This is a genomic window from Amycolatopsis pittospori, from assembly GCF_013870525.1.
Taxonomy (GTDB): Bacteria; Actinomycetota; Actinomycetes; order Mycobacteriales; family Pseudonocardiaceae; genus Amycolatopsis; species Amycolatopsis pittospori.
In genome coordinates this window covers 1-49,592 of the sequence record NZ_JACBXD010000060.1, presented here as the reverse complement: position 1 = coordinate 49,592, position 49,592 = coordinate 1, and the positions used below count along the sequence as shown (strand labels likewise).

The 49,592-nt window shown below is 67.9% G+C and carries 50 protein-coding genes and 1 tRNA gene; 16 read left to right on the top strand and 35 right to left on the bottom strand.

The features are described 5' to 3' along the window. Positions 1-136 precede the first annotated feature (136 nt). Complete coding sequence (gene murA / locus H5J31_RS28190) at positions 137-1,411, bottom strand: UDP-N-acetylglucosamine 1-carboxyvinyltransferase (RefSeq protein ID WP_181775679.1); 1,275 nt, start codon at positions 1,409-1,411, stop codon at positions 137-139. Positions 1,412-1,473: 62 nt separating this feature from the next. Between murA and H5J31_RS28185 the strand changes: the two genes are divergently transcribed. Next, on the top strand, positions 1,474-2,046 hold the full coding sequence (locus H5J31_RS28185; protein WP_181775678.1) for a cob(I)yrinic acid a,c-diamide adenosyltransferase: 573 nt from the start codon (positions 1,474-1,476) through the stop codon (positions 2,044-2,046). A gap of 73 nt (positions 2,047-2,119) precedes the next feature. Here H5J31_RS28185 and H5J31_RS28180 read toward each other — a convergent pair whose 3' ends face one another. The 18 genes from H5J31_RS28180 to H5J31_RS28095 all read right to left on the bottom strand — a co-directional run bounded on the left by H5J31_RS28180 (position 2,120) and on the right by H5J31_RS28095 (position 18,508). Next, a complete protein-coding gene (locus H5J31_RS28180; RefSeq protein WP_228694870.1) occupies positions 2,120-2,272 on the bottom strand; it encodes a hypothetical protein in 153 nt (50 codons plus the stop codon). 151 nt (positions 2,273-2,423) lie between these two features. Then, positions 2,424-3,659, bottom strand: coding sequence for a 3-phosphoshikimate 1-carboxyvinyltransferase (gene aroA / locus H5J31_RS28175; protein WP_181775676.1), 1,236 nt, complete (start codon positions 3,657-3,659; stop codon positions 2,424-2,426). Positions 3,660-3,692: 33 nt separating this feature from the next. Next, on the bottom strand, positions 3,693-4,127 hold the full coding sequence (locus H5J31_RS28170) for a DUF2550 domain-containing protein (RefSeq protein ID WP_181775675.1): 435 nt from the start codon (positions 4,125-4,127) through the stop codon (positions 3,693-3,695). 25 nt (positions 4,128-4,152) lie between these two features. Further along, positions 4,153-4,518 carry a F0F1 ATP synthase subunit epsilon gene (locus H5J31_RS28165; RefSeq protein ID WP_181775674.1) on the bottom strand — a complete coding sequence of 122 codons (366 nt, stop codon included), beginning with the start codon at positions 4,516-4,518 and terminating at the stop codon, positions 4,153-4,155. Positions 4,519-4,632: 114 nt separating this feature from the next. Beyond that, positions 4,633-6,060 (bottom strand): F0F1 ATP synthase subunit beta, encoded by a 1,428-nt coding sequence (atpD, locus tag H5J31_RS28160; RefSeq protein WP_181775673.1) that lies wholly within the window; start codon positions 6,058-6,060, stop codon positions 4,633-4,635. Continuing rightward, positions 6,060-6,998, bottom strand: a complete 939-nt coding sequence (locus H5J31_RS28155; protein WP_181775672.1) for a F0F1 ATP synthase subunit gamma — start codon at positions 6,996-6,998, stop codon at positions 6,060-6,062. Before H5J31_RS28155 ends, atpD begins: the two co-directional genes overlap by 1 nt. An 11-nt stretch (positions 6,999-7,009) precedes the next feature. Next, positions 7,010-8,647 (bottom strand): F0F1 ATP synthase subunit alpha, encoded by a 1,638-nt coding sequence (atpA, locus tag H5J31_RS28150; protein ID WP_181775671.1) that lies wholly within the window; start codon positions 8,645-8,647, stop codon positions 7,010-7,012. A gap of 110 nt (positions 8,648-8,757) precedes the next feature. Next, entirely contained in the window at positions 8,758-9,579 is an 822-nt protein-coding gene (locus H5J31_RS28145; RefSeq protein WP_181775670.1) for a F0F1 ATP synthase subunit delta, read from the bottom strand. Positions 9,580-9,585: 6 nt separating this feature from the next. Beyond that, entirely contained in the window at positions 9,586-10,152 is a 567-nt protein-coding gene (locus tag H5J31_RS28140) for a F0F1 ATP synthase subunit B (RefSeq protein ID WP_181775669.1), read from the bottom strand. Between the two features lie 31 nt (positions 10,153-10,183). Further along, positions 10,184-10,435 (bottom strand): ATP synthase subunit c family protein, encoded by a 252-nt coding sequence (locus tag H5J31_RS28135; protein ID WP_181775668.1) that lies wholly within the window; start codon positions 10,433-10,435, stop codon positions 10,184-10,186. Between the two features lie 62 nt (positions 10,436-10,497). Further along, positions 10,498-11,295 (bottom strand): F0F1 ATP synthase subunit A, encoded by a 798-nt coding sequence (atpB, locus tag H5J31_RS28130; protein WP_181775667.1) that lies wholly within the window; start codon positions 11,293-11,295, stop codon positions 10,498-10,500. 379 nt (positions 11,296-11,674) lie between these two features. Continuing rightward, entirely contained in the window at positions 11,675-12,130 is a 456-nt protein-coding gene (locus tag H5J31_RS28125) for a hypothetical protein (protein WP_181775666.1), read from the bottom strand. A gap of 56 nt (positions 12,131-12,186) precedes the next feature. Beyond that, positions 12,187-13,338, bottom strand: a complete 1,152-nt coding sequence (locus H5J31_RS28120; RefSeq protein ID WP_181775665.1) for a glycosyltransferase family 4 protein — start codon at positions 13,336-13,338, stop codon at positions 12,187-12,189. A gap of 85 nt (positions 13,339-13,423) precedes the next feature. Continuing rightward, on the bottom strand, positions 13,424-14,074 hold the full coding sequence (locus H5J31_RS28115) for an L-threonylcarbamoyladenylate synthase (RefSeq protein ID WP_181775664.1): 651 nt from the start codon (positions 14,072-14,074) through the stop codon (positions 13,424-13,426). A gap of 119 nt (positions 14,075-14,193) precedes the next feature. Next, positions 14,194-16,179 carry a M6 family metalloprotease domain-containing protein gene (locus H5J31_RS28110; protein WP_181775663.1) on the bottom strand — a complete coding sequence of 662 codons (1,986 nt, stop codon included), beginning with the start codon at positions 16,177-16,179 and terminating at the stop codon, positions 14,194-14,196. Between the two features lie 465 nt (positions 16,180-16,644). Beyond that, complete coding sequence (gene prmC / locus H5J31_RS28105) at positions 16,645-17,511, bottom strand: peptide chain release factor N(5)-glutamine methyltransferase (protein WP_181775662.1); 867 nt, start codon at positions 17,509-17,511, stop codon at positions 16,645-16,647. 84 nt (positions 17,512-17,595) lie between these two features. Next, positions 17,596-18,144: an HD domain-containing protein gene (locus H5J31_RS28100; protein WP_181775661.1), complete on the bottom strand. Its 549-nt coding sequence runs from the start codon at positions 18,142-18,144 to the stop codon at positions 17,596-17,598. Between the two features lie 7 nt (positions 18,145-18,151). After that, on the bottom strand, positions 18,152-18,508 hold the full coding sequence (locus tag H5J31_RS28095; protein ID WP_181775660.1) for a MerR family transcriptional regulator: 357 nt from the start codon (positions 18,506-18,508) through the stop codon (positions 18,152-18,154). 59 nt (positions 18,509-18,567) lie between these two features. Here H5J31_RS28095 and H5J31_RS28090 point away from each other — a divergent pair, with 59 nt between their 5' ends. The 5 genes from H5J31_RS28090 (at position 18,568) to H5J31_RS28070 (ending at position 23,566) form a co-directional block, all read left to right on the top strand. Next, positions 18,568-19,353: an alpha/beta fold hydrolase gene (locus tag H5J31_RS28090; protein ID WP_181775659.1), complete on the top strand. Its 786-nt coding sequence runs from the start codon at positions 18,568-18,570 to the stop codon at positions 19,351-19,353. Between the two features lie 31 nt (positions 19,354-19,384). Further along, positions 19,385-20,818 (top strand): glycan biosynthesis hexose transferase WsfD, encoded by a 1,434-nt coding sequence (gene wsfD / locus H5J31_RS28085; RefSeq protein ID WP_181775658.1) that lies wholly within the window; start codon positions 19,385-19,387, stop codon positions 20,816-20,818. A 113-nt stretch (positions 20,819-20,931) separates the two neighbouring features. Further along, positions 20,932-21,918 (top strand): glycosyltransferase family 2 protein, encoded by a 987-nt coding sequence (locus tag H5J31_RS28080; protein ID WP_328701638.1) that lies wholly within the window; start codon positions 20,932-20,934, stop codon positions 21,916-21,918. Further along, positions 21,915-22,331 (top strand): GtrA family protein, encoded by a 417-nt coding sequence (locus H5J31_RS28075; protein ID WP_181775656.1) that lies wholly within the window; start codon positions 21,915-21,917, stop codon positions 22,329-22,331. Before H5J31_RS28080 ends, H5J31_RS28075 begins: the two co-directional genes overlap by 4 nt. After that, positions 22,328-23,566 (top strand): hypothetical protein, encoded by a 1,239-nt coding sequence (locus H5J31_RS28070; RefSeq protein WP_181775655.1) that lies wholly within the window; start codon positions 22,328-22,330, stop codon positions 23,564-23,566. The genes H5J31_RS28075 and H5J31_RS28070 overlap by 4 nt, the downstream gene beginning before the upstream one ends. A gap of 3 nt (positions 23,567-23,569) precedes the next feature. On the opposite strand, the gene H5J31_RS28065 is transcribed toward H5J31_RS28070, so the two are convergent. Next, a complete protein-coding gene (locus H5J31_RS28065) occupies positions 23,570-25,321 on the bottom strand; it encodes a hypothetical protein (protein ID WP_181775654.1) in 1,752 nt (583 codons plus the stop codon). Positions 25,322-25,459: 138 nt separating this feature from the next. Here H5J31_RS28065 and H5J31_RS28060 point away from each other — a divergent pair, with 138 nt between their 5' ends. Then, positions 25,460-26,197, top strand: coding sequence for a hypothetical protein (locus H5J31_RS28060; RefSeq protein ID WP_181775653.1), 738 nt, complete (start codon positions 25,460-25,462; stop codon positions 26,195-26,197). Between the two features lie 6 nt (positions 26,198-26,203). Here the strand turns inward: H5J31_RS28060 and prfA are convergent, their stop codons facing one another. Then, positions 26,204-27,274, bottom strand: a complete 1,071-nt coding sequence (gene prfA / locus H5J31_RS28055; RefSeq protein ID WP_181775652.1) for a peptide chain release factor 1 — start codon at positions 27,272-27,274, stop codon at positions 26,204-26,206. 81 nt (positions 27,275-27,355) lie between these two features. Continuing rightward, entirely contained in the window at positions 27,356-27,583 is a 228-nt protein-coding gene (gene rpmE, locus H5J31_RS28050) for a 50S ribosomal protein L31 (RefSeq protein ID WP_007028345.1), read from the bottom strand. Positions 27,584-27,805: 222 nt separating this feature from the next. On the opposite strand from rpmE, the gene H5J31_RS28045 reads away from it, so the two are divergent. Further along, positions 27,806-28,351, top strand: a complete 546-nt coding sequence (locus H5J31_RS28045) for a CHAP domain-containing protein (protein ID WP_181775651.1) — start codon at positions 27,806-27,808, stop codon at positions 28,349-28,351. A 61-nt stretch (positions 28,352-28,412) separates the two neighbouring features. Here the strand turns inward: H5J31_RS28045 and H5J31_RS28040 are convergent, their stop codons facing one another. From H5J31_RS28040 to argS, 7 genes are all read right to left on the bottom strand, one after another. Further along, entirely contained in the window at positions 28,413-28,958 is a 546-nt protein-coding gene (locus tag H5J31_RS28040; RefSeq protein ID WP_181775650.1) for a P-loop NTPase family protein, read from the bottom strand. A 91-nt stretch (positions 28,959-29,049) separates the two neighbouring features. After that, entirely contained in the window at positions 29,050-31,104 is a 2,055-nt protein-coding gene (gene rho, locus H5J31_RS28035) for a transcription termination factor Rho (RefSeq protein WP_181775649.1), read from the bottom strand. 419 nt (positions 31,105-31,523) lie between these two features. Continuing rightward, a complete protein-coding gene (gene thrB / locus H5J31_RS28030; RefSeq protein ID WP_181775648.1) occupies positions 31,524-32,405 on the bottom strand; it encodes a homoserine kinase in 882 nt (293 codons plus the stop codon). Next, entirely contained in the window at positions 32,402-33,463 is a 1,062-nt protein-coding gene (gene thrC, locus H5J31_RS28025; protein WP_181775647.1) for a threonine synthase, read from the bottom strand. The genes thrB and thrC overlap by 4 nt, the downstream gene beginning before the upstream one ends. Continuing rightward, complete coding sequence (locus H5J31_RS28020; RefSeq protein WP_181775646.1) at positions 33,460-34,770, bottom strand: homoserine dehydrogenase; 1,311 nt, start codon at positions 34,768-34,770, stop codon at positions 33,460-33,462. Before H5J31_RS28020 ends, thrC begins: the two co-directional genes overlap by 4 nt. A gap of 3 nt (positions 34,771-34,773) precedes the next feature. Beyond that, positions 34,774-36,207, bottom strand: coding sequence for a diaminopimelate decarboxylase (lysA, locus tag H5J31_RS28015; RefSeq protein WP_181775645.1), 1,434 nt, complete (start codon positions 36,205-36,207; stop codon positions 34,774-34,776). Between the two features lie 6 nt (positions 36,208-36,213). Continuing rightward, positions 36,214-37,869, bottom strand: coding sequence for an arginine--tRNA ligase (argS, locus tag H5J31_RS28010; protein WP_181775644.1), 1,656 nt, complete (start codon positions 37,867-37,869; stop codon positions 36,214-36,216). A 203-nt stretch (positions 37,870-38,072) separates the two neighbouring features. Between argS and H5J31_RS28005 the strand changes: the two genes are divergently transcribed. Together H5J31_RS28005 and H5J31_RS28000 are read left to right on the top strand one after the other, a co-directional pair. Then, complete coding sequence (locus tag H5J31_RS28005; protein WP_181775681.1) at positions 38,073-38,870, top strand: DUF3105 domain-containing protein; 798 nt, start codon at positions 38,073-38,075, stop codon at positions 38,868-38,870. Between the two features lie 9 nt (positions 38,871-38,879). After that, the gene (locus H5J31_RS28000) at positions 38,880-39,596 is read left to right on the top strand and encodes a DUF305 domain-containing protein (protein ID WP_181775643.1); all 717 of its coding nucleotides are present in this window, start codon (positions 38,880-38,882) and stop codon (positions 39,594-39,596) included. A gap of 91 nt (positions 39,597-39,687) precedes the next feature. Here the strand turns inward: H5J31_RS28000 and H5J31_RS27995 are convergent, their stop codons facing one another. Together H5J31_RS27995 and H5J31_RS27990 are read right to left on the bottom strand one after the other, a co-directional pair. Beyond that, positions 39,688-40,605, bottom strand: coding sequence for a cation diffusion facilitator family transporter (locus H5J31_RS27995; RefSeq protein ID WP_181775642.1), 918 nt, complete (start codon positions 40,603-40,605; stop codon positions 39,688-39,690). A 151-nt stretch (positions 40,606-40,756) separates the two neighbouring features. Further along, positions 40,757-41,881, bottom strand: coding sequence for an epoxide hydrolase family protein (locus H5J31_RS27990; protein WP_181775641.1), 1,125 nt, complete (start codon positions 41,879-41,881; stop codon positions 40,757-40,759). A gap of 77 nt (positions 41,882-41,958) precedes the next feature. Between H5J31_RS27990 and H5J31_RS27985 the strand changes: the two genes are divergently transcribed. The 5 genes from H5J31_RS27985 (at position 41,959) to H5J31_RS27965 (ending at position 46,007) form a co-directional block, all read left to right on the top strand. Further along, positions 41,959-42,396: a MarR family winged helix-turn-helix transcriptional regulator gene (locus tag H5J31_RS27985; RefSeq protein WP_181775640.1), complete on the top strand. Its 438-nt coding sequence runs from the start codon at positions 41,959-41,961 to the stop codon at positions 42,394-42,396. Positions 42,397-42,461: 65 nt separating this feature from the next. Further along, positions 42,462-42,534: transfer RNA gene (locus tag H5J31_RS27980), tRNA-Arg, on the top strand. Between the two features lie 333 nt (positions 42,535-42,867). After that, a complete protein-coding gene (locus H5J31_RS27975; RefSeq protein ID WP_181775639.1) occupies positions 42,868-43,251 on the top strand; it encodes a hypothetical protein in 384 nt (127 codons plus the stop codon). A 369-nt stretch (positions 43,252-43,620) separates the two neighbouring features. Further along, positions 43,621-45,180, top strand: coding sequence for an alpha/beta hydrolase (locus H5J31_RS27970; protein ID WP_181775638.1), 1,560 nt, complete (start codon positions 43,621-43,623; stop codon positions 45,178-45,180). Between the two features lie 149 nt (positions 45,181-45,329). After that, entirely contained in the window at positions 45,330-46,007 is a 678-nt protein-coding gene (locus H5J31_RS27965) for a P-loop NTPase family protein (protein ID WP_181775637.1), read from the top strand. On the opposite strand, the gene H5J31_RS27960 is transcribed toward H5J31_RS27965, so the two are convergent. The 4 genes from H5J31_RS27960 to H5J31_RS27945 are packed head-to-tail and all read right to left on the bottom strand — an operon-like array spanning position 45,908 to position 48,993. Next, positions 45,908-46,399 (bottom strand): GNAT family N-acetyltransferase, encoded by a 492-nt coding sequence (locus H5J31_RS27960; protein ID WP_181775636.1) that lies wholly within the window; start codon positions 46,397-46,399, stop codon positions 45,908-45,910. The genes H5J31_RS27965 and H5J31_RS27960 overlap by 100 nt on opposite strands. A 42-nt stretch (positions 46,400-46,441) precedes the next feature. Beyond that, positions 46,442-47,146, bottom strand: coding sequence for an SDR family NAD(P)-dependent oxidoreductase (locus tag H5J31_RS27955; protein ID WP_181775635.1), 705 nt, complete (start codon positions 47,144-47,146; stop codon positions 46,442-46,444). A 45-nt stretch (positions 47,147-47,191) separates the two neighbouring features. Then, entirely contained in the window at positions 47,192-47,827 is a 636-nt protein-coding gene (locus H5J31_RS27950; protein ID WP_181775634.1) for a response regulator, read from the bottom strand. Beyond that, entirely contained in the window at positions 47,824-48,993 is a 1,170-nt protein-coding gene (locus H5J31_RS27945) for a sensor histidine kinase (protein ID WP_181775633.1), read from the bottom strand. Before H5J31_RS27945 ends, H5J31_RS27950 begins: the two co-directional genes overlap by 4 nt. 186 nt (positions 48,994-49,179) lie before the next feature. On the opposite strand from H5J31_RS27945, the gene H5J31_RS27940 reads away from it, so the two are divergent. Further along, positions 49,180-49,592 (top strand): GlcG/HbpS family heme-binding protein (locus H5J31_RS27940; protein WP_181775632.1); only part of this gene is annotated, 413 nt, incomplete at its 3' end.

Below are 49,592 nucleotides of genomic sequence, written 5' to 3'. Positions count from 1 at the left end.
CGCGAGCCCCGCTTCGCTGGCCACGACCGGCTTCGATCTCGAACCCGCGTTGCTGACCGGGCTCGGGCTGCTGGGTGCGGGCGGCGCGGTCGTCTTCACGGCGAGCCGACGACGACGGGCCTGAAGGTCCGCCGGATCAGGCGCGTTCGGGTTCGCCCGAGACGCGTTCGATGCGGGCACCGAGACGGTTCAGGTTCTCCACGAAGTGCGGGTAGCCGCGGTCGATGTGGAAGACGTCCCAGACCTCGGTGATGCCGTCCGCGCACAGCCCGGCCAGCACCAGCCCGGCGCCGGCGCGGATGTCCGCGGCCCAGACCGGCGCGCTGGAGAGCTGCTCCACGCCGCGGACGACGGCGTGGTGGCCGTCGGTGCGCGCGTCACCGGAGAGCCGCATCATCTCTTCGATGAAGCGGAACCGCGCCTCGTAGATGTTCTCGGTGATCATCGAGGTGCCCTCGGACACCGCCGACAGCGCCACCGCGAACGGCTGCAGGTCGGTCGCGAAACCCGGGTACGGCAGCGTCACCCAGTCGACGGCCTTCGGGCGCTCCTTCTGGATGATCCGGAAGCCCTTGTCCCCGAACGTCTCGACCTCGGCTCCCGCCAGGCCGAGCTTGTCGAGGACCAGGTCGAGGTAGTGCGGGTTGACCCCGCGCACGGTCAGGTCGCCCCGGGTCATCGCGGCGGCGAACGCCCAGGTCGCGCCCACGATCCGGTCGCCGATCACGCGGTGCTCGGTCGGGTGCAGCTTCTCGACGCCCTCGACGGTGAGGGTCGAGGTGCCCGCGCCTTCGACCTTCGCGCCCATCTCGACGAGCATCGTGCAGATGTCGACGATCTCGGGCTCGCGCGCGGCGTTGTCGATGACCGTGGTGCCCTCGGCGAGCACGGCGGCCATCAGGATGTTCTCGGTGGCGCCGACGCTCGGGAAGTCCAGCCAGATCTGCGCGCCGCGCAGCCCGTCGGCCTTGGCCACGACGCAGCCGTGCTCGATGGTGCTGGTGGCGCCCAGCTTGCGGAGACCGTTCTGGTGCATGTCCAGCGGCCGGGAGCCGATCGCGTCGCCGCCGGGCAGCGCGACGACGGCCTGCTTGAGACGTCCGACGAGCGGGCCCAGCACGCAGACCGACGCACGCAGTTTGCCCATCGCGGCCGAATCGGCCCGGTGCGAGAGTTCGGCCGGGGTGGTGATCTTCGCGGTGTCGCCGTCGATGACGACGTCGCAGCCCACACTGCGGAGGACGTCGCCCATCAGCGGGACGTCCAGGATCTGGGGGCAGTTCGTGATGGTGGTCGTACCTTCGGCCAGCAGCGCCGCGGCCATCAATTTCAGGACACTGTTCTTGGCCCCGACCACGTCGACCTCGCCGACCAGCCGTGCTCCGCCGTGCACGTCGAAGTGCTCACTCATGGGCGCCAATCATGCCCTCTCGCCCGGATTTGCCTTACGCCGGGCCGGGTAGAGTCGGGTTCATGGTCGTTCGCATCAACCGCGTCTACACGAAGGTCGGCGACAACGGCACCACGGCACTCGGCGACGGCTCCCGCGTGCCGAAGACGTCGCCGCGGCTGTCCGCGTACGCCGACGTCGACGAAGCCAACTCCGTCATCGGGCTCGCCCTCGCGATGGGTGGTCTCTCCGCGGAAATCACCCAGGTCCTGCGTGGGGTACAGAACGATCTCTTCGACGTCGGCGCTGATCTGTGCGCGCCGATCGTCGAAAACCCGCCGTACGAACCGCTCCGCATCACCGAGCGCTACATCGAACGGCTCGAAGGCTGGTGCGACGAGTTCAACGAGCGCGTACCGAAGCTGACGTCGTTCATCCTGCCGGGTGGTACCCCGGGGGCGGCGTTCCTGCACCAGGCCCGCACGGTCGCACGACGCGCGGAGCGCTCCGGCTGGGCGCTCTACGAAGCCGAACAGGCCACGACGAACCAGCTGGCGATCAAGTACCTGAACCGGCTTTCGGATCTGCTGTTCATCCTGTCGCGGCTCGCGAACCCGGACGGCGACATCCTGTGGCAGCCGGGCGGCGCGAGCTGACGTTCCCGCGCTGGACACGACGAAGGGCGCTTTCCCCGCGTGAGATGCGGCGAAAGCGCCCTTCAGCTCCCGGTCAGCCCTGTTCTCGTGCCGCCCAATAGCGCTCGAGGTCGACGTCGGGCGTGCCGTCCTTGCCCGGGTCGATCGCCTTCATCGTGATCGTGTCCTCCAGGGACACGGACTCGGGAAGGTGGCTCCAGCGGTTCGTGTCCTCGCTCTGAGTCATACGCCGAGAATAGACGGGGATCACGTTCGCAGCCCGGTAGAAATGCCGGTCGGTGAAGATCTCATGTTCGCTTCGCTTCCGGCGTCCGCTCCTGAACCTTGCCGGTGCGCACGCCCTCACCGCAACTAGAGGACTAATTGCGGCGGAAGGGTCACAGACCCCAGGAAGCGCGAAGCGTGGCGAGGGCGTCATGGAAGCCCGGGAAGGTCTTCTTCACGCAACCCGGGTCGTCGAGCGTCACTCCCGGCGTGAGCAACCCCGTGACACTGAACGCCATCGCGATCCGGTGGTCCCGCCGGCACTTCACGAGCGCCCCCGTGGGCACCGAAGGCCGGATCTCGATCCAGTCCCGTCCGGTCTCCACCGAGATCCCCATCGCGCGCAGGTTCTCCTCGCATGCCGCGAGCCGGTCGCATTCCTTGATGCGCGTGTTGTAGACGTCCTCGATCCGCACCGGCCCGTCCGCGAACGGCGCGATGGCCGCGAGGGTCGGGACGGTGTCGGAGATGTCGCGCATGTTCACCGTGACACCGCGCAGCCCACCGGTACCGGTCACGGTCACCGCGTCCGCGCCCACCTCGACGTCGGCGCCCATCTGCCGCAGCACCTCGACGAACCGCAGATCCCCTTGCAAAGCACCGGCCGAGAGCCCCGGAACCGTCACGGAACGCCCGGTCAGCGCGGCCGCGGCGAAGAAGTAGCTCGACGTCGAAGCGTCGGGCTCGATCTCGTAGCGGCAGGCCTGATACGGCGAGGGCGGCACGATGAACGTGTCACCCTCGCGGACGACCTCGACACCGAAGCGCCGCATCATCGCGAGGGTGATCTCGACGTAGGGCACCGAAACCAGATCCGTGACCGTGATCCGCAGTCCCTCCGCGGTCAGCGGCCCGACCAGCAGCAACGCGGTCAGGAACTGCGACGACAGACCGGCGTCCAGTGTGAGGTCGCCGCCCTTGATCCCGGCGGCCCGCACCACCAGCGGATGGTGTCCCGGCTCGCCTTCGAAGGTGAGGTCGACGCCCAGTTCCCGCAGCGCGTCGGTCAGCGGCCCCAGCGGCCGGGCGCGCATCTGCTCGGAAGCGTCGAAGCGGAAGGTCCCGTACCCGGCGGCGGCCAGGGCGGGCAGGAAGCGTGCGGTGGTGGCACCGTCGCGGCAAAAGACGTCGGCGCTGTCGACGGCCGGGCCCTCGGGCCTGCCGGAGATCGTCCACTCATCGGCGGAACGGGAAACCTGATAGCCGAGCTTGAGCAGGCCCTCGGCGAAGCCCTCGGAGTCGTCCGAACGCAGCGGCCTGCTCAGCACGGTCGTCCCGTGGGCGGCGGCCGCGAGGAACAGGCCTCGGGCGGTGATCGACTTCGAGCCGGGGATGTCGACGATGGTCACGGAGCGAGCATACGGCTTGCCACCGGAACCGATTCAGGAAGCGCGGGGAAGGCGACGGCCGGGTGGGGCCGACTCCAGCCAGGAAAGGAACCCGGTGAGAGCGCCGGGGCCCATCGCGATCTCGATCGCCTCCTGCGTGGCGGACTCACACCGCAGGACGATCGAGCCTTCGGGGACGGCGTACGCCTCCGTGCCGGAAGGATCGCGCCGGTCCGCGATCTCCATGCTTTCGCGTTCGAAGACGCGATCCGGGCCGGTCCGCAGGCTCCAGACGCGGAACCAGACGAACTGCTCGCCCTCGTAGCGGCCCAGCCCCAGATGCCAGCTGGACCGCGCCTCGTCCGGACGCCACCGCAGCGCGACGCTCACGCCACCACCGCGGCGCATCCGGACCCATCGAAGCGAATACCAGGCCGCGAGAACGGCCAGGATGGTCAGGGCCCCGAGAACACCCACGGCGATTTCCACGGCCCGGCCCCTGCCCGATTCCCGGTCAGACCGACTGACCGGCCGCGCGAAGCTGGGCGGCTGCCCTAGCCCGCTCTTGCTCGTCTTCGCCGCTCAGCGCCTTCTTGGCCGCATCGACGTCGATCTCGTGCGAGAGCTCGGCGCTCTCGGCGAGGATGCTCACGCCCGTCGCGGTGACCGACAGGAAACCGCCGTGCACCGCGGCGGTCACGACCTCGCCGTCGGTGGTCGTCACCTTCACGACACCACCTTCGACGAGCTGGCCGAGGACAGGCTCGTGACCGGCCATGATGCCGATCTCGCCCTCGGTGGTCTGGGCCACCACGAACGTGGCGGTACCGGACCAGAGACGGCGCTCGACGGCTACCAGCTCGACAGAAATCTCAGCCACGTAGCTTCCCTTCACCTCAGGTGCTGACACCGAGTGTAATGGTCAAAGTTCCCTGTATGCGAACGACGGGACCAGCGTCCACAGTAGACACTGATCCCGCCGCTCATCGGAACATCACTTCTTGGTGATTTCCTTGTACTTCTTCTCGAGGTCTTCGAGGCCACCGATACCCAGGAACGCCTGCTCCGGGTAGTGGTCGAAGTCGCCCTTGGTGATGCGGTCGAAGGACTCGATGGTCTCCGACAGCGGCACGGTCGAGCCCGGGATCTGCGTGAACGCCTCGGCGACCAGCATGTTCTGCGAGAGGAACCGCTCGATGCGGCGCGCGCGCTGAACGGTGAGCTTGTCCTCTTCCGAGAGCTCGTCCATACCGAGGATCGCGATGATGTCCTGCAGTTCCTTGTACTTCTGCAGGATCCGGATGACCTCGGAGGCCACGCGGTAGTGGTCCTCACCGACGATGGCCGGGTCGAGAATGGTCGACGTCGACGCCAGCGGGTCCACCGCCGGGAAGATGCCCTTCTGGAAGACACCACGCGAAAGCTCGGTGGTGGCGTCCAGGTGGGCGAACGTCGTCGCCGGCGCCGGGTCGGTGTAGTCGTCCGCGGGGACGTAGATCGCCTGCATCGAGGTGATCGAACGACCACGGGTCGAGGTGATCCGCTCCTGGAGCTGACCCATCTCGTCCGCCAGCGTCGGCTGGTAACCCACGGCCGAAGGCATCCGGCCCAGCAGGGTCGACACCTCGGAACCGGCCTGGGTGAACCGGAAGATGTTGTCGATGAAGAGCAGCACGTCCTGGTTCTGCACATCGCGGAAGTACTCCGCCATGGTCAGCGCGGACAGCGCGACCCGCATACGGGTGCCCGGCGGCTCGTCCATCTGACCGAAGACGAGGGCGGTGTCGTTGATGACGCCGTCCTCGGACATCTCCAGGAAGAGGTCGTTGCCCTCACGGGTGCGCTCGCCGACACCGGCGAACACCGAGGTACCACCGAAGTTCCGGGCGACACGGGTGATCATCTCCTTGATGAGCACCGTCTTGCCGACGCCGGCACCGCCGAACAGGCCGATCTTGCCACCCTCGACGTACGGGGTCAGCAGGTCGACGACCTTGAGGCCGGTCTCCAGCATCTTCGTCTTGCCTTCGAGCTGGTCGAAGGAAGGCGGGTTGCGGTGGATGCCCCAGCGCTCGAGGTCCTCGCCGTAGCCGGGCTCGTCCAGGCACTCGCCGAGCGCGTTGTAGACGTGGCCCTTGACCTTGTCGCCGACCGGGACCGTGATGGGGCCGCCGGTGTCGGTGACCTCGGCGCCACGCACCAGGCCGTCCTGCGGCTGGAGCGAGATGGTGCGGACGAGGTTGTCACCGAGGTGGCTGGCGACCTCGAGGGTCACCGTCTTGCGCAGCTGCTCGAACTCGATTTCGACCTTGAGCGCGTTGAACTGGTCGGGAACGGAACCGCGCGGGAATTCGACGTCGACGACCGGGCCGGTCACCGAGACGATGCGCCCCTTGGCACGCGGGGTTTCAGTACTGGTCATCAGTCATCACTTCCTGCTGCGGTCAGCGCGTTCGCGCCACCGACGATTTCGGAGATCTCCTGGGTGATCTGCGCCTGGCGGGCCTGGTTCGCCTCCCGCGTCAGCGTGTTCACCAGGTCGTTCGCGTTGTCCGACGCCGCCTTCATCGCGGTACGGCGAGCAGCGAGTTCGGACGCCGCCGACTCGAGCATCGCCGCGAAGATCCGCGTGTTGATGTACTTCGGCAGCAACGCGGAGAGCAGCTTTTCGGCACTGGGCTCGAACTCGTAGCTCGGGAGCAGGCTTTCGGGCTTCTCCTCGCCGTCCTCGGTGTACTCGACCTCCAGCGGCGCGACGCGCTTGGCGGTCGGGCGCTGGGTGAGCATCGAGACGAACTCGGTGTAGACGACGTGGATCTCGTCGACACCCAGGATGCCGTCGGCGTTGCCCGCCTCGTCGTCGGCGCCGTTCAGGAACGACTCGACGATGAGCTCACCGGCGGTCGAAGCGTTGACGTAACCGGGCTGGTCGGAGAACCCCGTCCAGCCTTCGGTCACCTCGCGGCCCCGGAACCGGTAGTAGCTCAGGCCCTTGTTGCCGGTCACGTACAGCACCGGCTCCTTGCCCTGCTCGCGCAGCAGCGTGAGGAGCTCCTCGGTCGCCTTCAGCACGTTGGAGTTGTACCCACCGCACTGACCCTTGTCGCTGGTGATCACGAGGACCGCCGCGCGCTTCGGGTTGGGGCGCTCGACCAGCAACGGGTGGTCGAGGTTGGCCGAGGCGCCCGCCAGGGCCGAGAGCACGTTCGTGATCTCGTCCGAGTAGGGCCGCGACGCCGCGACCTTCGCCCGCGCCTTGGTGATGCGCGCGGTGGCGATGAGCTCCATCGCCTTGGTGATCTTGCCGATGGACTTGGTCGCCTTGATACGCGACCGGAGTTCTCGGAGTTGTGCGGCCATGAGCTACCAGCTCACTTCTTCGGTGCGGGCTTGTTGACCTTGACGGTCTCCTGCCCGACCTTCTCGGCGTCCATCGCGTCGGAGACCTCGACGAGGCTCTTGCCCTCGGCGGTGGTGAACTCCTTCTTGAACTCGTTCACCGCGTCGACCAGGCCGTTGGCGGTCTCGTCGGAGAACTTGCCCGACTCGCGGATGTCCTTGAGGAGCTCGCCGTGCTTGCGGCGCGCGGAGTCGACGAACTCGTCACGGAAGCGGCGCACGTCCTCGGTCGGGACCGAGTCGAAGTGCCCGTTGGTACCGAGGTAAACCGTGACGACCTGCTCCTCGACCGGGATCGGCGAGTACTGCGGCTGCTTGAGCACCTCGTACAGGCGGACGCCACGCTCGAGCTGCGCCTTCGACGCGTCGTCGAGGTCCGAAGCGAAGGCCGCGAAGGCCTCCAGCTCGCGGTACTGCGACAGGTCGATACGGAGCGAACCCGAAACCTGCTTCATCGCCTTGACCTGCGCGGCACCACCCACGCGGGAAACCGAGATACCCACGTCGATGGCCGGGCGCTGACCGGCGTTGAACAGGTCCGACTGGAAGAAGCACTGACCGTCGGTGATCGAAATGACGTTCGTCGGGATGTAGGCCGACACGTCGTTCGCCTTGGTCTCGATGATCGGGAGACCGGTCAGCGAGCCCGCGCCCAGCTCGTCCGAGAGCTTGGCGCAACGCTCGAGGAGACGGGAGTGCAAGTAGAAGACGTCGCCGGGGAAGGCTTCACGGCCCGGCGGGCGACGCAGCAGCAGCGAGATCGCGCGGTACGCGTCGGCCTGCTTGGTCAGGTCGTCGAACACGATGAGGACGTGCTTGCCCTCGTACATCCAGTGCTGGCCGATGGCCGAGCCGGTGTACGGCGCGATCCACTTGAAGCCGGCGGAGTCCGACGCGGGGGCCGCGACGATGGTGGTGTACTCCATCGCGCCGGCGTCCTCGAGGGACTTCTTCACGGCGGCGATCGTGGAGCCCTTCTGGCCGACCGCGACGTAGATGCAGCGAACCTGCTTCTTCGGGTCGCCGGTCTCCCAGTTGGCCTTCTGGTTGATGATCGTGTCCACCGCGACCGCGGTCTTACCGGTCTTGCGGTCACCGATGATCAGCTGACGCTGGCCACGGCCGATCGGGGTCATCGCGTCGATGGCGGTGATACCGGTCTGCAGCGGCTCGGCCACCGGCTGGCGCTCGACCACCGAAGCGGCCTTGACCTCCAGCGGGCGACGCTCGGTGGTCTCGATCTCGCCGAGGCCGTCGATCGGGGCGCCCAGCGGGTTCACCACGCGGCCGAGGTAGCCCTCGCCGACCGGGACCGAGAGGACCTGGCCGGTGCGCTTGACCTGCTGGCCTTCGACGACGGTCTCGAAGTCACCGAGGATCGCGGCACCGATGGAGCGCGCGTCCAGGTTCAGCGCGACGCCGAGGACCCCGCCGGGGAACTCGAGCAGCTCGTTCGCCATGGCCGAGGGGAGGCCCTCTACGTGGGCGATACCGTCACCGGCGTCGACGACGACGCCAACTTCTTCCCGGCTCACGTCCGGGGCGTAACTCGAGACGTAGTTCTCGATCGCGCTACGGATCTCATCCGAGGAGATCGTCAGCTCCGCCATTTCAATCCCGCTCTCGCTTCGTTCGTGCCAGTGTGCAAAGTCGTTGTTGTGGGTCAGCTAGCCAAGCTGGTCGTTCCCCGCCCCCTACGGGGCCCGCCCCCGGCCCGCGACTATCCGGCGAGTCGCCGCCGTAGCGCGTCCAGCCGGCCCGCGGTGCTGCCGTCGATGACCTCGTCGCCGACGCGGACCACGAGTCCGCCGCCCAGTGACGGGTCGACCTCGACGTGCAGCGCGAGCTGCCGTCCGTAAAGGGCGTTGAGCTTCTCGCCCAGCTGAGCCTGCTGCTCGTCGGACAGCGCGCTCGCGCTGGTCACCTGGGCGACCGAGCGTTCACGGCGTTCCGCGGCCAGCCGGACCAGCTGCTCGAGGGCGTTGCCGACGCCACGGCCCTTGGCGCGCAGGACGACCTGCTCGACGAGGGTCTCGGTGACCACGTCCACCTTGTCGGCGAACAGGTTGCGGACGAGGGTCCGCTTCGCCTCCGCGGGGGCGGTCAGGTCGGCCAGTGCCCGTTCGAGCTCCGGCGCACCCGCAACGATACGAGTGACCCGGAAAAGCTGGTCTTCGACAGCGTCGATGTTCCCGGACTTCTCCGCACTGGTGAGCAGCGCCGAGCGGCCGAGGGCCTCGAGCCCGTCGGTCAGTTCACGCGGGCTCGACCAGCGGCTGCCCGCCACGGAGTCGAGCACCTGCAGGGCCGGTTCGGAAACCTTGCCCGCGAGGATCCCGCGGGCGAGGCCGATCCGGGCCTCGGGCGTAGCCGAACCGTCGGCGACGGCCCGGCGCAGGCCGATCTCCCGGTCCAGCAGGGCGACGACCGAAAGCAGCTCGTCGCCGACCGTCGCCGGGTCCGTACCCGCGGCGGCCAGAACCTCGCCGAGACGGTTCTCGGCGAGGTCGAGCGCTTCACGGCTCGCAGCATGCAGCGTCATTCTGGTCTACTTCCCTGCTCCGAGACCGCCACCGTTGGCACCGGCGGTCTCCAATTCGGCCAGGAACCGGTCCACGGTGCCGTGACGGCGCGCGTCGTCCGCGAGCGACTCGCCGACGATGCGGCTGGCCAGCTCGATGGAGTTACGGCCGAGTTCGGCGCGCAGCTCGGCGACGATCTGCGCCTTCTGGGCCTGCAGCTGAGCCTGGCCCTGGGCGACGATGCGCTGGGACTCGGCCTCCGCCTCGGTACGAAGCTCCGCCTTGATCTGCTCGGCTTCGAGCCGGGCGTCGTCGCGGATCTTCGCGGCCTCGGAACGGGCTTCCGCCAGCTGCGCCTTGTACTGCGCGAGGTTTTCTTCGGCTTCGGCCTGCGCCTTCTCGGCCCTCTCGATGCCACCCTCGATCAGCCTCGTCCGCTCTTCGTACGTGGCCTCGAAACGAGGAACGACGTACTTCTTCAGAACGAACAGCAGCAGAAGGAAGGCGATGAACCCGAGAATGAGCTCGGGAACGTGCGGCACGATCGGGTTGGGCGCTTCTTCGGCGGCCAACACCAATTCGGTCTTCAGCACAACGTCTCCTTAAGCGATGAGCGGAACTAACTCAGGAGGCGAGGAAGTAGATGACGATACCGATCAGCGCCAACACCTCGGTCAGCACGAAGGTCGAGTAGGCGATGCCCTGGAGCTTGCCCTGCGCCTCCGGCTGGCGAGCGGTGCCGTTGATGACGGCGGCGAAGATCAGACCCACACCGATACCGGGGCCGATCGCGCCGAGGCCGTAACCGATGGCGGCGAGACCCGGGTTGATGTCGACAGCGGCCTCGGCAGCCTGCGCAAGAACGATGTTGCTCACGTGCGTTTCCCTTCAAACTCGGTCCGCGCGACTCACGCGGATCGGGGGCTTTTGGTGTTCTCTCAGTGCTCCGACGCCAGTGCGGCGCCGATGTACCCTGCGGACAACAGTGCGAAAATGTAGGCCTGCAGGACCTGGATGAATGCCTCCAGGAAGGTCATCGCGATCGCGAACAGGAACGCCACCGGCGACACCAGCTTCACGGCGCCTTCTCCGTCGGTCAGAAGGAAACTTCCGCCGAGGGTGAAGACCATGATGATCAGGTGGCCGGCGAACATCGCCGCGAAGACTCGGATCGCCAGCGTGGCCGGCGCGATGAAGAACTTCTGCGCGAACTCGATGGTGGAGTACAGCGGCAGAACGAATCCGGGAATGCCCGCGGGCGCCAGTTCCTTCTTCAGGTAACCCTTGAAACCGTGGCGTTTGAACCCGACGTAGTGGTACACCGGGTAAACAACAAGGAACGCCAGCGCGACCGGGAAGCCGACTCGCGCCATCGTCGGGAACTGGAAGAACGGAATGATCCCGAACAGGTTGTTCACCAGAATGAAGGAGAACAGCCCGAGCACCAGCGGGATGAACGGCTTGAAGTCCTTGGAGCCGATCTGCTCACGGGCGATGTTGTTACGCCCGAAGTTGTAGACGGACTCCGCGAAGAACTGTCCCTTACCCGGGACGACCTTCAGCTTGCGCGAGGCGAGCATGAAGTAAGTGATGATGATGAGCAGGGAGATGACCACCAGCAACATCGGCTTGGTGAAGCTCAACCAATAGCCGGAGCCGAACAACGGCGGCAGGTTGAAGTCTTTTACGCCTGGCGGCGTGAACTCCGCACCCTCGGCTAGTACCAGCGCGCCCACTGGGCTCCTTCCGGTTCTCCCGGCCGGCGTTCACTCCGCCGGGGGAATCGTCACGATCTGGACTTAACGTACCCGACACGTATCGGGCCGTCGGAGGCGGCCACCCCACGATGTGCTGAACACGGTTTCACGTTCCGCACACGAGGATTCTCGATGCAGTGCTCCCGGGAGACAGACGCCTACCAGCGGGTACGAAGGGACGATTCAACACCGTCGCCACACTGCTGTTCGGGGTTCGTCATCGGGAGCCGGCAGCCGAGGCCGCCGCCCATACGCGGACCATATCAGCAGGTTCGGACGGGCCGTACAGGCGTACTACATTGCCCCCGATCGGCCGAGGACCTAGGTCCCGTCCCAGGTCAGGACCTCGGTCCCGCGATCAGCGGGAAGCCGGGATGATCGTCGGGATCTTGGTCTTGCGGAACGCGTTGAACTCCACCGCGGCGGCCAGCAGGATCGCGACGATCATGGTGATCCCCAGCGACATCGGGTGCAGCCAGGTGGCCCCGCGGAGCAGGGTCAACGCCACGAAGAGGATCAAGATCTTGAAGACGTAACCACCGAGAGCGATCACCATCACGAACATCGGGTCCATCCCCGCGCTCATGCGCATCATGCCCAGCGTCGCGAGCGCGGAGAGGATGGCGAGCACGCCGCCGATGAGCGAACCGACGAGACCGGTCACTCCATTGAGGATGGTGAAGACGACGATGCAGACCAGGACCGCGGGCGGCGTGAAGATCAGCGAAGCCTTGGTCATCGCGTTGGCCGCCTGCAGAACCACCTTGGCGTGAGGGTTCTCCTCCGCCTCGACGGTCTTTTCGGTCTCGCTCACAGAAAACTCCCTGGTCGTCTCAGCCGACCAGTGTAGGCGCGCGCGGATCGCGTCTTTCAGGCGGTCCGGTTCCGCGACCGCAGCCTGGGGATGACCGACACCAGGGTGGCCAGCAGGAAACCGAATCCGACAATCCAGAAAACCGCGACATCGTCGAACAACGTCACCGAGACGGCGCCGAACGCGAGCAGGCCCGCCCACAAGTAGATGAGCAGGACCGCGCGGCGCTGCGAGTGGCCGATCTCCAGCAACCGGTGGTGCAGGTGCATCTTGTCCGCGGCGAACGGGCTCTCGCCGCGGCGGGTACGGCGGATGACCGCCATGATCAGGTCGAGCAACGGTACGAAAAGGACCGCGGCGACCACGACCAGCGGTGAGAGCAGCGCGAGCGCGTCCTTACCGCTGAACTGCGGATAGGGCACGCGACCCGACGCGGACGTCGTCGCGCCGGCCAGCATGAGGCCGATCATCATCGAACCCGAGTCGCCCATGAAGATCTTCGCGGGCTGGAAGTTGTACGGCAGGAACCCCAGACAGGCCCCGGCGAGCGTGGCCGCGATGAGGGCGGGCGGGTACGCGCCGACGTCGCCGCCCGAGGAGTCGAGCAGGCCGAGCGAGAACGAGCACGTCGCCGCGGCGGCGATGAACCCGAGACCGCCGGCGAGCCCGTCGAGGCCGTCGACGAAGTTCATCGCGTTGACCATGACGACCACCAGCACGACGGTCAGCAGCGCGCCCTGGTTCTTGTCCAGCACGAGCACCTGGCCGAAGGATCCGTCGCCGCCTCCCCACGGCACCCAGAACGACACCCATTGCACGCCGAAGATCACCAGGATCCCGGCGCACATGACCTGCCCGGCGAGCTTCGTCCAGGCGTCCAGTTCGAACCGGTCGTCGAGCGCGCCGATCAGGGAGATGACCCCGGCCGCGAGCAGCACGCCCAGCGAGTCGAAGGAGAAGTCGAAGCCGCGGCTCAGCGCGGGCAACTGGTGCGCGAGTCCCATCGCGGCGGCGACGCCCAGGAAGATGCCGATGCCGCCCATCCGCGGGATCGGCGTGACGTGGACGTCGCGAGCCCGCGGGTTGGCGATCGCGCCGATCCGGATGGCGACCCGGCGAACCACGCCGGTGAGCAGGAAGGTAACGGCCGCCGCGGTGAGGGCGACGAGGATGTACTCCCGGATCGGGAGGCCTTGCGTAGGAGGCATGGTGCGTTACGCCGCCGAGGTCCAAGTCACCTGAACACGCTACCGCGCCAGGGGGATGCGGCGGCGAACGGTACTGGGCCGGTGACTAGGCCAGCGACTCCGCGGGCACGCCGAGTACTTCCGCGATGGCGGCGCGGCTGACCGCGCCCTCACGCAGGATGACCGGGTCGTCGCCGGTGAGATCGACCATCGAGGACGGAACGGGGTCGCCCGTGGACCCGCCGTCGAGGTACACCGCGACGCTGTCGCCGAGCTGGTCGACCGCCTCCTGCGCGGTCGACGCCGGCGGCTGGCCGGAGACGTTCGCACTGGAGACCGCCATCGGGCCGACGTCACGCAGCAGTTCCAACGCGACCGGGTGAAGCGGCATCCGCAGCATCACCGTTCCGCGTGACTGACCCAGATCCCACTGCAGGCTCGGGGCGTGCGGCAGGACGATGGAGAGGTCGCCGGGCCAGAAGGCCTCGATGAGCGCGCGGGCCTGCGGCGGCGTGCCGAGCACCAGTCCGTCCACAGTGGACCAGGAGCCGACGAGGACGCCGACCGGCATGTCCGGGCCGCGGTTCTTGGCCCGCAGGAGGGATTGCACGGCGCCGGAATCGAAGGCGTCCGCGCCGATGCCGTAGACCGTGTCGGTCGGGAGGACCACGAGACGGCTGGAGCGCACCGCGCTCGCCGCCGCGGCGAGCCCGTCGGCCCGCGTGTCACGCTTGCTGCAGTCGTACACCGCGCTCATGGCAGGTCAGCCTAGCCCTGTCCCGCCACGGCCCGGCCCGCACCTCCCGGGGTGTCATGAAAGGGTCTTTCAGGACATTTTTCATCCTGAAAGACCCTTTCATGACCGGTAGCTCTCCCCTAGAAGGCGAAAGCGGCGCAGAACGACGTCGCCGTCTTGGCCGGGTCGGCGATCGACGTCGCGGTCAGCTTGATCTGCGCGACGTGGTCACCGCCCGCGGCCCGCTTGGCGTGCGCCGTCGCCGACGAGCGCCCGCCGAACGGGACCGTGGACAGCTCGTTCGGCAGCCGGACCTCCCAGCCCTTCGCGTTGGTGGACGCGCTCAGGCGGTAGGTGTCGGTGTCGAACGGCGCCGCCGCACCCTTCGCGTCGCCCGTGTTGAGCACCGGGAACGAGCAGGTCGCGAGCCCCTGCTTGGCGAACGCCGGGACCGAAGGCCACAGCGAGACGCCCCGGGCCTGCGAGCCGGCGCCGTCGAGCGAAGCCACCGTGACGACGTAGGAGAGCACGCCCTTGCGGTCGCGCTCGACGTCCGAGACCAGGAACTTCAGCCTGTTGGCCTCGTCGGTGTACTCGTACTTGCTCGCGGAACCGGTACCCGCCTTGAACGCGGCGTCGTTGAGCTGGCGGTAGTCGCCGATGGGGATCGGGACCGCGGTGCCGTCCGGCTTCTTGTAGTCGGTCATGCCGATGTCGGCCGGATGCGCGTCGACGATCCATTCGAACGGCGCGTTGTCCTGGTTCTTCGTCTTCGCGATGATGACGCCGGAATCGGGGGCGAAGGAATCGCTGCCCATCCGGTCGACGACCTCGACGGTGTAATTGTTGTAGCCACCGCCGTCGCAGAACGGATCCTTGGAGCGATCACATTTCGGCGAAAGGTCCCCGCCGGGGAGGGCGATGGTGATTCCGCTGTAGGCGCCCTGGCCGGGAAGCACCGAACGCGCGGTGATCCGCGCCGAAACCGGACCCGACTTCGCGAGCTGGTTCCGGTCGAGTTTGAGCACGTCTTCGGGGTCGATGATGTCGAGCTTCATCTTGGTGCGCAGCATGTGGTGTGACCCCATCGAGCCACCCTGCGTCGCCGGGATCTGCCAGCGTGTGTGCGGTCCGCCGGGACCGTTGAAGCTACCGCGCGACATCATCTCCCACGGTCCGGTGTAAGCACGCGACGGCGGAGTGCCGAACGGGTTGTTGTAGTTGTCGCCGATGCCGAGGATGTGGCTCAATTCGTGCGCGTAAACCGCCTGACCCGAGCTTTCTGCCTGGGTCGAGGAACCGGTGACCGCGTTCGGCCAGATACTCGCCGCCGATTTCCACGACGTCCACGGAACATAGCGGGTGGACGCGGCATTCGGCATTCCCGCGACACCGGGACCGAATTCGGCGGGCACGTTCCCGGGCTCACCGAACTTCATCACGCCGAATTCCTGCCAGGTCGAACTCTCGTCCTGGCCGGCGGAAAGATAGAAGACGAAGTCGAACTGCTTGGAGACGTCACCCACGTCCGCGCGCCAGGCCGCGCCGGCGTCGGCACGCAGGTCACGCTTGCAGTTCGCGTCCGGCGGGCACGCGTCCGGCTGGAACTCCATGCCGTATTCGAAGGACTTGCCGGGCAGCCGGTACGGCCCGAACGCGGTCAGGTCGACGCCCATCCGGCCGCCGGAGTCCTCCATCCAGTACTCGTTGATCGTGTGGCCCTGGTTGAGGGCCTGGGGCTTGTTGAGGAAGTCCTGGTAGAACTTCGCGACGTTCGCGCGCGGGACGTTGCTGGCGGCGGGGCCGGGGTTGCCGAACACCGTCGAATGCGTGGGCTGCGTGACGGCGAATTCCTGGTCCGGGTAGTCCGCGAGCACCACGGCGCCCTTGAACATCCGCTTGGTCGGCTTCAGCGCCGGGTCGGCCCAGTTGGTGCCGGGCGGCTTGCGGTAGTCGTCCCACGTCATGTGGTCCTGGTTCTCCCAGGTCGACCCGTCGATCGGGGCGGGCCAGCCCTTCACGGGCGCCGCGGCGGACGCGGGTTGAGCGAGAAGACCCGGCAACAGTGCGACGGTGGCGAGTACGGCGAGTGTTCTGAGTGGGGCTCGTCGGAGAGACGATCGCATCGGGGTACACCTCCCAGTCAGACCGCCGACGAGGCGGCCGTGATCGACGGTAGGAGGTGGGCTTTGCCCTGGGCACCGCCGGAAGTCGTGAGTCCCGCTAACTATCCGGCCCAACGCCCTCCGCATTCAGTCCTCTGGATGCGGTAGTTGCACGCGCAAGTACCGCATCCAGAGGACTAAATGCGGGCGAACCGCGTGACCAGCGGGACGGCACGTGTGATCCAACGGACGGCACGGGTGTCTGGGCGGACGACACGCGTGCGGCCGGGTTCAGGGGCCCGACGTCCATCCAGTCACGTGTGTCGTCCCGCTGATCACGTGTGTCGTCCCGCTGATCACGCGAAACCGCCCACCACGCACCTGCGGTGCCCCTCACGCCCCACCGCGCCCTCCGCATTCAGTCCTCTGGATGCGGTAGTTGCACGCGCAAGGACCGCATCCAGAGGACTGAATGCGGCGGGAGGGTCAGGAGACGCGCAGGGCGGTGACGAAACGCGGGCGTCCGGCGAGGTCGATGTGCCCCTGGACGTCGGTCAGCACCCGGCGCGCGCGCACCAGGGCCGGGACGGCGGAGCCGTGCGTGTCGTCGTGCTCGATCGCCAGGCCGCCGGTGGGCCGCAGCAGGCGCGCGGCGGCGGCGATGGCGTGCCGGATCACGGCCAGCCCGCTCTCCTCCGCGAACACCGCCCGCGCCGGGTCGTGCTCGGCGACCTCCGGCGGCACCGGGGTCCCTTCGGGCACGTACGGCGGGTTGCACAGCACCAGGTCGACGAGCCCGTCGAGCTCGGCGAACATCGTGCTGTCGGCGACGTCGCCGGAGTACAGCCGGATGGGCGTGTCACCGGCGTCGGCGTGGACGTCGGCGTTGTGCCGCGCCCAGGCGAGTGCCTGCGCGTCGATGTCGACGGCGTAGACGACGGCGTCCGGCCGCGCGTGCTGGACGGCGAGCGCCAGGGCGGCCGAGCCGGTGCAGAGGTCGACCACCACCGGGTACTCGCGGCCGTGCAGCAGCTTGAGGCCCCATTCGAGGAGCAGTTCGGTCTCCGGACGCGGGACGAAGACGCCGGCGCCGACGTTGACCGTGATGTCGCCGAGCGCGGCCCAGCCGGTGAGGTACTGCAGCGGGATCCTCTTGGCGCGCTGCGTGACGAGCTGGCCGATCGCGTCGATGACCGGCGGGTCCACCAGCGGCACCATCGGCAGGCGGCCGCGTTCGACGCCGAGGACATGGGAGGCGATCAGCTCCGCGTCCGAGCGCGGGGACGCCACGCCGGCCTCGGTGAGAATGCGGGTCGCTTCCATGATGGCGAGGCGCAACGGCTGCCGGTTCACTGGTGTTCCTTCACAGAGTCAAGCCTGACACACGAGGCACGCGTGCCGGGGTCGATACACGCGGGCTCAGGGTATCGATTCCTTTCAGCGCACCCGCCATGAGAGCGACGACAGCGTCAGTGCCGCTTCGGCCACTCGCCGCGCGAGGTCGGTCTGAAGGCTCTTCGTCGCCGAAGCAATCCACTCGTCGACGTTCTTCACGCCGATGTCGCGGTACTCGACGGCCTGAAGCAGCATCTCAAGCTTGTCCGCGTCGCGTGCGTACAACGCCTCCGGGCTCTCCGCGGTCTCGTACTCGTCGACGGCTTCGCGAACCGAGTCACGGGCAGCGCCGGGAAGGGCCGACGTCTGCGCCGCCGTGATCGCCCTCGGGTCCGGCTTCTCGACGAATCCCTTGATCGTGTGCGGGAGGTCGCCGGTCCGCGTCTCCTGCGTGTCGTGCCAGAGCGCGAGGTACGCCGCCCGCGCCGGGTCGGCGCCACCTTCGGCCGCCAGCAATCCGGCCAGCTGCGCGACCCGCGTCGTGTGCTCGGCGACCGATTCGGGATCGCGGACCCCGGCCTGCCACCAGCCCGCCCTCCGGATCCGCTTGAGCACTCCGAGTTCGAAGCCGAACCTGGCCAGGGCTTCCACAGTTCTCCTACGCGTCGATGGTGTCGATGGTGAGGTATCCGGCCAGTGTCCCGCGCCGCTCCCGCAGGGTGTCGATGCGGTCGTCCATTTCGGCGAGTTCGCGCCGGATCTCCGCCACGACCGTCGGGCACATGTCGAGTTCCGGCAGTTCGCCGTTCGCGCACGGCAGCATCTTGCCGATGACCTGGGTGCTCAGCCCGGCCGCGAGCAGCGCGCGGATCTGCCGCACGGTGGTGACCGCGTCATCGCCGAAGGTGCGGTAACCGTTGCAGTCGCGCCGTGAGACCAGCAGCCCCTGCTCCTCGTAGTAGCGCAGCAGCCGGTGACTGACGCCGGTCCGCCGGGACAGCTCGCCGATCAGCATGTGACCCCCATCATCCGTGATTGACCTTCACATCGATGTCAGTACTTAACGTCGCCGGCATGACGAATCATTTCGCCCACGTCGTCCGCGGTTCCGGTCCCGGCCTGCTGCTCGCCCACGGTGGCGGCGGCGGTATCGAGGGCAACTTCGGCACCATCCTCGACGACCTCGCGCGCACCCACACCGTCGTCGGCCCCGACTACCCCGGCACCGGGGCCACTCCACGCAGTACCGAGCCACTGGACCTCGACGCGGTCGCCGACGAGCTGGTCTCCATCGCCGTCGACGCCGGGCTCGAACGCTTCGCGATCCTCGGCTACTCCGTGGGCACCGGCGTCGCCGTGCGGGCGGCGACCCGGCACCCCGATCGGGTCACCGGCCTCATCCTCACGGCGGGGTTCACGAAGCCGGACAACCGCCTCCTGCTGGCCGTCGACATCTGGCGCGAGCTGCTGGACGGCGACCGGCGGCTGCTGGCGAAGTTCCTCACCTTCGCCGCCACCGGCGAGACGCACCTGAACGCACTCGGCCCGGCGGAACTCGAAGCCGCCATCGACGGGCTCGCCGACTACATCCCGGCAGGCAGCCCCGAGCACGTCGGCCTGGTCGCGGGCGTCGACACCCGGGCCGAACTGGCCGGGATCGCGGTGCCCACGCTCGTCATCGCCACCACGCGGGACGGACTCGTCCTCCCTGCCCACTCCCGCGAGCTCGCGGCCGGGATCCCGGGCTCCGAACTGATCGAGATCGAGGCCGGACACGGCATCGGCGTCGAGGCCCGCGACGCCTGGCTCGACGCGATCCAGAACTTCCTCTCCGCAAGTGTTAGAGAGGGCACGAACTGATCACCCTCCGGAATCTTCTAAGGTGACGCGGGTGAAGATCCGGGAGATCCGACTGACTCTGGGCGTGTTTTTCGCCGCGCTCGGGGTCCTCCTCGTCCGATTCCTGGTTCCTCGTCCGATCGGCATGGCGGACAACGGCGACGGCTGGCGCATCCTGTGCCAGCTCGGCGCCCGCGAACTCGACAGGCCGTCGGAACGCTTCGTCCGCTTCTCGTACGGCACCGCCCCCGCCTGCAACAGCGAGTACATCTCCAGCCAGAGCTGGATCGACAAGATCGCCAGCGAGGCCGGGCAGCTGCTCGGCTCGTCCGCGATCCTGAACCTGCTCGTCCTGGGCGTACTGGGCTGTCTGCTGGTCGCGGGCGGGATCGCGGCGATCGTCGCGGGCCTGCGCCTCTCGGTCCGGAACAGCTTCATCGCCACCGCCGCGCTGCTGCTGGTCGCCGCGGACTCGGCGTTCTTCGGGTACTTCGCCTCCGTGCTGAGCGAGGGCGCCGCCTTCATCGGGATGCTCCTGCTCGCCGGCGGGCTCCTGCTGATGCATCGCACCGGGCCGTGGCGCTACACCGGCGCCGCCGTCACCGTGCTCGGCGCGATGATCGGGATCAACGCGAAGTCGCAGACCCTGCTGCTGATCCCGCTGTTCGCGCTCGCGCTGCTGTTCGTCCGGCCCGCGGGCAGCCGCGGGATGGCCCGCTGGGCACTGCCGCTGGCCGTCCTCGCCGTCGTGGGCGCCGGAACCGCGCTGGTGCAGGGCGGGGGCGACTCGGCCAACGCGGAGTACCGCGAGGCGAACATGTACCACGTCGTGTTCAACGCGATCGTGGACGGTGAGCACGACACGAACGGCGACCTCGCCGCGCTGGGCCTCCCTCCGGAGTTCGCCCAGTACGTCGGCACCGGCTGGTGGAGCGAGAACGCGGCCTGGCGCTCCCCCGAGTACGCCCAGTACCGCGACAAGATCAGCCGCCGCAACGTCGCCCAGTACTACCTGGAACACCCGGTGCGCGTGGTCCAGATCCTGCACAAGGCGGCCGAGGAAACGCTCACCGCGCGCGTGCCGAACCTCGGCAGCTTCGGCGAGCACGCGGGACAGCCGCCGCTGGCCAAGGAGTACCGGGTCCCGGTCCTGTCCGGGATCACCGGCTGGATCGCCCCGCTGGGGCTGTTCGCGCTGCTGCCGATCTGGCTGCTCATCGGCTGGGCCGGGCTCCGTGCCTTCCGCAACCGCACCGGTCGTCGCGACGTCGGCATCGTGGTGCTGATGTTACTGCTGTTCGCGATGGGCCAGATCCTGGTCTCCGGTCTCGGGGAAGGCATCGAGAACGTCAAGCACCAGCAGCTGACGATCTTCCCGACCCTGCTCGCCGCCGCCTTCGCCGCGCTTTCGTTCCTGCCGCGGCGCAAGGACGAGACCGAGTCCGTCGAGGAACGCGAACCGGAGACCGCGACCGTCTCCACCTGATCTTCGAGCCTTCTCGATTCTGCCTCGATTTCACTCGATAGAGGCAACGTTTCGGCCGCATGTGTCGTCAACGGGACGAACCCCCCGACACAGACCGGAACCTGGGAGCCCCCGTGCACAGGAATCCACAGCGCCGAAGAATCACGTTCATCTTCCCGATCTACAACGAGGAAGAGAACATCGCGCTGCTCGACACCACCGTGGGTCAGGTGATCGAGCCGCTGGCCGATCGCTACGACTTCAGCTTTCTCTACGTCGACGACGGCAGCCGCGACGGGTCACTCGCCCGGCTCACGGAACTCGCAGAACGCGACGACCGTGTCACCGTGATCGAGTTGGCCCGCAACTTCGGGCACCAGATGGCGGTCACCGCCGGCCTGGACCTGGTCGACGCGGACGCAGTGATCATCATGGACAGCGACCTGCAGGACCCGCCCCGCGTCGCGCTCGAACTCATCGAGCGGTGGGAGCAGGGATACGACGTCGTCTACGCGCAGCGCAGGTCACGACGGGATTCCGCGTTCAAGAAGCTGACGGCCGGGGTGTTCTACCAGGTCCTGAGGACGCTCGCCTCGGTCGACATCCCAAAGAACACCGGCGACTTCCGGCTCATCGACCGCAAGGTCGTCGACGAGCTGCGGAAGTACCGCGAGCGGGACCGCTTCCTGCGCGGCCTGGTCGCCTACGTCGGTTTCAAGCAGACGGCCGTCCTGTTCGACCGGGACAAGAGGCACGCGGGCGTCACCGGCTATCCGCTTCGCAAGATGCTCCGGTTCGCCGCCGACGGGATCCTCGGGTTCTCCGTCGCCCCGTTGAAGATGATCACGCGGCTTGGCCATCTGATCTCGCTGCTCAGTTTCTTCGGCATCCTCTACGTCGCGGGCGTGAAGCTGTTCGCCCCGGAGACCGCGGTCCCCGGCTGGGCGTTCATGACCATCGCGATGTTCTTCCTCGGCGGGATCCAGATCATCATGCTCGGCGTACTCGGCAGCTACATCGGCCGCACCTACTCCCAGGTGCAGAACCGGCCGTTGTACGGCGTCGCGTCGGTCCGCACCGCCATGCTCGCCACCTCCGAAGCCGGGAGTACCGCGCGGTGAAGACCCTTTCCGGGACCCGCTTACGATTCGGGCTGGTCGGCGTGGCGAACACCCTGATCGACGCCATCGGGTTCGCCGTCCTCGCGACAATGGGTGTGCCGCTCTTCGTCGCGAACCTCCTTTCGACCACGGCCGGCATGCTGCTCAGCTTCACGCTCAACCGGAACTTCACCTTCCGCGCCAAGGAGGGTGACGTGCGACGACAGGCGATCCTGTTCTTCGCGATCACCGCCTTCGGGCTCTGGGTCGTGCAGGCGCTGGTCATCTTCGCGGTCAACTCGGCCTTCCCCGGCCTCCATCTGCTGATCCCGAAGTTCGCCGGGATCGCGGTCGGCCTGGTGTGGAACTACCTCCTCTACGCCAAAGTCGTCTTCCGGCAACCCGCCGCCGTCGTTCCCGGAGGCGGCGAATGACCGGCACCTTGGAGCGGCCGGCGACCGCCGAACCCAAAACCTGGCGCAGGTGGCCGACAGGCGACTTCGGCAAGATGTTCGCCGTCGTGGTCGCGTGGAACGCCGTCCTGTTCGGCGTTGTGTGGCTGTTCGGGCCGATCGTCCCGATCGAAGCGGGCAACGGCGTCCCCGAATCGGGCATCGGTTCGTCACCGAGCCTGCTCGTGCACACATACCGCTGGGATTCCCTGTGGTACGGCGAGATCGTGCAGAACGGATACGCGGACGGCGCACCGCAGGTCCGAGCGTTCTATCCGCTGTTCCCCGCGCTCGTCTGGCTGGTGCACACGATCGGTTTCGGCGGAATCGGCATCATCGCCGCCGGTTTCCTGGTGAACCTGATCGCCACCTGGCTCGCTGCGGTCGCACTGCTGAAGATCGGCCGGTTCTTCGTCTCCGAACGCGGCGCCAGGCTGGTCGTCGCCGCGTTCCTCACCGCACCGACGGCGTATTTCCTGCATTCCTTCTACACGGAGGCGGTATTCTGCGCACTCGGCTTCTGGGCGTTCCTGTTCGCCCTGCGGCGGCGGTGGACACCGATGGGGCTGTGCCTTATCCCCCTGACCGCCACGCGGATCACCGCCGCGGTCTTCGTGGGACTGTGCTTTCTGGAATTCTGGCGCAGCCAGGAGTGGCGGTTCCGGGGCCTGCTTTCGTGGCGGCTGCTGTGGTTCCCCGCCGCGTTCGCCGGCCTCGGCGCACATCTGGTGTCCATGAAACTCCAGGTGGGCAACGCCTTGGCGGGTTTCGACCCGGCGATGATGAAAGCGTACTGGCCCTACCACCAGCTCGATCCGAACATCCTGCCCACCATCTGGAACGCCGCCAAGCCTTCACTCCGGGCTTTCGCCGGCGAGACCCCGATGACGGAATGGCTGCTGATCAACAAGGTCCTACCGTTCGTCGGCCTGATCCTGTTGCTGGCGTCATCGGTGTACGTCGTCCTGGCACTGCGGGCGAAGGGGCTCCCGCTCGCGCTGTTCGGGATGGCGTCGATCGTCATGCTGACCATCAACAGCAATGTCATCTCCGTGCAGCGTTATCTGCTGCCGTGCCTGGTGATGTACGTGGCGCTGGTGCTGTTCGGGGAACGGAACCCGCGGCTGCGGCTGGGTGTGCACGTGGTCCTCTACGCGAATTCATTGCTGTGCGCGCTGTTGTTCCTGAGATTCGCGACCGGTTCGTGGACCGGGTAACCCTCAGCGCGACGACGCCCAGAATCCCGTGAAGCTGCCGCAGGTGACCCTGGTCCCGGTGAGTTCGTCCTTGATCCGGCCTTCGATGCCGCTCAGTCCGATCGTCGGCGTGTCCAGGGCGACGGAGTCGGGCACCGGGGCGCCCGCTGTCAGCGAGACGGGTTCGATCGTTTCGAAGAGCACGAGATAGTTCCCTTCCCGGTCGAGGCTTTTCGCCGCTTCGACCATCCTTTCCGGACTGTCGCCGGTCAGTTCCATCGGAAGTGGCCAGTCCACCGGGAACGGATTGCGCACACCGAAGATCGTTGCCACGAAAGGATTGTCCGGCAGGACGGCCACTCTCGACGCCGGATAGCGGTCCAGGCAGTCGCGGATCTGGGCGACATAGCGATGGACGCTGGGATTCGTGCGGATACCGCGCAGCGACGGCGCGATGTCTCCGAGGTCCTTCGTCAGTTCACCTTGTGGCCTGTCCGCGTACGGCGCCTTGTCGTGCGCGGACAACAACTGGAGTGTGGCGAGCACGAACGCTGCCGCGCCGAGGACCCCGCCCGCGATCTTGGGCGGCCGCGGCAGGTCCTCGGCGACGGCCTCCAGGACTCCGAGCGCGAAGATCCCGGCGAGCAACCCCGGAAGCGGGTAACCCCAGGACAGACTGGCCATCCAGCCGAGCGAGGCGATCGCCAGATGCTGCCACGGCAGCCGTCTTCGGCGGACGGCGTCGAGCGCCGCGGCGGCCAGGAAGAGCCACAGCAGGGAGATCGGCCAGCTGCCGGCGTGCTCGAAACCGCCGTCGGCCACGACGAACACCACGACGGCGACGACGCACAGCGCCGTCGCCGCCCGGAACCAGCGGCCCGGTTCGCCGAGACGTCCACGGGCGAGCGCGAGTACGAACACCCCGAGCAGCACCGGAACGAGGTACGTCCTCGGATCGGCGCGGCCGGCGAACTCCGCCGTCCAGAACCGGAACAGGCTTTCACCCCAGGTCTGCCGGCCACCGGAAAGCTGCGCGATCGCCGACCGCAGTCCCCCGGCGACGGTCACCATGCCGAAGTAGAGCACCGGTGCCGCGCCGAGCACGAGCACGTCACCGAGCAGGCGGGACGCCTTCTTCGGCGGCGCGGCGGGATGGAAGAGCAGGATCAGCAACCCGATCGGAGCCGCGAAAAGGAAACTCTGCTTGACGATGATCGCGAACCCGAGACAGAAGAGGCCCAGCCACCGCCGCCATCGCGTGCCGGAGCGCAGCCCGCTGTCGAGCAGCCACCAGCCGACCGCGACCAGGAAGACACCGTCGACGGTGTGCCAGGCCATCAGCGGATACGTGTTGAGGCAGACCAGCGCGGCGGCGAAGACCAGCCCGAGCCGCAGCGGCCCCCAAGCAAGCGGCGAAGTCCCGGTCAGGAGCGCCGCGAGCGCGAACGTGGCGACGGTCAACTGCACCATCATCACGAAGGCCGACCCGATCATCAGCGGCGCCGGAACGAGATGATCGATCAAATGCAGATAAGCCGAGCCGAACGGCCTCGGCCCGAGGAAATCGACCTGCGGGATCTCGCCGTGCAGGACCCGCCACACCTGCGCGAGCACGAAACCCTGATCGGTCGGATTGAAACCGAACCGGCCGACCCTGGCGACGACGGCGGCGCTCGAAAGTACGATTCCGACACCGAGGACAAGAGCCCGCGCGCCACGTTTCCGCTCGGCCGGAATCGATCTTTCCCCGATGTCCACGTCGTCTGCGTACGCCACGAATTCGTTTCCCTCGAGGCCGGATTTCCCTTACCGCACAGGGACCGTAGCGGAAGCACGCGGCCCGGGACAGACCCTCGCCACTTCCACCACTAAGCTGAACACACCTGTTGTCCGAGAAGGGCCCGCGAAATAGTCATGGATCTCCGAGAAACGGACGTCGTCACGCAGATATCCGCGAATATCGAAACGGACGATTTCGCGACGGCGGCCGCTTTGGGTGAACAATTCATCGGCGAGTTCGAAGCGACCGCGGTGGAGATCTGCCGGGCGGATCCCGAAGGCGGCTGGAAGGGCTACTCCGTCTCCGCCGGGTATCGCACCGCGCCCGCCGACGACGAGGAGCCCACCGAAACGCTGAACCGAGCCGCGCTGCCCGCGCTCTTCCGGTTCGGTCTCAACGCGGAATTCTTCGAAATCCACGGCACACCGGAGACCGGCCAGTACGGCAGTTACGACGCCTACGACACCAAGGTCGACGGCTACACGCTCTATTCGCTCATGGCGACCTTCGGCGGCACCGACCCGCGCGAACCGGCGTACGTCCCCCGGCACGACTTCAGCCCGCGCGCGGACAGCGACGTCATCTCACGGGTGCATCTCTTCGTCCCCACCGGCGATCTCCAGGCCGCCATCCGGCTGTGCGAGCCGACCGTGACGGACCTTTCGGCGTCGTTGATCCGGATCAGCACGGACGCTGGACCTTGCGAAGCGGTGTTGTTGTCGGCTTTCCCAGCCAGAGCAGGGGAAAGCGGCGAAGAGGCGCTTCGCCGGATCACGGACGAGGTGACCGAGCGTCTCTCCCAGGTGGGCATGTCGGTCCGGGCCATTCACACCGGCCTGGAGGACGACCCGTTCTCCGTGGAACCCGGCTGACGCAGCTCAGCCGGCGTGCGCGGCGAGACGCTCCTCGCGGTCCGCGGTGATCAGCGCGTCCAGCACGCCGTCGAGGTCGCCGTCGAGGACCTGGTCCAGGTTGTACGCCTTGTAGTTCACCCGGTGGTCGGCGATGCGGTTCTCGGCGAAGTTGTAGGTGCGGACACGCTCGGAGCGGTCGACCGTGCGGACCTGCGAACGGCGCGCGTCCGAGGCCTTCGCGGCGGCCTCTTCCTCGGCGATCGCCTGGAGGCGCGCCTGCAGCACCTGCAGGGCGCGGGCACGGTTCTGGATCTGCGACTTCTCGTTCTGGCACGAGACGACGACACCGGTCGGGATATGCGTGATGCGCACCGCCGAGTCGGTCGTGTTCACGCTCTGGCCGCCGGGGCCGGACGAGCGGTAGACGTCGATCCGCAGGTCGTTCGGGTCGATCTCGACCTCGACGTCCTCGGGTTCGGGGTAGATGAGCACGCCGGACGCGGAGGTGTGGATACGGCCCTGCGATTCGGTGGCGGGCACGCGCTGCACACGGTGCACCCCGCCCTCGAACTTCAGCCGCGCCCAGACACCGTCGACGGCGGCCGAACGGCTCTTGATGGACACCGTGACGTCCTTGAAGCCACCGAGGTCCGAGTCGACCGAGTCGAGGACTTCGGCCTTCCAACCGTGACGCTCGGCGTAGCGCAGGTACATGCGCAGGAGGTCGCCGGCGAACAGCGCCGACTCCTCGCCGCCTTCACCCGATTTGATCTCCATGACGACGTCGGACCCGTCGTACGGGTCACGCGGCAGGAGAAGTTCGGTGAGCTTGGCCTCCAGCGTGGGGATCTTCGCGGAGATCTCCTCGGCCTCGGCCGCGAAGGTCGCGTCTTCCGACGCCAGCTCCTTCGCCGCTTCGAGGTCTTCACGGGCGGTGTCGAGCTCCCGGATCGTCTTGACGACCGGGCTCAGCTCCGCGTAGCGGCGGCCGAGCTTGCGTGCGCGCGCCTGGTCGGCGTGCACGGACGGGTCGGCCAGCTGCTCTTCCAGCTGGGCATGCTCCTCGAGCAGACCCTTCAGCGAACTCGAATCCACCACTCCACCTCTCTACGGCACCGGAATTGACCAAGAAAAACGGCGCCTACCCGGACATGCGGGTAGGCGCCGTCGTTCAAGCTACTTGGCGTCTTCGGCCTTCTTGCGCTTGCCGTAGCGAGCCTCGAAGCGCGCGACGCGGCCGCCGGTGTCCATGAGCTTCTGCTTGCCGGTGTAGAACGGGTGGCAGTTCGAGCAGATCTCGACGTGGAGGTTGCCGGAGGTCTTGGTGCTGCGCGTGGTGAATTCGTTGCCACAGTCACAGTTCACGTGCGTGACGACGTACTCGGGGTGAATACCGCTTTTCATGGTGTCCTCTCTCGTTGGCCCCGGGTCCCCGTGCGGGGTGAACCGGTGCCGGACTTCAGCGGATGATTTTGCCAGATGCGCTGGCAGTGGGGTTAACGCACCCCTGCTCCGGCATATTCCAGCACGTTGAGTAATCAACTATCGACACCGAGTTGTACGAAATTTGTACCCGTCCACGAGATGGTCGGCCTGTTGGTAATTCCTCAACAGGAGGTACTGATCATGCGCACCATCCTCGCCAAGGTCGCGAAGCCCGCGTCCGTCGCCGCTTTGGCCATCGCGGCCTTCGCCGTGGCGCCGGTCGCCGGGGCCGCTCCGGCCGTCCACGACGCGGGCGCCACCATCACCGCCGCCGACATCAACCCGGCCGCGGGCACGTTCACCACCGTGTCCGAAAGCGACCTCGCCATCCAGGGCGCCGGCGACGGTACGCCCGCCGGCGCGGTCCAGTGGTTCAAGAACCACCTGGGTTCGACCGCGTACCAGGGCCTCTGTGAGAAGGCCGTCGAGAACGCGTACGGCACCACCGGCGTCTGGGCCTCGGCCAACGCGCACTGGAACGGCGCGAGCCCGAAGCACACGACCGGGACGCCGCCGAAGGGCGCCTTCGTGTACTGGAACATCAGCCAGTGGGGTCACGTCGGCATCGCCGACGGCAGCGGCGGCATCTATGCCTCCAGCATCGGCGGCAAGATCGGCCACGCGTCGAGCGTGAACTACTTCAACAACTACCGGGGCTGGACGCCCGCCGCGCGCCCGCACCGCTGAGCTTCGGCCCAGGTGTCCGTGAAGGCCTCCTTCCCTACCTTGAGAGTAGGGAAGGAGGCCTTCACGGACTAGCGCGGTCAGCGGTCACGGCTCGCAGCCAGCGCCGGGTCGCGCGCGGAGACGTCAATCGCACCACCGGCACGGCCGGATCGGCTTCCCAATCCCGGATCGTGCGCCGCTTACGGGCGAAGGACCGGAAGTGCCACACGATGATCGAGTCACCCGAAAGAATTCCGCGCACCGATTCGACGTTCCCGTTGCAGATCTCGCGACGCGTGACGCAGCGCACCACCGTCCGGCGCACCAGACGGCACAGCGAAACCCAGCGCGGGTAGTCCAGTGCCACGACGAGTTCGACGCGGGGCAGAGCGATGTCACGCCATTCGGAGAACATGCCGTCGATGATCCAGCGGTCCTCGTCGACCAGCCGGGCGACCCGGCGCCGTTGCTCCTCATCGGGAACCGGCACCCAACCCGGCTGCCAAGCGAGGGAATCGTCCACCGAATGCCAAGGGATACCGGTGATTTCGGCCAATCGCCCGGCGAGAGTCGTCTTCCCCGACCCGGTGACGCCGTAGACCACGATGCGGTCGGGCAGCGAGCCCACGAAGTCCTCCCAGGAATACGTTGAAGGGGCCTTCCCCAGCGAATTCCGCCAGGAAAGGCCCCTTCATTTCAAAACCGCGAAGACCGAAGGATCAGTCGTCGTCGTTCGAGCCGAGGGCCGTCTTCGAGACCTGCATGAGGAACTCGATGTTGGTCTTCGTCTTGCGCAGACGCGAGATCAGCAGGTCTATGGCCTGCTGCGAGTCCAGCGCGTGCAGCACCCGGTGCAGCTTGTGGGTGACCGCGAGCTCGTCCGGCGAAAGCAGCAGGTCTTCCTTGCGGGTACCGGACGGGTTGACGTCCACCGCGGGGAACACCCGGCGCTCGGCGATCTTCCGGTCGAGCTTGAGCTCCGCGTTACCGGTGCCCTTGAACTCCTCGAAGATGACCGTGTCACCGGTGGATCCGGTCTCGACCATCGCCGTGGCGAAGATCGTGAGCGAACCGCCGTTCTCGATGTTGCGCGCCGCGCCGAGGAAACGCTTCGGCGGGAAGAGCGCGGTCGAGTCGACACCACCGGAGAGGATCCGGCCGGAAGCCGGGGCCGCGAGGTTGTACGCACGGCCGAGGCGGGTGATCGAGTCGAGCAGCACGACGACGTCGTGGCCCATCTCGACGAGGCGCTTCGCCCGCTCGATCGACAGCTCCGCGACCGAGGTGTGGTCGGACGGCGGGCGGTCGAAGGTCGAGGCGATGACCTCTCCCTTCACCGACCGCTGCATGTCGGTGACCTCTTCCGGACGCTCGTCGACGAGGACGACCATCAGGTGGCACTCGGGGTTGTTCGTGGAGATCGCGTTCGCGATGTCCTGCATGATCGTGGTCTTACCGGCCTTCGGCGGCGACACGATCAGCGCACGCTGCCCCTTGCCGACCGGCATCACCAGGTCGATGACGCGGGTGGTGAGCTTGTGCGACTCGGTTTCGAGGCGCAGGCGCTCGTTCGGGTACAGCGGGGTCAGCTTGGTGAAGTCGGGGCGGCGCTTGGCCTCGTCCGGCTCCAGGCCGTTGATCGAGTCGACGCGCACCAGCGGGTTGAACTTCTGCCGCTGCTGTTCGCCGTCGCGCGGCTGGCGCACGACACCGGTGATGGCGTCACCGCGGCGCAGGCCGTACTTGCGGACCAGCGAAAGCGAGACGTACACGTCGTTCGGCCCGGCGAGGTAGCCCGACGTCCGCACGAAGGCGTAGTTGTCGAGCACGTCCAGGATGCCCGCGACGGGCAGCAGGACGTCGTCCTCGCGGATCTCGGTGTCGGGCGAACCGCCCTGTTCACGGCCACCGCCGGAACCCCGGCGGCGACGGTCGCGGAAGCGACGGCCGCGACGGCCGCCTTCCTCGTCGTCGTCACCCTGCGGGCCCTGGCCCTGGCCGCGGTTGTCCTGGCCGCCCTGCTGGTTGCGCTGGCGCTGGTTGTCCTGGCCGCGGTTGTCGCGGTTGCCGTCCCGGTTGCCCTGACGGTTGCCGCCCTGGTCACCCCGGTCGCCGCGCTCGTTGCGGTCACCCCGGTCACCCCGGTCGCCACGCTCGGCCCGGTCGCCACGCTCATTGCGGTCGTTGCGCTCGTTGCGCTCACCGCGTTCACGCTGCTGGCCGCCCTGGTCGGGCGAACCCGCGGCACGGTTGGAGCCACGACGACGACGGCTGCGGCCGCCCTCTTCCTGCTGCGACTGGCCGTCCTGCTGGTTGTCCTGCTGCGCGGGCCGCTCGGCGGCGGGCGCGGAGCCGTTCTCGGAAGTCCTCTCGGCCTTCTCGACCTTGTCGGCCTTCTCGGCACGCGGGGCCTCGGCCGGGGCGGTTTCCGCCTTCGGCGCGTCGGCCTTCGGGGCCTCCTGCTTCGGGGCCGCCGTCTTGGGCGCGTCGGCCTTGGGAGCCTTCCGCGGTGCATCGATTCCCTCGAGCGGAAGCGTTTCGCTCGCCGCGGCGGGGGACTTGCGCTTGGTCTTGCCCTGACGCTCGCGGATGGCCGCGATCAGGTCGCCCTTACGCATACCCGTCGTCTCGCCGATGCCGAGTTCCCCAGCGATCGAGCGCAGTTCGGCGACGGTCTTGCCGGTCAGTCCGCCGACCGTGCGCTTGGGAGCGACGGCGCCGTTCGACTCGGCGGCGCCACCTTCGACGTCGCTCAAAAGATCGGTGTTGCTCACAAATGTCCTTCCTGACCGATCCACGCCTCCAGGTGGATCAGCGGACCGCCGTTCGCGTCCGATTGCGAAACGGCGTATCTGGCCCCCGATACGGGCGATCAGCTCCTCGGCCGTGTTGAACACAGCTAGAAGGCCTCCAGCACAGGGGTTTGCGTCCTCCAAATGGAGGAAGCGGAATTCGGCACCGCCGGAACCGGGAACCCGCCTGCGTCCATCCGCTACTCCCCGCTTGCCAGGCGGTCTGCGGAACTGGCGGATCAACGAAGGATGCGGGCCAAGGACGTGACAGTCACCTGGACCGGCACCGGGTGCGGAAACGCACGGTGATCGAACGCCCCCGAGGGTAGACCGCGCCACGGCCGGGTGCAACAACCACCCCCCGCGTGGCGGGATGGGCGTCGCCGCATGTGACCGAGGCTTTACTGAGCCGCAACCTGAACGCCGCCCGGATCGATCGGCAGCTCGGTGACGTCGAAAGATGTAACGTCGACGCCCGCCGGGAGTATTCCCTCGGTGGTCAGCGCGAGCACGGTCGGACCCGCTCCGGAAATCGCCGCCGCGACGCCTTCGGCGCGCAGCGCGCGCACCAGTTCACTGCTCGCCGGATACGCGGGCGCCCGGTAGTGCTGGTGAAGCCGGTCCTCGGTAGCGGAGAGCAACAGGTCGGGGCGCGCCGTGAGCGCGTGCACCGCCAGTGCCGCGCGGCCGGCGGTGAACGCCGCGTCCGCGTGCGGGACCTGCGCGGGGAGCAGTCCCCGCGTCGCGTCGGTCGAGGAGCGCAGAGCGGGGATCGCGACCACGGGCCGGATGTCGTGATGCGGCTGGAGGCGTTCGGCGCGGAACCGGTCGCCTTCGTTCCAGGCGACCACGAAGCCGCCCAGCAGGCTCGCCGCGGCGTTGTCGGCGTGTCCCTCGAACTCCGCGGCCACTTGCAGCGCGTCGCCGTCCAGGGCCTTCTCTGCCAGCGCGTACGCGGCCGCGACACCGGTGACGACGGCGGAAGCCGACGAGCCGAGGCCGCGAGCGTGCGGGATGGCGTTGAAGCACCGCAGGTGCACCCCGGGCGGCCGGATGCCGAGGTGCTCGCAGCCACGACGGAAGGCTCGGACGACCAGATGCGATTCGTCGGTCGGGACGTCGTCCACGCCGCCCGCGCCCGCGTCGATCACTTCGATCTTGAGCCCGGCGTCGGTGATCTGGAGCTCGACCGTGTCGTACAACGCGAGCGCGAGGCCCAGCGTGTCGAAGCCGGGGCCGAGGTTGGCCGACGACGCCGGGACCTTGATCTTGAGCAGCGTCATCGCAGGTCCAGCGCCGCGGCGACGGCGGTCGGGTCGACGGCGAGAGGCTCGACCTCCACGTTGCCTTCGAGCGCCGTGGCCGGGTCCTTGAGGCCGTGCCCGGTGACCGTGCAGACGACGGTGGAGCCCTTCGGCAGGCGGCCGTCGGCGGCCGTCGCGAGCAGGCCGGCGACGCTGGTCGCCGAAGCGGGCTCGACGAAGACGCCCTCCTTGCGGGCGAGCAGGCGGTACGCCTCCAGGATCTTCTCGTCGGTGATGGCCTCGAACAACCCGGAAGACGCGTTCTTCGCCTTCATCGCGCCGTCCCAGGAGGCGGGGCTGCCGATGCGGATGGCGGTCGCGATGGTGTCCGGGTCGGCGACCGGCTCGCCGTGCACGAGCGGCGCGGCGCCGGCGGCCTGGAAACCGAACATACGCGGGGTGTTCTTCACCACACCGTCACCGGCGTACTCGGAATACCCCGCCCAGTAGGCGGTGATGTTGCCCGCGTTCCCGACCGGCAGGCAGTGGATGTCGGGCGCTTTGCCGAGCGCGTCGCAGATCTCGAACGCGGCCGACTTCTGGCCGGCGATGCGCACCGGGTTGACCGAGTTGACCAAGGTGACCGGATAATCGATCGCGGTCTTCTGCGCCAGTTCGAGGCAATCGTCGAAGTTGCCGTCGACCTGCAGGATCCGCGCGCCGTGCTGGACGGCCTGGGCGAGTTTGCCCATCGCGATCTTGCCCTGCGGCACGAGCACCGCGCAGGTGAGCCCGGCGCGCGCCGCGTAGGCCGCGGCCGACGCGGACGTGTTGCCGGTGGAGGCGCAGATGACCGCCTTCAGCCCGCTGGCGAGCGCGTGCGTGATCGCGACGGTCATCCCGCGGTCCTTGAAGGACCCTGTCGGGTTCACGCCTTCGACCTTGAGATAGACCTCGCAACCGGTCAGTTCCGAGAGGTGCGACGCGGGCAGCAACGGGGTGTTGCCCTCACCGAGGGTGATCACCTTCGCGCCGGACGGGACCGGGATCCGGTCGGGGTAGGCCTGGATGATTCCGGGCCAGGGCTGGGAGGTCACTGGTCTTCGCCTTCCACACGCATCACACTGACGACCTGGTTCACCACGTCGAGCTTGGCAATGTCGTCCACAGTGGACTTGAGTGCCGCGTCCGGGGCCAGGTGGGTGACCACGACCAGGCTGGCCGTGTCGTTGGCGTCCCGCTGGCGCACGGCGGCGATGCTGACGCCGTGGCCGGCGAACGCCTGCGCCACCTGGGCGAGGACGCCCGCTCGATCGGCCACGTCGAGACTGACGTGGTACCGCGTCGGCGTCTGGCCCATCGGCCTGACCGGGAGCGCGGCGTGCGCGGATTCGCGCGGGCCACGGCCGCCGACGACCCGGTTTCGAGCCACCGCGACGAGGTCGCCGAGCACGGCACTCGCGGTCGGCGCGCCACCGGCGCCCTGACCGTAGAACATCAGCTCACCGGCGGCGTCGGCCTCGACGTAGACGGCGTTGTACGCGCCGCCGACCCCGGCCAGCTGGTGGCTGCGCGGGATCATCACCGGATGCACGCGCGCCGAAACGGATTCGGTGCCGTCGTCGGCGGTGACGCGCTCGCAGATGGCGAGCAGTTTCACCGTGCGGCCCAGTACGTTCGCCGCCGCGAGGTCCGACGCGGTGACGTCGGCGATGCCCTCGCGGTGCACGTCGGAGGCCGTCACGCGGGTGTGGAACGCGAGCGAGGCGAGGATCGCGGCCTTGGACGCGGCGTCGTAACCGTCGACGTCCGCGGTCGGGTCCGCCTCGGCGTATCCGAGCCTGCTGGCCTCTTCCAGCGTTTCCGCGTAACCGGCGCCGGTGGAGTCCATCGCGGACAGGATGTAGTTCGTGGTGCCGTTGACGATGCCCATCACGCGGGTGATGCGGTCGCCCGCCATCGATTCGCGCAGCGGGCGCAGCAGCGGGATCGCCCCGGCCACGGCCGCCTCGAAGTACAGGTCGACACCGGCCGCGTCGGCCGCCTCGAACAACTCCGCGGAATGCTCGGCCAGCAGCGCTTTGTTGGCCGTGACAACGGATTTCCCGGCCTTGAGCGCGTCGATCAGCCATTCGCGCACCGGCTCGATGCCACCGACCAGTTCGACGACCACGTCGACGTCGTCGGAGGTGACGAGCTTCGTCACGTCCGAGGTCACGAGTTCCGGCGGCAGCTCGGGGTGCTTGTCGGGGCGCCGCACCGCGATCCCGGCCAGTTCCACCCGCGCGCCCGCCCTGGCGGCGAGCTCCTCGGCCTGCTCGGTGAGCAGCCGAACCACCTCACCGCCGACCGTGCCACAACCGAGCAGGGCGACCCTGATCACGCGTCCGTCCACAGTAGACACTTGCTAGACCTCCAGGCGCAGCATGTCGTCCGTCGTCTCCCGCCGCAGCAGCACGCGGGCGCTGCCGTTGCGCACGGCCACCACCGCGGGCCGCGGCTGCCGGTTGTATCCGCTGGCCATCGAGTAGCAATACGCCCCGGTGGCCGCCACGGCGAGCAGGTCGCCGGGAGCAAGAGTGTCGGGGAGCCAGCAGTCCCGGACGACGATGTCGCCGGATTCACAGTGTTTTCCCACGACCCGGGACAGCGCGGCGGCGGCCTGGCCGTCACCGTCGTCGTCCGCGGACCGGGAAACGAGACGGCAGTCGTACACCGCGTCGTAGAGCGCCGTACGGATGTTGTCGCTCATACCGCCGTCGACGCTGACGTAGCGCCGCGCGGCCTTATCGCCGAGCGAGACGTCCTTGATGGTGCCGACCTCGTACAACGTGATCGTGCCGGGACCGGCGATGGCACGGCCCGGCTCGCCGGCGATCTTCGGCACCGGAAGGCCCGCGTACTCGCATTCCTTGCGGACGATCTCGCGGATCTGCGTGATCATCTGCGCGGGCGGCGGCGGATTGTCCTTGTCGGTGTAGGCGATACCGAAACCGCCGCCGAGGTCGACGATCGACATCTGGTCGAGCAGATCGGTGCCGTGCTCCTTGGCGAGTTCGGCCAGCAGGCCGACCACGCGCCGGGCCGCGACCTCGAAGCCGTCGGCGTCGAAGATCTGCGAACCGATGTGGCTGTGCAGGCCGATCAGCTTGAGCGTCGGCGCGTTGAGCACCCGGCGCACGGCCTCGGCCGCGTCACCCGAAGCCAGCGAGAACCCGAACTTCTGGTCCTCGTGCGCCGTCGCGATGAACTCGTGGGTGTGCGCCTCGACGCCGACCGTGACCCGGATCAGCACGTTCTGGACGACGTCGTTACGGGCGGCCACATCGGCCAGCCGCGCGATCTCGTAATAGGAGTCGACGACGACCGTGCCGACACCGGCCTCGACCGCGGCGTCGAGTTCCGCGACCGATTTGTTGTTGCCGTGGAAGGTGATCCGGTCGGCCGGGAAGTTCGCGCGCTGCGCCACGGCGAGCTCGCCGCCGCTGCAGACGTCCAGGCTCAGCCCCTGCTCGGCCACCCAGCGGGCGATCTCGATGGACAGGAACGCCTTGGACGCGTAGTGCACGAGTGCCGGGTCGTCGAACGCCTCGGCGTAGTCGGCGCAGCGGGACTTGAAGTCGGCTTCGTCGACCACGAACAGCGGCGTGCCGTACTGCTCGGCGAGTTCGCGGACGTCGACGCCGGCGATGCGCACGACGCCGTCCCCTCCGCGGAAGGTGTTGCGGGGCCAGACCTTCGGATAGAGCCTGTCGAGTTCGGCGGGACTCGACGGCGGGAAACCGGAAGCGTCGGCGTGGGGGTAGACGTCGGCGTGGCGGGGGCCCGCGGGGTGAGCCATTCTGGGTTACATCCGTTCCGGAGCAGAGACACCGAGCACGTTGAGGCCGTTCGCCAGCACCTGGCGGACGGCTTCGCACAGCGCGAGCCGGGCGAACGTGAGGGGGGTGGCCTCCTCGTCGCCCTGGGGCAGCACGCGGCCGACGGTATAGAACTTGTGGTACGCACCGGCGAGTTCTTCGAGGTACCGGGCGACACGGTGCGGTTCGCGCAGCTGTGCGGCCCGGCGGAGGACGGTCGGGAATTCGCCGAGTGTGCGGATCAGATCGCCCTCGGCCGGAAGCGTAAGCAGTCCGAAGTCGACTTCGCCATCCGATTTCAGCCCGAGGTCGGAAGCGTTGCGCTGCAAGGACGCCAGCCGCGCGTGGGCGTACTGGACGTAATAGACCGGATTGTCGTTCGAATGCTTGCGCAGCAGGTCGAGGTCGATGTCCAAAGTGGAATCGACCGAGTAACGGATCAGCTCGTAGCGGGCCGCGTCGACGCCGACGGTGCCGACCAGGTCCTCCATGGTGATCACGGTGCCGGCGCGCTTGCTCATCCGGACCGGTTTGCCGTCGGAGACCAGGTTGACCATCTGGCCGATCAGCACCTCGACCACGGCGGGGTCGTCACCGAAGGCGGCCGCGGCGGCCTTCAGCCGGGCGATGTAACCGTGGTGGTCCGCGCCGAGCATGTAGATACAGAGGTCGAAGCCGCGTTTGCGCTTGTCCTGGAAGTAGGCGAGGTCACCGGCGATGTAGGCCGGGTTGCCGTCCTTCTTGATGACGACGCGATCCTTGTCGTCGCCGTGCTCCTTGGACTTGAGCCACCAGGCGCCGTCTTCGAAGTACAGGTTCCCGGAGTCCTTCAACTGCTGGACCGAGGACCCGACGGCGCCGGACTCGTGCAGCGAGTTCTCGTGGAAGTAGACGTCGAAATCGGTGCCGAAGTCGTGCAGGCTCTGCTTGATCTCGGTGAACATCAGCTCGATGCCGACCCGGCGGAACGTCTCGGCGCGCTCGTCGTCCGGCAGCGACAGCGCGCTCGGCTCCTGCCGGATGACCTCGGCGGCGATGTCGTTGATGTAGCCGCCCGCGTAGCCGTCCTCGGGGGCGGGCTCGCCCTTGGCGGCCGCGATCAGCGACCGGACGAACCGGTCGATCTGCGCGCCGTGGTCGTTGAAGTAGTACTCGCGGGTGACCTCGCCGCCCTGCGCGGACAGCACGCGGCCCAGCGCGTCGCCGACCGCGGCCCAGCGGGTACCGCCGAGGTGGATCGGGCCAGTGGGGTTCGCGGAGACGAACTCGAGGTTGATCTTGACGCCGGCCAGCGCGTCGCCGAGGCCGTAGCGCTCGCCCGCGTCGATGACCTGCTGGACGATCTGGCCCTGCGCGTCGGCGGCGAGCCGCAGGTTGAGGAAGCCCGGCCCGGCGACCTCGGCCGAGTCGATGCCGTCGGTCGCCGCGAGCGCCTCGGCCAGCGCGTCGGCGAAGTCGCGGGGCTTCATCCCGGCCTTCTTGGCCACCTGCAACGCCAGGTTGGTCGCGTAATCGCCGTGCTCGGGGTTGCGGGGACGTTCGATCGTCACCTTCTCCGGCAGCACGGAATCGTCGAGGCCGCGCGCGGTGAGAACCTGCACGGCTGAGTTACGGACCAGGTCGGCGAGAGCTGCGGGAGTCACTCGTGGAATTCTAGGTGTGACCAGGTCCGGGCTTCGCAGCGACCGCCGGAAGGTGTGAGCCAAGCCGGTGATCTTCACGCTGTTCACGGTGATCAGACGCGCGGTCTCTACACTGGCCCGCGCAGGGACCACCCCCTACGGAGAACGCAGGAGCCATGGCTAACGGGACAACCAGAAAAAAGGGCGCGTCGTCGAAGAACGCGATGAAGGCCGCCCGTAGTTCCGTCGTGTCCAAGAAGGGCACGCCCTGGGGCACGATCATCGCCGTCGTCGCGATCGTCGCCCTGGCTGCCTCGGTGGTCACCTATTACATGATCGCTTCGGCGCCCAAGCGGGACCAGAAGACCCGCGAAGAGGCCGCGGCCGCCTTCGCGCCTTCGCAGCAGGACCCGGATCCGTCCAAGCGGATCAACGGCGTGACCACCACGACGTACGAGGGCAGTGTGCACGTCACGGCCACCGAGCGCGTCGCCTACGACAAGACCCCGCCCTACGGCGGACCGCACGACCAGTCGTGGGCCGCCTGCAACGGCGTCGTCTACCCGAACGCCGTCCGCAACGAGAACATGGTCCACGGTCTCGAGCACGGCGCGGTCTGGATCGCCTACAACCCGCAGCAGATCACCGGCGAGGCGCTCGACCTGCTGAAGGTCCGCGTCGAGGGCAAGCCGTACACGACGATGTCGCCGTACCCGAACCTGGACAAGCCGATCTCCCTGCAGTCCTGGGGCCACCAGCTGAAGCTGGACAGCGCCTCCGACGAGCGGATCGACCAGTTCATCGCCGCGCTGCGCACCAACCCGTACGGCGCGTACCCCGAGCGTGACGCCACCTGCGACGCGCAGATCGAACCGGGCGAGTTCGACGCGACCCCGCCGGGGCCGGACGCGAAGCCGATGGACTACAAGGGCACCGCGGGCACCCAGCAGGACGGGCAGCCCGGCGCCGGACAGCCGTCGCAGCCCCCGGCCACCCAGCCGTCGGCGCCCGCGAGCAAGTAAGTGAGCCAGATGGACCCCGCTCCCCAGTACATCGACGAACCCGGCGACGAGACACCGCGCTCGGCGACGTCGCGCTGGCTGGTGATCGGGGCCGCCCTGGTCGTCATGCTGATCGTGGGCTTCGGCCTCGGCGCCTTGACGACCAGGTTGATCGACACCGATCCCGCCCCCGGCACCCCGGGGACGGGATCGGTCGAGGTCGGTTTCGCGCAGGACATGTCGGTGCACCACCTCCAGGCGGTCACCATGGCCGGCTGGGCGCGGGACCATACGGCCGATCCGGCGATCAAGACGCTCGCGTTCGACATCGAGCGGACGCAGACCGGCCAGGTCGGCCGCATGAAGGGCTGGCTCGGTCTCTGGGGCCAGCCCGAGCAGACGACCGGCGCGTACATGACCTGGATGACCGAACCGATGTCCGGCCACGCCGGGCACGGCGGACCCGGTATGAAGCCGTCGAACGGCGCTCCGATGCCGGGTATGGCGACGTCGGCCGAACTGGCGAAGCTGCGGTCGCTGACCGGCAAGGAGATGGACGTCTTCTTCCTGCAGCTGATGCTGCGGCACCACGTCGGCGGGACGGCGATGGCGCAGTACGGCAACGATCACACCGCCATCGCGGACGTGAAGTCGCTGACGCGGAGCATGCTCGTTTCGCAGGGCGCCGAGATCACCCTGATGAAGGGCCTGCTCCAGGAGCGGGGCGCCGCCCCCCTGCCCGACTGACCCCCTTCCCCCTCACGCGTTTAGTCCTCTGAATGCGGTAGTTCGCGTTGCCAACTACCGCATTCAGAGGACTAAACGCGTCGTGGGAGGGCTACCAGGAGAGTTCCTGGCAGCGTTTGGCGCATTGGGGCACTTCGATCTGCAGGGTCGCGTGCTCGATCGAGTAGCGGTTCGCCAGCAGGTTCTGCGCTTCGGTCAGGACCGCGGCCTGCTCGACGGTCGGCGCGATCGTGAGGTGCGCCGAAGCGACCTCCATCCCCGAAGTCAACGTCCAGATATGCAGGTCGTGGACGTCCTCGACGCCCTTCAGCGCGCCGAGTTCGGTCTGGATCCCGGCGACGTCGACGCCCTTCGGCGCGTGCTGGAACAGGATCCGCAGCGCGCGGCGGGCGAGGGCGTAGGTGCGGGGCAGGACGAACAGGCCGATCGCGACACCGATGATCGGGTCGGCGTAGCGCCAGCCGAACAGGAGCGTGATCGCGCCGCTCAGCAGTACGCCGACGGAGCCGATCAGGTCGGCGAGGACCTCCAGGTAGGCACCCCGGACGTTGATGCTCTCCTCGGCGCCCTTGCGCAGGACCATGAAGGAGACGATGTTCGCGACCAGACCCGCGGCCGCGGCGAGCAGCACCGGCAGGCCGGGTACGGCGGGCGGGTCGCTGATCCGGCCGATGGCCTCGTAAAGGACGTAGCCCGCGACGCCGAACAACAGGATCGCGTTGCCCAGCGCCGCGAGCACCTCGGCCCGGTAGAACCCGAAGGTGCGGGTGAGGGTCGGCCCGCTGCGCCGGGCCAGCATGATCGCGCCCAGCGCCATGCCGACGCCGAGGACGTCGGTGAACATATGGGCCGCGTCCGAGATCAGCGCGAGTGAGCCGGTGGCGAACCCGACGACGAACTCCATGACCATGAAGCCGGCGCCGATGACCAGGGCGATCGTCAGGCTCTTGAGATAACGGCCTGACGCGCTCGACGGCGAGGCCGTCCCATGCCCGTGCCCGTGACCCATTGCTCCGCCTCTCGTGAAGTCGACAGGCCGAATATATTGTCACATGCGCATATGTGCAATACAGGTGAGCCTAAGTTCACCATGTCTTAAGCCACACAAGGAAGCCATCCCCCAGGAGGGCCTTCCCGAAACCTGAAACCGCCACGCACCGCTACCGGAGTGACCGGAAGAACCCCCGCAGCTGGCCGACGAAGACCTCGGGCTGCTCGAAGGCGGCGAAGTGCCCTCCCTTGGCCAACTGCTCGTACCAGCGCAAATCGGTGTAGCGCAGCTCCGCCCAGCGCCGGGAAGGCCGGATGATCTCGCGCGGGAAGATCGAGATCCCCGACGGAACCGTGACCTCGGACGTGTCCCGCTCCTTGCTCTCCCAGTAGATCCGCGCCGACGACGTCGCCGTCCCGGTGAACCAGTAGACGGAGATCGCGTCCAGCATCCGACGCCAGGACAGCGCGGTCTCCGGCGAGCCGTCGTTGTCCGTCCACTCCCAGAACTTCTCGGCGATCCAAGCCGCCTGCGCCGCGGGCGAGTCGGTGAGACCGTAGCCGAGCGTCTGCGGCCGGGTCCCCTGCTGCTGCGCGTACGCGGAACCGACCGAACGGAACCGCGCCAGATCGGCGATCGCCTCCCGCTCCTCCGCGGTCGGATCGCCCAGGACGCCCGCGTCGTAGGAGACGGTCGCCATGTTCACGTGGACGCCGATCAGCCGCTCGGTGGCCACCTTGGCGAGCATGTTCGTCACCCCGGCGCCCCAGTCGCCGCCCTGGGCCGCGTAACGCTCGTAGCCGAGCCTGCCCATCAGCTCGTCCCACGCCCGCGCGATGCGCTCGACCGTCCACCCCGTCTCGGCCGGCTTGTCACTCCAGCCGAACCCGGGCAGCGACGGCGCCACGACGTGGAACGCGTCCGCCGGGTCGCCCCCGTGCGCCCGCGGATCGGTCAGCGGACCGAGGACGTCGAGGAACTCGACGACCGAACCCGGCCAGCCGTGCGTGAGGACGAGCGGGATCGCGTCCGGCTCCGGCGACCGGACGTGCAGGAAATGGATCCCCAGACCGTCCACAGTGGTCTTGAAGCCGGGAAAGGCGTTGCCCCGGCCGGCAAGGCCGAAGTCGTAGTCCTCGGCCCAGTACCGGCACAGCTCCCGCGCGAACTCCAGCGGGACACCCTGGTCCCAATCGTCCACAGTGGCCGGTTCGGGCCAGCGCGTGCCGCGCAGGCGGGCTCGCAGGTCGGCGATGGCGGATTCGGGGATCCGCACTTCGAACGGCTCGATCACGACGCCCTCCAGTTCGTTGGTGCCACCAACGCTAGCAGGATTCGTTGGTTCCGCCAACGGTTCGGTACGCTGCCCCGATGAGCACCACGCCCGTCCGGCTTCGCAGCAAGGCCAGCTGGCTGGTCAACCAGGCCGCCACCGTGGCCCACCGGCTCGCGATGGACGAGTTCGCCCGCAGCGGCGCCCGCCGCTACCACTACGGGATCCTCGCGGCGATCGACGAAAACGGCCCGTCGAGCCAGGCCACACTCGGCCGCGCCACCGGTATCGACCGCAGCGACGTCGTCGCCGTCATCAACGAGCTGGCCGACGCGGGCCATGTCGAACGCGCCCCCGACCCCGCGGACGGCCGACGCAACCTGATCACGCTCACCCGCACCGGCGCCCAGCGGCTCCAGCACCTGGAAGGCCTGGTCAGCGAGACGCAGGACACCTTCCTGGAGCCTCTGGATCCGGCCGAACGGGAGCAGCTGACCCGGCTGCTCGCCCGCATCGTCGAGCATCACCACGGTTAACGACCACCGCGCGCGAGACCGCTGGACGGGATGCGCTAAGCTTCCCACGTCGCCCAGGCGGCAACGCCCTCGTAGCTCAGGGGATAGAGCACTGCCCTCCGGAGGCAGGTGTCGCAGGTTCGAATCCTGCCGAGGGCACTCCCCCAGATAGAACAGAACGATGTCGAACACGGCATCCTTCTCGTTGTCACGGCCGCGACATCCCGGGCAGCTCTTCGATCCGAGCTTCGCCGTCAGGTGACATACGCTCGACAACGCCTCACCGCACGAACGCGGAAACATCCTCTTCATCACCCGTGAGCATGGCCGCTTCGGCGCTCGGCGCGGCGTTCCACGGTGCCGCTCGCCTTGTTCCCGTCCTCGACACCTTTGACGTGTGCTCCTCGACGACGGCAGCGGAGTGACAGCAGGCCGACAGCCGATTCCTCTAATTTGAGGAGAATCTTGGTCATTCTCGGGCTTGGGGGTCCTATGAAGAAGTACGCAGCCGCGTTGCTCCTGGCGGCCGCTTCAGTGTTGTCCCTGGCGGCTCCCGCCGCCGCGGCGCCCGCCAGTGTGCAGGTTTCCTGCCCTGGCAACGACAGCTACAGCGGCTACGGCACGACCGGGGAGGTCTCCTGGGGCAGTGACTGCCGGTCGAACAATTTCGGCGCGTACCTGAACCGGCCCCGGCGCTACGGCCACTGGGAACTGTACGTGGACAACTACCGCGTCAACAGCGGTACCCAATGGTGGGAGCACGACCAGCGGTTCAGCGTGAACACTGGCATCACGGTGCGTGACGGCCAGCTCTGGTGCAACCGCTTCTGGGACGCCGACGGCAGCCTCTACGCCGGGAACTGCGTCACCATCTGATTCGTTCTGGCCATCCCTCGCCGCGTCCGATGCGGCGGGGGATGGCTTCTGGCAGCAAAGGAACCTGTGGTCGCGACCGCGGGTTCCTTTGCTGCCAAGGAAAGGCGTCTGTTCGATGCGAGGTCCTGTGTGTTGTCCACCGCGAGCATCGAGGCCGCTCGCCCAAGAACTCTGAACCCGGCATGGCAGGATCGGCACGCCCACACTCAGGACGCGGCGGAATCCATACCCGGCGGCATCGACTTAGGTGATCCGATTTTCGCCTTACTTTTCGAGTAAGTGTCTGCGAATTCGCCGTCATGGCGGTTTTCCGGACAGACGTCACTGTTCTCGCTACAGTCCACGGGTCCGATCGAACTGGGGGTTCGAATGAGGAAACTCCTCACCATCGGCCTGTCCGCGCTGCTCACCTTGAGCACCGCGGCGGTCGTCAGTACACCGGCGCATGCCGATTCACAGCTCGACTTCGGAGCCTGTCCGGCGGATGTCGCCCAGGCATATCCGGCGTTGAAATGCGCGACGGTCAACGTCCCGCTCGACTATTCGCGGCCATTCGGCGCGCGGATGGACGTGCTCGTTTCGAAACACGCCAGCACCGACCCGGCCAAACGTCGCGGCGTGCTGTTCGTCAATCCCGGCGGCCCGGCGAGTTCGGCGGTGATGCAGGCGGGCAAACTGTCCCTTCCGAACGCGACCGGGTACACCCGGCTTCCCAAGGAGGTGCTCGAGGCCTACGACATCGTCGGCCTCGATTCCCGCGGCACCGGCCACAGCAACCCGCTCAGCTGCGTCGGCGAGGACTACTGGCGTCAGCTGCAGCCCGACCCGGACCGGCCCGAAGAGCGGGACAAGAGCTGGGAGCGTTGGAAGGCCTTCGCCCGCTCGTGCGCGGAGAAGAACGGCGATCAGCTGAAGTACACCGGCAGCCGCAACGTGATCCAGGACATGGACCGCGTGCGCACACTGCTCGGTGAGGAGAAGATCAGCTATCTGGGCTATTCCTACGGCACTTACCTCGGCAGCGCGTATGCCGAGCGGTATCCGGACCGGGTCGACCGGATGATCCTCGACAGCTCGATGAATCCGGTCGAACCACAGATGTGGTACGGGAACTCGACCGGTCAGGTGAGCGCGGGCGTCGCCCGTGAACATGCCTACCTGAGCTGGATCGCCAAGTACGACAACGTATTCCACCTCGGCAAGACCCACGCCGAGGTGAACGCGGCCTGGCAGAAGCTGCTCGGTGACTTCCGGAAGGCGCCGCGCGGGCCGTCGAAGAACGTCGGCGCGGTGGAACTGATGGACGTCTACATCGCCAACCTTTCCCACGAGCTCTACTGGGAACCCCTCGCGAAGGCGATGGCCGACTACGTGCTGCGCGGCGACGATCGCGCCGTACTGGACTGGGCGACCCCATCGGGTGGCGCGGCGGGCGAGAGCTTCATCGCCGGAATGATCTCGATCGCCTGTGTCGACTCCGACGCTCCGACTGACCGGACGAAGATCGAAAGCGACTTCACCGAGCTGGCCAAGACCAGCGACTTCGCCTGGTACAACGTGTCGATCCCGTCCGCCTGCGCCAACTGGCCGGTGCACGACCAGCGGATCGTACCGTCGGGGAAGAACCTGCCGCCGGTCCTGGTCTTCGGTGTCGAAGGGGACTCCGCGACGCCGTATGCGAACACGGTCGCGATGCACAAGCAGCTGCCGAGTTCGGTGCTGGTGACCGAGCGCGGTGCGGGCACCCACTGTTTGTTCGGCAGCCACCCGGCGATGGTCAACTGGGAGGCACAGCGGATCGGCAAGGAGTACCTCGTCGACGGCCTCCTTCCGAACGGTGACCTCGACATCGCGCCGCATCCCCTTCCGGTGCCGACGGCGGGAACCGCGGCGGCCGCGCGTCCGGCCGTCGTTTCGCAGCACTCGTGACATCCGCCGGCCCGTCCCGGTTCTCGCCGGGGCGGGCCGGCTCAGGCGGGTGCCGATCGAGTGGTGAATCCGGGCGCGGCACGCACGAAGACGGCCCCTGCCAAGGAAATCGGTAGGGGCCGTCTCGTTTCTCCCTTTAGGATCTCGGCATGCGGATCATCGGACCGGACGGGCCCCTTCCCGAACGACGGCTGCGGCGGGTCGCCGTGGCGGGTCCCGCCGGATCGGGCAAATCGACGCTCGCGCGCACCCTGTGCGAGCGCATGAGTCTTCCCTTCGTCGAGTTCGAATCGTTCTTTCACGGTCCGGGATGGACGGTGCGGGAAACCTGGCAGGCCGACGTGCTGAAGTTCCTCGACGGGGACGAGTGGGCCATCGAGTGGCAGGGCGAACAGGTCCGGGAGCAGATGACCGGACGGCTCGACGTGCTGGTCTGGCTCGATCACCCGAGAGTCCTGACCATGACCCGAGTCGTCATCCGGACGCTGAAACGTCGCGTCGGCCGCGGCTCGAAGATCGCCGGCGGCAACGTCGAAGGCCCGCTGCACACGTTCTTCACCGATCCCGAGCACATCGTCAAACTCGGCTGGCGTTACCACCCGATGATCCGGGCGCGCGTGCACAAGGTGATCGAGGAGAACCGCCATCCCGACCTGGTCATCGTCCGCCTGCGCGGCCAGCGACAGGTGGATCGCTGGCTTCGCGGTCCACTCGCCTGGAATCTCCGTCAAGGAGCCAGATCGCGGACCCTCCACACCACTGCGAGCGCGGGGTCTCCCGTCGAACTCGGCTCGATCCTGTCCACGGCAAAGCCTTCGCGTTCGTAGAAGGCGCCCGCACGCTCATTTGCCACGAAATGCTCGATGTACAGCCGACCGGCGTCGGCGGGAAGCCGCTCGATGAGGGCTTCGAGCAGCCGCGAGTCCAGCCCGTCACCACGAAAACGCGGGTGTACGTAGAGCTTGTAGATCACGTGGTCGGTTCCGTCGAGACCACGCTGGCCGACTCCGGTGAGCCGCCCGTCCTCCTCCGCGACGATCACCGAACCCCGGGCGACGGCGCCGCCGATGTTCGTCACGTTCCACCACATCCGGACCTGTTTGTCCGCGGCCTCCACGCCGATCAAGGGCGCGTAATGGGCACGGACGTGGTCCTCGCCGAAACGGCAGATGGCCATGACGTCGTCCCGATCGGCGTCCCGCAGGACCATTTCCGCCATCACACGCCCTTTCGGTGGCCGGTCCTGCCAGGGTAGGAGGACTCACCAGGACAGCGCGCCTCCGATGTCGAAATAGCCGCCGGTCGGGCCGTCCGTGCCCACCTGCGCCATCCGCACGATGATCTCGGCGCCCTGCTCGACGGTCTGGCTCCCGGCGTGCCCGTTCAGCGCGGTCGCGGTGAAACCCGGTTCCACCGCGTTGATCCGCAGCTCGGGGAACGCCTTCGCGTACTGCACGGTGATCATGTTGACCGCCGCTTTCGACGCCGGATAGGCGACGCCTGGGTACGCGTACGCAGGCGTTCCCGGAGTGCGGACCCGGCTCAGCGAAGCCAGGCCGCTGCTGACGTTCACCACGACCGGAGCCGAGGAAAGCCGCAGCAGCGGGAGAAACGCGTGCAGGACCCGGATCGTGCCGATCACGTTCGTCTCGAAGGTGCTGCGCGTCAGCTCGGCCGTCAGCTCCTCGGCGCCGACCACGGGCTGACCCCATTCCGGTGCGATACCGGCGTTGTTGACCAGTACGTCCAGTCCGCCGTCGGCCTCGATGGCCTTGGCCGCGGCGCCCACCGACCAGTCATCGGTGATGTCGAGGTGGATCGCTCTCGCACCGATTTCTTCGGCTGCCCGTCGACCTCGTTCGGCGTCACGGCTCCCGACGTAGACGGTGTGGCCCGCGGCGACGAGCCGCCTGGCGGTTTCGAAGCCGAGACCCTTGTTCGCTCCGGTGATCAGTGTCGCTGTCATCGCCCGCACGCTAGGTCTTGGTGCGCGCTCCAGGTCAAGGCGGAATCAGCGGGGTTCGATGCGGATGATCCTCCGTTCCGCCGCGACGGCCACCGCGGCCGCCCGGCTGTCGACGCCGAGTTTGTCGTAGATGTGGACCAGATGGGTCTTCACCGTCGCCTCGGAAATGAACAGCCGGGCGGCGATCTGCCGGTTGATCAACCCTTCGGCCAGCAGCTCGACGATCTCGGTCTCCCGGGCGCTCAGTGCGGGCGCCGGATCGCGCATCCGCCCGAAAAGCCTGGCCGCGACCTGGGGTGCCATCGCGGTCTCGCCGCGCGCGGCCGCCCGGATGCCACGGAAGAGGTCTTCGGGTGGCCCTGCTTTGAGCAGATAGCCGATGGCCCCCGCGGACACCGCCCTCGTGATGTCCATTTCGGCGTCGTAGGTGGTGAGCACCAGGACCTTCGGCGGGTCGGGGAGAGCGGTCAGCCGTTCGGTGGCTTCCACCCCGTCCGGCCCCGCACCGAGCTGGAGGTCCATCAGCACGACGTCCGGCTTCCGTGCCGCGACGAACCGGAAGGCCTCCTCGGCTCCGGAACATTCGCCGATCACCTCGATGCCGGCCTCCCCGGCCAGCAGCGCGGTGATTCCCGCCCGCACCACCGGATGATCGTCGACGACCAGTACCCGGACCGTCATCGCGTCCTCCTGGTGGGCACGGTGACCGCGAGCGCGGTGCCCTCTCCCGGTGCGCTCTCGACGACCAGTTCACCACCGAGGTCGGCCACCCGCTCGCCGATCATCCGCAGTCCGTGCCCCCGCTCCCCGCTCGGGCGCGCCGCGGCCGGATCGAAGCCGGCGCCGTCGTCCCGGACGTCGAGGACGACCTTGCCCGCCAGGTAGGTGAGGGTGACAGCGGCTTCCCGGGCCCAGGCGTGTTCACTCACGTTCGCCAGGGCGCTCTGCGCGACCCGCAACAGCCCGACCGCCACCTCCGGCTCCAACGGATACGGCTCCCCGCTGGTCTCGAACCGCACCAGGTGCCCGGACGCGGCGCCGGCCTGCCCCGCGAGGTCGCGCAACGACTCGGCGAGGTCCGTGCCGTCGAGCCGCGGCGAACCCAGGTCACGGATGAACCGGCGCGCCTCACCGAGGTTGTCGCCCGTCGCCTCGACGGCGCGCGACACGTGCCCCTTGGCGAGTTCCGGGTCCGAATCCCACGCCAGGATCGCCGCCTGCAGCAGCATCCGCATACTCGAAAGCCCTTGGGCGAGCGTGTCGTGTATCTCCCGCGCCAGCCGCTCCCTTTCCTCCATCATCCCGGCTCGATGCTGGGTCTCCGCGAGTTCCACCCTGGTCTTGAGGAGGTCCCCGACGAGCTTTCCCAGCTGTGCCCGATCGCGGTCGAGTTGCAGGAAGGTCATCGTGGCCATCAGCGCGACGGCGATCGGCACGAGCACGATGCTCGGATCGAACCCCTCCGCGATCCGGAGCCGGGCGAGGATGATCGCGACGGTCAGCACGACGACCACCACGACCACGATCCGGCGCCGCAGCACCCGGAGGCAGACGAAGAACAACGGCACGGCGCACCAGGAGAAGCTCGGCGCCGCCACCACCAGGGCGAGCCAGATCGCGATCACCGTGCCGAGCCACACCGGAAGTCCCTTGTGGAGCACGGGCCAGCTCAGCACCCCCACCACGTAGACCAGCGCGAGCGCACCGGTCAGCACGAGGATCAGCGGGGTGGCGCCGCTCAACCCGTGCCCGGAGACGAATTGGGCCACCGACGCGGCCAGCAGCAGGAAGAACCCGGCGTGCATGGCGGCGTGCAGTGCGTTCTCCGCTTCGATGCGCGGCTTCATTCCGGTCCTCCCTTCGTCTCGGATGATCGTAGGCGGGGAGAGGGGTCCCGCCGCATCAATCGTTCGGTTGATGCCCCTACCGACCGGACGATGCCGGATCCACCACCGCATACCCGATTCGCCAGGTCGAGCCGGGGACGAGAGTCGATGGAGCAACGAACGACCCCTTCCGAAAGAGGAATCCCCATGAACGCGAAGCTCCCCCGCACCCGGCTCGTCCTCGGTATGACGGCCGGTCTCGCGACCGTCGCGATCGCCACCGGGATCGGCGCGGCCCAGGCGCAGGACCGGAAACCACAGCCGCCCGCTTCGGCGGCCGTGGTGCAGACCAGCGTGCTGAACGTCGACGCCGCCACCCGTGCCGCGCAGGCCGCGCTCGACGCGGCGGAGCGCGAAGGACAGCGAGTGACCGTGGCCGTCGTGGACCGGTCAGGGGACGTGCGAGTGCTGCTCAAGGGCGACGGCGCCGGACCGCAGACCGAGGAATCCGCCGAGCGCAAGGCGTTCACCGCGGTCTCGTTCGGACAGCCGACGTCGGCACTGGCCAAGAACGCCCAGGGCGACGGTCCGACCATCCGCGACATCCCGGGCACGCTCTT

What these genes read in the sequence shown, in the direction of transcription:
- H5J31_RS28090 (WP_181775659.1), top strand. Translation starts at nt 18,568, where the DNA reads ATGACGAATCATTTCGCCCACGTCGTCCGCGGTTCCGGTCCCGGCCTG.
- H5J31_RS28115 (WP_181775664.1), bottom strand. Translation starts at nt 14,074, where the DNA reads ATGAGCGCGGTGTACGACTGCAGCAAGCGTGACACGCGGGCCGACGGG.
- H5J31_RS27970 (WP_181775638.1), top strand. Translation starts at nt 43,621, where the DNA reads ATGAGGAAACTCCTCACCATCGGCCTGTCCGCGCTGCTCACCTTGAGC.
- H5J31_RS27945 (WP_181775633.1), bottom strand. Translation starts at nt 48,993, where the DNA reads ATGAAGCCGCGCATCGAAGCGGAGAACGCACTGCACGCCGCCATGCAC.
- H5J31_RS28155 (WP_181775672.1), bottom strand. Translation starts at nt 6,998, where the DNA reads ATGGCCGCACAACTCCGAGAACTCCGGTCGCGTATCAAGGCGACCAAG.
- H5J31_RS27965 (WP_181775637.1), top strand. Translation starts at nt 45,330, where the DNA reads ATGCGGATCATCGGACCGGACGGGCCCCTTCCCGAACGACGGCTGCGG.
- H5J31_RS28095 (WP_181775660.1), bottom strand. Translation starts at nt 18,508, where the DNA reads ATGCTGATCGGCGAGCTGTCCCGGCGGACCGGCGTCAGTCACCGGCTG.
- H5J31_RS27975 (WP_181775639.1), top strand. Translation starts at nt 42,868, where the DNA reads ATGAAGAAGTACGCAGCCGCGTTGCTCCTGGCGGCCGCTTCAGTGTTG.
- H5J31_RS27995 (WP_181775642.1), bottom strand. Translation starts at nt 40,605, where the DNA reads ATGGGTCACGGGCACGGGCATGGGACGGCCTCGCCGTCGAGCGCGTCA.
- H5J31_RS28045 (WP_181775651.1), top strand. Translation starts at nt 27,806, where the DNA reads ATGCGCACCATCCTCGCCAAGGTCGCGAAGCCCGCGTCCGTCGCCGCT.
- H5J31_RS28110 (WP_181775663.1), bottom strand. Translation starts at nt 16,179, where the DNA reads ATGCGATCGTCTCTCCGACGAGCCCCACTCAGAACACTCGCCGTACTC.
- atpA (WP_181775671.1), bottom strand. Translation starts at nt 8,647, where the DNA reads ATGGCGGAGCTGACGATCTCCTCGGATGAGATCCGTAGCGCGATCGAG.
- H5J31_RS27950 (WP_181775634.1), bottom strand. Translation starts at nt 47,827, where the DNA reads ATGACGGTCCGGGTACTGGTCGTCGACGATCATCCGGTGGTGCGGGCG.
- thrB (WP_181775648.1), bottom strand. Translation starts at nt 32,405, where the DNA reads ATGACGCTGCTCAAGATCAAGGTCCCGGCGTCGTCGGCCAACCTCGGC.
- H5J31_RS28060 (WP_181775653.1), top strand. Translation starts at nt 25,460, where the DNA reads ATGGATCTCCGAGAAACGGACGTCGTCACGCAGATATCCGCGAATATC.
- H5J31_RS28000 (WP_181775643.1), top strand. Translation starts at nt 38,880, where the DNA reads ATGGACCCCGCTCCCCAGTACATCGACGAACCCGGCGACGAGACACCG.
- H5J31_RS28145 (WP_181775670.1), bottom strand. Translation starts at nt 9,579, where the DNA reads ATGACGCTGCATGCTGCGAGCCGTGAAGCGCTCGACCTCGCCGAGAAC.
- H5J31_RS28070 (WP_181775655.1), top strand. Translation starts at nt 22,328, where the DNA reads ATGACCGGCACCTTGGAGCGGCCGGCGACCGCCGAACCCAAAACCTGG.
- lysA (WP_181775645.1), bottom strand. Translation starts at nt 36,207, where the DNA reads ATGGCTCACCCCGCGGGCCCCCGCCACGCCGACGTCTACCCCCACGCC.
- atpD (WP_181775673.1), bottom strand. Translation starts at nt 6,060, where the DNA reads ATGACCAGTACTGAAACCCCGCGTGCCAAGGGGCGCATCGTCTCGGTG.
- H5J31_RS28120 (WP_181775665.1), bottom strand. Translation starts at nt 13,338, where the DNA reads ATGCCTCCTACGCAAGGCCTCCCGATCCGGGAGTACATCCTCGTCGCC.
- murA (WP_181775679.1), bottom strand. Translation starts at nt 1,411, where the DNA reads ATGAGTGAGCACTTCGACGTGCACGGCGGAGCACGGCTGGTCGGCGAG.
- H5J31_RS28180 (WP_228694870.1), bottom strand. Translation starts at nt 2,272, where the DNA reads ATGACTCAGAGCGAGGACACGAACCGCTGGAGCCACCTTCCCGAGTCC.
- H5J31_RS27985 (WP_181775640.1), top strand. Translation starts at nt 41,959, where the DNA reads ATGAGCACCACGCCCGTCCGGCTTCGCAGCAAGGCCAGCTGGCTGGTC.
- H5J31_RS28005 (WP_181775681.1), top strand. Translation starts at nt 38,073, where the DNA reads ATGAAGGCCGCCCGTAGTTCCGTCGTGTCCAAGAAGGGCACGCCCTGG.
- H5J31_RS27955 (WP_181775635.1), bottom strand. Translation starts at nt 47,146, where the DNA reads ATGACAGCGACACTGATCACCGGAGCGAACAAGGGTCTCGGCTTCGAA.
- H5J31_RS28185 (WP_181775678.1), top strand. Translation starts at nt 1,474, where the DNA reads ATGGTCGTTCGCATCAACCGCGTCTACACGAAGGTCGGCGACAACGGC.
- H5J31_RS27960 (WP_181775636.1), bottom strand. Translation starts at nt 46,399, where the DNA reads ATGGCGGAAATGGTCCTGCGGGACGCCGATCGGGACGACGTCATGGCC.
- rpmE (WP_007028345.1), bottom strand. Translation starts at nt 27,583, where the DNA reads ATGAAAAGCGGTATTCACCCCGAGTACGTCGTCACGCACGTGAACTGT.